At 69.5% G+C, this 57,671-nt stretch carries 50 protein-coding genes, 1 tRNA gene and 1 riboswitch (2 of these 52 only partly in view); of the genes, 23 read left to right on the top strand and 28 right to left on the bottom strand.

What is annotated here, in order from left to right:
• The 7 genes from ABD848_RS09935 to ABD848_RS09965 all read left to right on the top strand — a co-directional run.
• Positions 1–290 carry the 3' portion of a bifunctional nuclease family protein gene (locus tag ABD848_RS09935; RefSeq protein ID WP_344970056.1) on the top strand. It extends 181 nt beyond the left edge of the window, so 290 of the gene's 471 nt are visible here — the last part of the coding sequence; the start codon falls outside the window, past its left edge; it ends in the stop codon at positions 288–290.
• 769 nt (positions 291–1,059) lie between these two features.
• Positions 1,060–1,665, top strand: a complete 606-nt coding sequence (locus ABD848_RS09940) for a MerR family transcriptional regulator (protein ID WP_344970058.1) — start codon at positions 1,060–1,062, stop codon at positions 1,663–1,665.
• Positions 1,666–2,003: 338 nt separating this feature from the next.
• A riboswitch (glycine riboswitch) is annotated at positions 2,004–2,091 on the top strand.
• A 110-nt stretch (positions 2,092–2,201) separates the two neighbouring features.
• Positions 2,202–5,090, top strand: coding sequence for an aminomethyl-transferring glycine dehydrogenase (gene gcvP, locus ABD848_RS09945; protein WP_344970061.1), 2,889 nt, complete (start codon positions 2,202–2,204; stop codon positions 5,088–5,090).
• Between the two features lie 132 nt (positions 5,091–5,222).
• Entirely contained in the window at positions 5,223–5,861 is a 639-nt protein-coding gene (locus tag ABD848_RS09950) for a Uma2 family endonuclease (protein ID WP_344970064.1), read from the top strand.
• A 277-nt stretch (positions 5,862–6,138) separates the two neighbouring features.
• The gene (locus ABD848_RS09955; RefSeq protein ID WP_344970066.1) at positions 6,139–7,323 is read left to right on the top strand and encodes a hypothetical protein; all 1,185 of its coding nucleotides are present in this window, start codon (positions 6,139–6,141) and stop codon (positions 7,321–7,323) included.
• A 374-nt stretch (positions 7,324–7,697) separates the two neighbouring features.
• Positions 7,698–8,570: an alpha/beta hydrolase gene (locus tag ABD848_RS09960; RefSeq protein WP_344970068.1), complete on the top strand. Its 873-nt coding sequence runs from the start codon at positions 7,698–7,700 to the stop codon at positions 8,568–8,570.
• 40 nt (positions 8,571–8,610) lie between these two features.
• Positions 8,611–9,228: an alpha/beta hydrolase family protein gene (locus tag ABD848_RS09965; RefSeq protein WP_344970070.1), complete on the top strand. Its 618-nt coding sequence runs from the start codon at positions 8,611–8,613 to the stop codon at positions 9,226–9,228.
• A gap of 171 nt (positions 9,229–9,399) precedes the next feature.
• Here the strand turns inward: ABD848_RS09965 and ABD848_RS09970 are convergent, their stop codons facing one another.
• Positions 9,400–9,597: a DUF5999 family protein gene (locus ABD848_RS09970; RefSeq protein ID WP_344970269.1), complete on the bottom strand. Its 198-nt coding sequence runs from the start codon at positions 9,595–9,597 to the stop codon at positions 9,400–9,402.
• 193 nt (positions 9,598–9,790) lie between these two features.
• Positions 9,791–10,483 (bottom strand): deoxyribonuclease V, encoded by a 693-nt coding sequence (gene nfi / locus ABD848_RS09975; RefSeq protein WP_344970073.1) that lies wholly within the window; start codon positions 10,481–10,483, stop codon positions 9,791–9,793.
• 194 nt (positions 10,484–10,677) lie between these two features.
• Between nfi and ABD848_RS09980 the strand changes: the two genes are divergently transcribed.
• The gene (locus tag ABD848_RS09980; protein ID WP_344970074.1) at positions 10,678–11,172 is read left to right on the top strand and encodes an FxsA family protein; all 495 of its coding nucleotides are present in this window, start codon (positions 10,678–10,680) and stop codon (positions 11,170–11,172) included.
• Positions 11,173–11,236: 64 nt separating this feature from the next.
• On the opposite strand, the gene ABD848_RS09985 is transcribed toward ABD848_RS09980, so the two are convergent.
• Positions 11,237–13,771, bottom strand: a complete 2,535-nt coding sequence (locus tag ABD848_RS09985) for an ATP-dependent Clp protease ATP-binding subunit (protein ID WP_344970076.1) — start codon at positions 13,769–13,771, stop codon at positions 11,237–11,239.
• Positions 13,772–14,054: 283 nt separating this feature from the next.
• On the opposite strand from ABD848_RS09985, the gene ABD848_RS09990 reads away from it, so the two are divergent.
• Complete coding sequence (locus tag ABD848_RS09990; protein ID WP_344970272.1) at positions 14,055–14,816, top strand: HAD-IIA family hydrolase; 762 nt, start codon at positions 14,055–14,057, stop codon at positions 14,814–14,816.
• Between the two features lie 166 nt (positions 14,817–14,982).
• On the opposite strand, the gene ABD848_RS09995 is transcribed toward ABD848_RS09990, so the two are convergent.
• The 3 genes from ABD848_RS09995 to ABD848_RS10005 all read right to left on the bottom strand — a co-directional run bounded on the left by ABD848_RS09995 (position 14,983) and on the right by ABD848_RS10005 (position 18,042).
• The gene (locus ABD848_RS09995; RefSeq protein WP_344970079.1) at positions 14,983–15,369 is read right to left on the bottom strand and encodes an RNA polymerase-binding protein RbpA; all 387 of its coding nucleotides are present in this window, start codon (positions 15,367–15,369) and stop codon (positions 14,983–14,985) included.
• Positions 15,370–15,837: 468 nt separating this feature from the next.
• On the bottom strand, positions 15,838–17,214 hold the full coding sequence (locus ABD848_RS10000) for an MFS transporter (protein WP_344970081.1): 1,377 nt from the start codon (positions 17,212–17,214) through the stop codon (positions 15,838–15,840).
• 15 nt (positions 17,215–17,229) lie between these two features.
• On the bottom strand, positions 17,230–18,042 hold the full coding sequence (locus ABD848_RS10005) for a glycerophosphodiester phosphodiesterase (protein WP_344970085.1): 813 nt from the start codon (positions 18,040–18,042) through the stop codon (positions 17,230–17,232).
• Positions 18,043–18,955: 913 nt separating this feature from the next.
• Between ABD848_RS10005 and ABD848_RS10010 the strand changes: the two genes are divergently transcribed.
• The 7 genes from ABD848_RS10010 to ABD848_RS10040 all read left to right on the top strand — a co-directional run bounded on the left by ABD848_RS10010 (position 18,956) and on the right by ABD848_RS10040 (position 26,636).
• Positions 18,956–19,369 carry an Rv3235 family protein gene (locus ABD848_RS10010; RefSeq protein WP_344970089.1) on the top strand — a complete coding sequence of 138 codons (414 nt, stop codon included), beginning with the start codon at positions 18,956–18,958 and terminating at the stop codon, positions 19,367–19,369.
• Between the two features lie 492 nt (positions 19,370–19,861).
• On the top strand, positions 19,862–21,016 hold the full coding sequence (locus ABD848_RS10015; RefSeq protein WP_344970091.1) for a Gfo/Idh/MocA family protein: 1,155 nt from the start codon (positions 19,862–19,864) through the stop codon (positions 21,014–21,016).
• Positions 21,013–22,176: a dihydrodipicolinate synthase family protein gene (locus ABD848_RS10020; protein WP_344970094.1), complete on the top strand. Its 1,164-nt coding sequence runs from the start codon at positions 21,013–21,015 to the stop codon at positions 22,174–22,176. The genes ABD848_RS10015 and ABD848_RS10020 overlap by 4 nt, the downstream gene beginning before the upstream one ends.
• Complete coding sequence (locus ABD848_RS10025; protein WP_344970097.1) at positions 22,173–23,096, top strand: sugar phosphate isomerase/epimerase family protein; 924 nt, start codon at positions 22,173–22,175, stop codon at positions 23,094–23,096. Before ABD848_RS10020 ends, ABD848_RS10025 begins: the two co-directional genes overlap by 4 nt.
• 46 nt (positions 23,097–23,142) lie before the next feature.
• Positions 23,143–24,054, top strand: a complete 912-nt coding sequence (locus ABD848_RS10030) for a 5-dehydro-4-deoxyglucarate dehydratase (RefSeq protein ID WP_344970099.1) — start codon at positions 23,143–23,145, stop codon at positions 24,052–24,054.
• Positions 24,051–25,139, top strand: coding sequence for a mandelate racemase/muconate lactonizing enzyme family protein (locus tag ABD848_RS10035; RefSeq protein ID WP_344970102.1), 1,089 nt, complete (start codon positions 24,051–24,053; stop codon positions 25,137–25,139). The genes ABD848_RS10030 and ABD848_RS10035 overlap by 4 nt, the downstream gene beginning before the upstream one ends.
• Positions 25,140–25,298: 159 nt before the next feature.
• Positions 25,299–26,636, top strand: a complete 1,338-nt coding sequence (locus ABD848_RS10040) for a pectate lyase family protein (RefSeq protein WP_344970104.1) — start codon at positions 25,299–25,301, stop codon at positions 26,634–26,636.
• Positions 26,637–26,869: 233 nt separating this feature from the next.
• Here the strand turns inward: ABD848_RS10040 and ABD848_RS10045 are convergent, their stop codons facing one another.
• From ABD848_RS10045 to ABD848_RS10075, 7 genes are all read right to left on the bottom strand, one after another.
• On the bottom strand, positions 26,870–27,904 hold the full coding sequence (locus tag ABD848_RS10045) for a LacI family DNA-binding transcriptional regulator (RefSeq protein WP_344970107.1): 1,035 nt from the start codon (positions 27,902–27,904) through the stop codon (positions 26,870–26,872).
• Between the two features lie 166 nt (positions 27,905–28,070).
• Positions 28,071–28,973 carry an NAD-dependent epimerase/dehydratase family protein gene (locus ABD848_RS10050; protein ID WP_344970110.1) on the bottom strand — a complete coding sequence of 301 codons (903 nt, stop codon included), beginning with the start codon at positions 28,971–28,973 and terminating at the stop codon, positions 28,071–28,073.
• A 152-nt stretch (positions 28,974–29,125) separates the two neighbouring features.
• Positions 29,126–30,463, bottom strand: coding sequence for an ABC transporter substrate-binding protein (locus tag ABD848_RS10055; RefSeq protein ID WP_344970113.1), 1,338 nt, complete (start codon positions 30,461–30,463; stop codon positions 29,126–29,128).
• Between the two features lie 599 nt (positions 30,464–31,062).
• Positions 31,063–31,944, bottom strand: coding sequence for a DUF6807 domain-containing protein (locus ABD848_RS10060; protein ID WP_344970115.1), 882 nt, complete (start codon positions 31,942–31,944; stop codon positions 31,063–31,065).
• Positions 31,941–33,107, bottom strand: a complete 1,167-nt coding sequence (locus ABD848_RS10065; RefSeq protein ID WP_344970118.1) for a Gfo/Idh/MocA family protein — start codon at positions 33,105–33,107, stop codon at positions 31,941–31,943. Before ABD848_RS10065 ends, ABD848_RS10060 begins: the two co-directional genes overlap by 4 nt.
• Positions 33,108–33,112: 5 nt before the next feature.
• Complete coding sequence (locus ABD848_RS10070) at positions 33,113–34,015, bottom strand: carbohydrate ABC transporter permease (protein ID WP_344970120.1); 903 nt, start codon at positions 34,013–34,015, stop codon at positions 33,113–33,115.
• Positions 34,012–34,938 (bottom strand): carbohydrate ABC transporter permease, encoded by a 927-nt coding sequence (locus tag ABD848_RS10075; RefSeq protein WP_344970122.1) that lies wholly within the window; start codon positions 34,936–34,938, stop codon positions 34,012–34,014. Before ABD848_RS10075 ends, ABD848_RS10070 begins: the two co-directional genes overlap by 4 nt.
• A 208-nt stretch (positions 34,939–35,146) precedes the next feature.
• Between ABD848_RS10075 and ABD848_RS10080 the strand changes: the two genes are divergently transcribed.
• The 3 genes from ABD848_RS10080 (at position 35,147) to ABD848_RS10090 (ending at position 38,033) form a co-directional block, all read left to right on the top strand.
• Positions 35,147–36,274, top strand: a complete 1,128-nt coding sequence (locus ABD848_RS10080) for a dienelactone hydrolase family protein (protein ID WP_344970125.1) — start codon at positions 35,147–35,149, stop codon at positions 36,272–36,274.
• An 80-nt stretch (positions 36,275–36,354) separates the two neighbouring features.
• Positions 36,355–37,041, top strand: coding sequence for a ThuA domain-containing protein (locus ABD848_RS10085; protein ID WP_344970127.1), 687 nt, complete (start codon positions 36,355–36,357; stop codon positions 37,039–37,041).
• Between the two features lie 101 nt (positions 37,042–37,142).
• Positions 37,143–38,033, top strand: a complete 891-nt coding sequence (locus tag ABD848_RS10090) for a 1-aminocyclopropane-1-carboxylate deaminase/D-cysteine desulfhydrase (RefSeq protein WP_344970130.1) — start codon at positions 37,143–37,145, stop codon at positions 38,031–38,033.
• A gap of 150 nt (positions 38,034–38,183) precedes the next feature.
• On the opposite strand, the gene ABD848_RS10095 is transcribed toward ABD848_RS10090, so the two are convergent.
• From ABD848_RS10095 to ABD848_RS10105, 3 genes are all read right to left on the bottom strand, one after another.
• Positions 38,184–38,257, bottom strand: a tRNA-Ile gene (locus ABD848_RS10095).
• Positions 38,258–38,867: 610 nt separating this feature from the next.
• Positions 38,868–39,602, bottom strand: a complete 735-nt coding sequence (locus tag ABD848_RS10100) for a dienelactone hydrolase family protein (RefSeq protein WP_344970132.1) — start codon at positions 39,600–39,602, stop codon at positions 38,868–38,870.
• Between the two features lie 96 nt (positions 39,603–39,698).
• Entirely contained in the window at positions 39,699–40,100 is a 402-nt protein-coding gene (locus ABD848_RS10105; protein ID WP_344970135.1) for a DUF3140 domain-containing protein, read from the bottom strand.
• Between the two features lie 316 nt (positions 40,101–40,416).
• On the opposite strand from ABD848_RS10105, the gene ABD848_RS10110 reads away from it, so the two are divergent.
• A complete protein-coding gene (locus tag ABD848_RS10110; RefSeq protein ID WP_344970138.1) occupies positions 40,417–40,821 on the top strand; it encodes a four-helix bundle copper-binding protein in 405 nt (134 codons plus the stop codon).
• Positions 40,822–40,974: 153 nt separating this feature from the next.
• Here ABD848_RS10110 and ABD848_RS10115 read toward each other — a convergent pair whose 3' ends face one another.
• Positions 40,975–42,075 carry a glycosyltransferase family 9 protein gene (locus ABD848_RS10115; protein WP_344970140.1) on the bottom strand — a complete coding sequence of 367 codons (1,101 nt, stop codon included), beginning with the start codon at positions 42,073–42,075 and terminating at the stop codon, positions 40,975–40,977.
• A 192-nt stretch (positions 42,076–42,267) separates the two neighbouring features.
• Here ABD848_RS10115 and ABD848_RS10120 point away from each other — a divergent pair, with 192 nt between their 5' ends.
• The 3 genes from ABD848_RS10120 (at position 42,268) to ABD848_RS10130 (ending at position 45,422) form a co-directional block, all read left to right on the top strand.
• Positions 42,268–42,627 (top strand): DUF3040 domain-containing protein, encoded by a 360-nt coding sequence (locus ABD848_RS10120; protein WP_344970141.1) that lies wholly within the window; start codon positions 42,268–42,270, stop codon positions 42,625–42,627.
• Positions 42,624–44,294, top strand: a complete 1,671-nt coding sequence (gene ctaD / locus ABD848_RS10125) for an aa3-type cytochrome oxidase subunit I (RefSeq protein ID WP_344970143.1) — start codon at positions 42,624–42,626, stop codon at positions 44,292–44,294. Before ABD848_RS10120 ends, ctaD begins: the two co-directional genes overlap by 4 nt.
• Before the next feature lie 279 nt (positions 44,295–44,573).
• Complete coding sequence (locus ABD848_RS10130) at positions 44,574–45,422, top strand: metallophosphoesterase family protein (RefSeq protein ID WP_344970146.1); 849 nt, start codon at positions 44,574–44,576, stop codon at positions 45,420–45,422.
• Positions 45,423–45,492: 70 nt separating this feature from the next.
• Here the strand turns inward: ABD848_RS10130 and ABD848_RS10135 are convergent, their stop codons facing one another.
• From ABD848_RS10135 to ABD848_RS10185, 11 genes are all read right to left on the bottom strand, one after another.
• Positions 45,493–46,149: a LutC/YkgG family protein gene (locus ABD848_RS10135; protein ID WP_344970148.1), complete on the bottom strand. Its 657-nt coding sequence runs from the start codon at positions 46,147–46,149 to the stop codon at positions 45,493–45,495.
• Positions 46,146–47,573, bottom strand: coding sequence for a LutB/LldF family L-lactate oxidation iron-sulfur protein (locus ABD848_RS10140; protein ID WP_344970151.1), 1,428 nt, complete (start codon positions 47,571–47,573; stop codon positions 46,146–46,148). Before ABD848_RS10140 ends, ABD848_RS10135 begins: the two co-directional genes overlap by 4 nt.
• A gap of 195 nt (positions 47,574–47,768) precedes the next feature.
• The gene (locus ABD848_RS10145) at positions 47,769–48,509 is read right to left on the bottom strand and encodes a (Fe-S)-binding protein (protein ID WP_344970154.1); all 741 of its coding nucleotides are present in this window, start codon (positions 48,507–48,509) and stop codon (positions 47,769–47,771) included.
• A gap of 8 nt (positions 48,510–48,517) precedes the next feature.
• Positions 48,518–49,966, bottom strand: a complete 1,449-nt coding sequence (locus tag ABD848_RS10150) for a rhamnulokinase (RefSeq protein ID WP_344970157.1) — start codon at positions 49,964–49,966, stop codon at positions 48,518–48,520.
• Between the two features lie 85 nt (positions 49,967–50,051).
• The gene (locus tag ABD848_RS10155; protein WP_344970160.1) at positions 50,052–52,103 is read right to left on the bottom strand and encodes a bifunctional aldolase/short-chain dehydrogenase; all 2,052 of its coding nucleotides are present in this window, start codon (positions 52,101–52,103) and stop codon (positions 50,052–50,054) included.
• A gap of 65 nt (positions 52,104–52,168) precedes the next feature.
• Positions 52,169–53,335 carry an L-rhamnose isomerase gene (rhaI, locus tag ABD848_RS10160; RefSeq protein WP_344970162.1) on the bottom strand — a complete coding sequence of 389 codons (1,167 nt, stop codon included), beginning with the start codon at positions 53,333–53,335 and terminating at the stop codon, positions 52,169–52,171.
• Between the two features lie 206 nt (positions 53,336–53,541).
• On the bottom strand, positions 53,542–53,859 hold the full coding sequence (locus ABD848_RS10165) for an L-rhamnose mutarotase (RefSeq protein ID WP_344970164.1): 318 nt from the start codon (positions 53,857–53,859) through the stop codon (positions 53,542–53,544).
• 75 nt (positions 53,860–53,934) lie between these two features.
• Entirely contained in the window at positions 53,935–55,011 is a 1,077-nt protein-coding gene (rhaS, locus tag ABD848_RS10170) for a rhamnose ABC transporter substrate-binding protein (RefSeq protein WP_344970167.1), read from the bottom strand.
• Between the two features lie 45 nt (positions 55,012–55,056).
• Positions 55,057–56,103, bottom strand: a complete 1,047-nt coding sequence (locus tag ABD848_RS10175; protein WP_344970170.1) for an ABC transporter permease — start codon at positions 56,101–56,103, stop codon at positions 55,057–55,059.
• Positions 56,096–57,136 carry an ABC transporter permease gene (locus ABD848_RS10180; protein WP_344970173.1) on the bottom strand — a complete coding sequence of 347 codons (1,041 nt, stop codon included), beginning with the start codon at positions 57,134–57,136 and terminating at the stop codon, positions 56,096–56,098. The genes ABD848_RS10175 and ABD848_RS10180 overlap by 8 nt, the downstream gene beginning before the upstream one ends.
• Positions 57,133–57,671, bottom strand: the 3' end of a protein-coding gene (locus ABD848_RS10185) for a sugar ABC transporter ATP-binding protein (protein WP_344970276.1). Its footprint extends 922 nt past the window's final position; the window shows 539 of its 1,461 coding nt (coding positions 923–1,461); the start codon falls outside the window, past its right edge — the gene reads right to left on this strand; it ends in the stop codon at positions 57,133–57,135. The genes ABD848_RS10180 and ABD848_RS10185 overlap by 4 nt, the downstream gene beginning before the upstream one ends.

Below are 57,671 nucleotides of genomic sequence, written 5' to 3' on the forward strand. Positions count from 1 at the left end.
TCCGAGATGTCCTCGACGCGCTCGACGCAACCCTGAGCACTGTCAACATCACCGCGATCAACGATGGCATCTTCTACGCCGAGTTGGTGTTCTCCAACGGCATTGAAGTCAGTGCCCGGCCGTCCGATTCCATCGCTCTCGCCTTGCGCACCGGGGCCCCGATCTACGCGCGTGAGGACGTCGTCGACGAGGCCGGGGTGCCCATCCCCGACGAGCAGGAAGACGAGGTCGAGAAGTTCAGGGAGTTCCTGAACAACATCTCGCCCGAGGATTTCGGGCGTACCACCTGAGACCGAGACCGTGGCCATGGGTGGCGCATCCGGTGCCGCCCATGGCCACGCTTTCCGGGGGTTTCCGGCCGGTGCGCCAGCCCAGGGCTACCTAGGCGGTCGCCCATGGCCGACTTCTCCTGCCACGGTGCCACCACGTGCGCAGTGCCTTCCCGCGACTACGCGGCGCTGTAACAGGCGGGCGGGGCTACACCGGGCCGCGAACCGGTGGGGCAGGCCGCCCCTGCTGTGCTGTGCGGCCGGGAACCTGAGCGCGCTGTTCGCCGTGCCTCTAACCGGGCTCCGCCCCCGCGGCACCGGCGGTCGCTCGCGGGCGGGGCAAACGCTGCTCCCGCCCGCGGTCCCACCCCCCAATGGATGTGCCGCCGTGACCAGCTAAAAGAGTGGTGTGTCCGCGATTACCGGCCCGCTGCGGTGGTAGGAAACACCCATGGAAACCGCACGCGCTCCAAGCGCGATCCAACGCGCGGTTTCGCCCAAGCGTGGATGGCCGTCATGAGCCGAGGACGTGGGCCCGACCGGTGGGTCCCGACGGCAGTCGGTACCGCCCAGGACACCCGTGCGCGCCGGACGCGGCGCGGGCGTCGGCCGCCGACGTGCCAGATGTGTAACGCCAACGCCGTATGGCAGGGGAACAGCTTCCGCGACGCGCCGCGTGGTGTCGTTGACGCTGTACATCCCGCGGTCTTACCGTCTTTGTCGAACAAACCCGCGGTGCCCTCATCTCCCCTAGTCACACCGCCGCGGGTCGAGAAGCCGGAGGTTCGGCGTGGCGGTTACCAGCGGCAAGCAGCAAGCCTCCGACCACAGGCGATGGGCGATACGGCGAGCTGGAGAGCAGGGCCTGCTGTGTGAAGAGGACGTGGTGGCGCTGCCTATGGATGTCGGTTATCGGAGCCCCACGGCGTGTGCGGCGGCCGAGATCACCTACCGGCAGCTCGACTACTGGGCGCGGACCGGATTGGTAGAGCCCAGTGTCACCGCCGGTGAGGGCGCTGGTGAGCAGCGCCTCTACAGTTTCGGTGACATCCTGATCCTCAAAGTCGTCAAACGGTTACTCGACACCGGCATATCCCTCCAGCAGATCCGCACGGCTGTCGACCACCTACGGCAGCGACAAACCGCTGATCTCGCCCAGATCACCCTGATGAGCGACGGAGTCAGCGTCTACGAGTGCACGTCCTCTGAGGAGGTCGTTGACCTGATGCAAGGCGGTCAGGGCGTGTTCGGCATCGCCTTGGGCCACGTCTGGCGCGAGCTTGAAGGTTCACTCGCCGATGTCCCCAGTGAGGATGTTCCGCAATCGTCACTGTCGAGTGAGCCTCATCCGGCCGACGAGCTAGCGCGGCGTCGCCGCGAGCGCAAGACGGGGTAAGGAGCTTCTCGCCGCTGCGATGCCCCGCAGCGACCGGCCCGGCCGTGCTCACCCCATCGGGCGCGCCCACTGCCCCACACCGCCGGTCGTGTTCCTTGTCTCACCCCCGTGTCGGGCGTGGCGCAAAACCTGCTTCCCGCGCCACTGTGGCGGCTCTAGCCCAGCTCAGCTCTTCCAGGGCAGCCCGCATGCGCGCGGGTTTCCCGGCACCGAGTACCGTGCGAAGAGAGCACAGGGAACATGCGAGGAGCCTGACACTTTCATGTCAGATGCCTGGATGATGGCTGTCAATTCGGGTATGTCTGGTGTTCCCAACAAAAAGGACCGATAGCGAGCCGTTGATCCACACGGGAGAGACCCCTCACGGGGCGCCGACGGGGCAAACCTCCCCAGTAACCTCTCAGGCAAAAGGACCGTGTGGAGAGGCACTCTGGAGTAGCGGGCGGCATCCGCCTGCGGCGCCGCCGTCGTGCGCGACAGAGGGGGAGACCAGGGAGAAGCAGCCGGGATACCGGCTCAGCGACCAGGAGGTCTCCATGCCCGATCAGACAACGACACCGGCGTCTCCGCCGGAGACGACTCCAGCGGTCGACTTCGCTGACCGTCACATCGGCCCCGGCCCTGCCGAACGCACCGAGATGCTCAAGACCGTGGGCTACGGCACCACGGCTGAGCTGATGGCTGCCGCCGTTCCCGAGAGCATCCGTCCCGAGGGCACGGCATCGCTGCACCTTCCTGAGGCTGCTAGCGAGACGGAGACGCTGGCGCAATTGCGTGCGCTCGCTGGCCGTAATACCGTTCTCACCTCGATGATCGGTCAGGGCTACTACAACACCGTGACCCCGCCGGTCATCCTGCGCAACATTTTGGAAAACCCGGCCTGGTACACCGCCTACACCCCCTACCAGCCCGAGATCTCCCAAGGCCGCCTTGAGGCGCTCCTCAACTTCCAGACCATGGTCTCCGACCTGACCGGCCTGGCCGTCTCCGGCTCTTCGCTGCTGGATGAGGCCACCGCCGCAGCAGAGGCTATGACCCTGGCCCGCCGCTCCGTCAAGAGCAACAGCACCACCTTCCTCGTCGACGCCGACGTCTTCCCCCAAACACTGGCCGTCCTGCGCACCCGCGCCGAGCCGCTCGGTATCGACATCGTCGTCGCCGACCTCAGCGAGGGTCTCCCCGAGGGCGACATCTTCGGCGTGCTGATGCAGTACCCCGGCGCCAGCGGAGCCGTGCGCGACCCGAGTCCCGCCATCGAGCAGGCGCACCAGCACGGTGCTTTGGCCATCGTCGCCGCCGACATCCTGGGGTTGACGATGCTGCGCAGCCCCGGCGACCTGGGTGCCGACATCGCGGTGGGCTCCACGCAGCGCTTCGGCGTGCCCATGGGCTTCGGTGGCCCCCATGCCGGCTACATGGCCGTGCGCGAGGGGCTGCAACGCCAACTTCCCGGCCGTTTGGTGGGAGTGTCGGTCGACAGCGCGGGCCGTCCCGCCTACCGGCTCGCCCTGCAAACCCGGGAACAGCACATCCGCCGCGAGAAGGCCACCAGTAACATCTGCACCGCCCAGGTGCTGCTGGCCGTGATGGCCGGCATGTACGCGGTCTACCATGGGCCCTACGGCCTGCGCGCCATCGCCGAGCGTGTCCACGGCCACGCCACTGCGCTGGCTCAAGGGCTGCGCTCCCTGGGCCTGTCCACCGTCAGTGACACCTTTTTCGACACGGTGCGCGTGCGGGTGCCCGGGCGCGCCGCCGCCTGTGTCGAGGCGGCCCGCTCGTTGGGGGTGAATCTGCTGCGGGTCGACGACGACACCGTCGGCATCTCCTGCGACGAAACGACCACCCGCGAGCACATTGGCCTGGTCCTGCGGGCTTTCGGTGGCTCTGCCGAGCCCACCGAAGAGCCGGCGGCTGGCTCGGCGCTGCCTGAGGTGCTGCGCCGCCAGGTCGACTACCTCACTCACCCCGTGTTCACCTCCCACCGCAGCGAGACCTCGCTGCTGCGCTACATGCGCCGGCTGGCCGACGTCGACTTGGCGCTGGACCGCACGATGATCCCGCTGGGCTCGTGCACCATGAAGCTCAACGCCACCGCCGAAATGGAGCCCATCACCTGGCCCGAGTTCGCCGACCTGCACCCCTTCGCCCCGCTGGACCAGGCCAACGGGACGGTTGCGCTCATCCGCGAACTGGAGACCTGGCTGGCCGAACTCACCGGCTACGATGCGGTGTCACTGCAACCCAACGCCGGCTCGCAGGGCGAGCTGTCCGGGCTGCTGGCGATCCGCGGCTACCACCGCGACCGCGGCGACGACCAGCGCGACGTGTGCCTCATCCCTGGCTCGGCCCACGGCACCAACGCCGCCAGCGCGGTCATGGCCGGCATGCGGGTGCGCGTTGTCGCCACCGGCGAGGGCGGCGACATCGACCTCGACGACCTGCGCGCCAAGATCGAGCAGCACCGCGACACCCTCGCCGCGCTCATGGTCACCTACCCCTCCACTAACGGCGTCTACGAGGACACCATCACCGAGGTGTGCCAGATGGTCCACGACGCCGGAGGTCAGGTCTACGTCGACGGGGCCAACCTCAACGCCCTGCTGGGCTGGGCCAAGCTCGGCGAGTTCGGCGCCGACGTCAGCCACCTCAACCTGCACAAGACGTTTTGCATCCCGCACGGTGGCGGGGGACCCGGCGTGGGGCCGGTCGCGGCGCGCGCCCACCTGGCGGGCTTTTTGCCCAACCACCCCAGCCAGCCCGAGGCCGGCCCCCACACCGGGGTCGGGCCGGTCGCGGCGGCGCCCTTCGGCTCCGCCGGCATCCTGCCGATCTCGTGGGCCTACATCCGCATGATGGGGGAGCAGGGGCTGCGCGACGCCACCGAGTTGGCTGTGCTTAACGCCAACTACATCGCCACCCGGCTGGCGCCCTACTATCCGGTGCTCTACACCGGCTCCCACGGCCTGGTGGCCCACGAGTGCATCCTCGACATCCGCGAGCTGGCCAAGCGCACTGGTATCAGCAACGAGGACATCGCCAAGCGGCTCATCGACTACGGGCTGCACGCGCCGACCATGTCCTTCCCGGTGCCCGGCACGCTCATGGTCGAGCCCACCGAGAGTGAGGACCTGGCCGAGATCGACCGTTTCATCGAGGCGATGATCGCTATCCGCGGCGAGATCGACCGGGTCGCCGACGGCACCTACGACCGCGAGGACAACCCGCTGCGCAATGCCCCCCACACGGCTGAGGCGCTGACCGCCGACGACTGGAAGCACTCCTACAGTCGTAGCGAGGCCGGTTACCCGGTGTCCAGTCTGCTGCTGACCAAGTACTGGTCGCCGGTGGGGCGCATCGACCAGGCGTACGGCGACCGCCACCTGGTGTGCGCCTGCCCGCCGCCGGAGGCCTTCGGCGAGTAGGGCGCTGGTGGTTGACGTGGTCGATCGGCGACGCCGCCTCCGGTGCGGGAGGCCGGCGTCGCTGCCGGTCGGTAGGGTCGAATGAGGGAATCAGGCCAGTTGTCGTCGGCTCATGACAAGGGGTGATGGTCAGTGTCTGAACGTGAGGAGCCGCAGATGACGATGCTCGCCCCTGAGCCAGTGCGGGATGGTGACGCTTCCAAGCACTCGCGCGAAGACGTCGCCGAGCAGTCGAAGGAGCTGTTCGCGATGTTGGACAGCCTTCCTGAGAGCAAGCGCTGGCGGGCCGAGAGCCTGGACGGAGAGACCATCATCTTGTCGCCTACCCCTATCGGGCTGCACGGACGTAATGTTCGCGAGTTGCAGCGCCAGTTCACCCCCCATATGCCAGAGGGGATCGACTACGAGACCCAACTGGAGATCCGGATGCCGGACTCCGGGAGAAGCGTGATCCCGGATTTTTTCCTGGCAGCGGAAGGGGCTCTGGAAACCGAGGAAAGTTGGGTCCTCCCAGACGACGTGTTGCTGGCAGCCGAAGTGGTCTCGCGGGGGAGCGCTCAACGCGACCGAGAGGACAAGCGCCGGGTCTACGCAACCGCGGGGATCGCCGTCTATCTGCTGGTCGATCCATTGCAGCAGCGTACAACGGTTTTCGCTGGCCCCAAGGGTGACGACTACCAGGACTCGGTGAGTCTGCGCTTCGGTGCTGAGATTTCCATCCCCGAGCCGTTCGAGTTCGGGCTGGAGACCAAGGGTTTCCACGCCTACTAGGCGGCGCCGGGTCTGTACAGCGGCTCGGCTCTGGGCCGGTTCCGTCCCGGAGCCGAGCCGTTTCGTCGCGCTCTCGATCCGTTGGCGGCCCGGCGCCGTGTACCCCTTTAATAATCTACATCGTAAAGGTGATGGGTGTGGTTAACGCTTCGCGTCCCCAGGGGGTGCCGCACCCTCACAGCACAACGCACCGGCTAACCTCCGAAGGAAGGCACCCGTGCGGGGCCGGCGGCACAGGCGCGACGGTCCCCCTCCCTGTTCGGAAAGTGGCCCCCTCATGACCGCGACACACGACGACCACGCCTTTGACGCCCCCGACTTCGCCAGCCTGTGCGACCAGGCGCGCGACCTGGCCGAAAGCGGGCACCTCACCCGTGCGGCCCAGGTCTATGAGCAGGTCGTCGACGCCGGCGCCCCCGAACGCTACCGGGCCCAAGCCGCCCTGGGGTTGGCGGTGGTGCGCCACGACATGGGCGAGATCGACGCCGCGCGCCGGGCCGACCTCCTCGCCGTCGAGACCGCCCACCCCGAGTACGCCGCCCGAGCCGCCTACCATCTCGCCGTCTCCTACGAGAGCACCGGGGAACTCGGCCACGCCGAGGAGGCGTGGTCGCGCGTGCTCGACCTGGGCAACGAGCGCTACACGCCGGCGGCTCACCACGGTTTGGCCCGGATGGCCGAGGAGCAGGCCGCGCCGGGACGGGCGCGCGAGCACTGGCAGCAGGCGCTGGCCGGGGGCGCCGCGGGAACAGAGGCCGCAGTGACCGCGGCGGCGCGCGACTACGCCGAGCGGTTGTTGGCTCGGGGCGAGTCCGCCACCGCCGAGGAGGTCATCCAGCAGGGGTTGGCCGCGCGCGACGACGCGGGGCTGCGGCTGCTGCTCGGGGCGGTCCACGTCGAGCACGCGATCGGCGCGTTCAGTTCGGTGGTCGCTGAGGCCAACGCCGAGACCGAGCCCGAGTCGCAGCCGGCTGTGCCGGCTGCGACCACCGCTACGGCCGTCGAACTCCTCGCCCGGCTGCTGGCCGTGCGGGGCGATGCCACCGGCGCCGCCGAGGTCTGGGAGGGCGGTCTTGACCAGCCCGCCGAGGTGGCCGCCGAGGTGCGGGCCCGGTTGCGCCGTGGGTTTTTGCAGCCCGATCCCGAGGAAGTTGTCGAGGGCGGTGAGGAACAGTCGTGGTGGGAGCCCTATGTGGAGGCGGCGGTGCTCCAGGACAGTGCGCCGATGCTGACCGGTGAGCTGTTCGTGGCGCTGAGTCGGATGTATGCCACGCTGGCCGCGCCGCTGGCCGCCGAGGAGTACCGCAGCGGGCAGTTGCGCGAGGCACTCGAGGAGGCGGTGCTGCTGCCAGGCCAGTACGTGTGGGGCCGGGACCTCTACGACGACTTCCGCGATCGGCTGCGTCGTGCCGCCGGCAGTGCCACCCACGTGCTGCCCGAGGGGTGGCCCTACGCTCGCTGACCTCGCCGCGCCTCGGCACGTGGGGCACGGCCGGCGGGGGCGGTGGGCGGCCGCTCGCCGCCGGCCGTGCCCCACGTGCGGCAGGGTCGCATTTCGTGCCGCCTCTCCCACGTTGTGTTTTCCCCGCGAATACGTGGTACCGGCGTATTTTTTCGAGGTCGCCATAGTGTCGTGGCAGGCTCGGTTTTAGGGCGAACGGTGGTCGGAGTGGACGTGGGCGGCTATGTTAGGGTCCCCCTATGGGGGCTCTCGGGAAGAAATTCTGGAAAACTTTTGGAATTTCCGTTGTCAGTTCGCTTCTGGTGTTCTGTCTCGTCGTTTTTTGTCTGGTGGTGATGGTTCCCACCGACGAGCCCCGCGGAGACGTGCAGAGTTTGAGCTTTGACGAGCTGACGGCGGCGGAAAATCTACCTGAGGTGGAGTATTACTCCGCGCGTGACGACGCGGAGTTGCCGTATCGGCATTATCCGTCGAGCGCGGATATCGCGATCGTTTTGTTGCATGGCTCGGCCTACCACAGCAGCTATCTGGCTCCGTTGGCGAGCTATCTGGCGCGTAACGGTGTCGCCGAGGTCTACACTCCCGACCTTCGCGGCCATGGGCCACACGCTGAGAACAGGGGCGACGTCGCCCACGTCGGCCAACTCGAAGACGATATTGCCGATTTCGCGGATTTCTTGCGGCGCACGACCGACCCTTCCGCGCTGCTGTTGGGCGGCCACTCCAGCGGCGGAGGAACAGCGATTCGTTTCGCTGGAAACGACGGCACGAAACCGCGTTTCGACGGCTACGTGCTGCTGGCGCCCTATATCCACCACACCGCCGCCACCTACCGCGACAGTGAGTGGACCAACGTCAACGTGGCCCGTATGGCCGGCCTTGGCATGCTCAACAGCGTGGGGATCACCGCTTTCAACCACGAGCGCGTCATATCGTTCAACATGCCCGAGTCCTACCGCGACGGTACCGAGACGCTGGGCTACAGCTACCGCCTCCAGAGGTCGATGCACCCCAGGGACGACTACCACAGCGACATCAGCGGCCTTCCCGCCGAGACGTTGGTCGTCGTCGGCGAGCAGGATGAGACGTTCACGGCCGAAGCCTACGAGCCGCTTTTCGCGCGCCACAGCGAGGCCACGGTGCGCACGGTCGGCGGCGTCTCGCACTTCGGTGTCGTGCGCGAGCCCAGCGCCCAGCAGGTCGTCGCCGAGTGGGTCACCTCCGTTGCCGGCTCGCCGCGGCCCTGAGGCCACGCGCCACATGACAGAGCCTGGCTAGGGTGGGGTCATGGAGCGCACGGAGATCGACACCCCCCGTGGGGTGGCATGGGCCGACATCGTCGAGGGCGGCAGCCCCGCCCGCTGGCTGCTGGCCATCACCCATGGCGCCGGCGGGGGCGTGGAGGCGGTCGACATCGCGGCCGTGAGCGAGGCGGTCGTTGCGGCCGGAGGTGCGGTCGCGCGTATCACGCAGCCCTACCGGGTGGCCGGACGCACGATGCCGGGCTCGGCCACCGCGGCCCAAGACGAAGCGTGGGTGGCTGTCGTGGAGCACCTGTGCGCCCAGGAGCGTTTCGCCGCCGTGCCGCTGGTGGTGGGCGGGCGTAGCAACGGGGCGCGGGTGGCCTGTCGCACGGCCGCCCAGGTGGGCGCGGTGGCGGTGGTGGCGTTGGCCTTCCCGCTGCACCCGCCGCGTAACCCGCAGCGTTCCCGCGCCCATGAGCTGCGCGCCGCAGCGGTTCCGACGCTGGTGGTCAACGGCGATCGCGACCCCTTCGGAATCCCCGCCCAAGCCGAGGTGACGAGGCTGATCGTGCGGCCGGGAGAGCGCCATGACCTGTCCAAAGATCCCCATGGGGTGGCCGCCGCCGTGGTCGAGTGGCTCGGCGCTTTCGGCCAAAGCTGACCGGCTCGCCGGCACGTTGCGGTGCGGGTGCGGGTTTTCCTGGCTGCCCTACCGGGGTGAGCACGTGAGCCGTTTCGGCCGCACGGGCTGCGGGCTGCTCGCGCCGCGGAGAACAGAGTGCTCTTCCGGGCGCGCCCGTTCACGGGCGGCTCGGGTGTGTAGGAGCGCCCCTCAGGCGGCTACAGGGATGTCGGTGGGGCGATGGGGTGCGATGACACCCCCGTTGGGGAGGAGTTCACCGGTGTCGTCGAAGACGACGACGCCGTTGCACAGCAAGCTCCAGCCCTGTTCGGGGTGGCTGGCGACCACGCGGGCCGCTTCGCGGTCGAGGTCACCGAATGACGGACATTCAGGTTCGTGCGGGCACATGGGGGTGCCTCCGGGGTAGTTTCGGCTGTGTTGCTTGAAGTGGATATGACCCACCCCTCACACTCTAATGGTGTAAACCATAATTCGCATCTCATTTTGATAACTTTGCCTGGTCAGGGGCGTACTGAGGTGGTGGGCGGAGCCCGCGGACAGGTGCCGCTGCGCCGAGCCCGACGCCTCATGCGCGCTGCCGCTAGCGCTCGGCGAGCCGGGCCCGAGAGAGTTGGTCGGCGTGACGGATCGGCTCGGGGAGGCGGTAGCGCGGACACAGCCGGAGCACCAGATCGCACGCGCCCGCCAGATCCACCCGGTGCCCGGTAGAGACGTAGACGGGTTTGACGCCGGTGCGGGTGCGCAGTACCCGCCCGATCACCTCGCCGTCGTCGACCAGATCCGTAGCCGCACCACGCTCGGCGCCGGGATCGGTGGCCCTGCCCACGAACGCCGACTTGGCCACCCCCAATGTTGGGCGCTCCAGCAGCACTCCCAGGTGGCAGGCGAGCCCGAACCGGCGCGGATGTGCCAGCCCGAAACCGTCGCACAGGTAAACGTCGGGCTCGCACTCCAGGCGTTCCAGTGCCTTCAGCAACGGCGGCACTTCCCGAAACGCCAGCAGACCGGGGACGTAGGGAAACCGCGGCCGTGCCACCTCCACCTGCGCCTCCACGAGCCGCAGTGAAGCGGTATCCAGGACCGTCACCGCCGCCACCAGGGCGCTGTCGTCGGCCGCGTAGCTGACGTCCACCCCGGCCACGAGGCTCACCTGTGCCGCCGGCAACGTTTCGACGCGCACCCGCTCAGCCAGGCGTTGCTGCACCCGCTCGGCCCCCTCGGCATCGGTGGGCCACAGGTCATCCTCGTCGGCTCGGGCATCGATGTGGGGCATCGGGGCCTTCCCGCTAGCAGAACCTCAACGCGACCCGGGCAGGCTACCGCCTCGGCGCTCCCCCGGCGCGTGGGCGGCTCGCCACCGTGGCGGTTCCCTACAGCCGGTGCGGGTAGACCAGAATCGGGGAACGAAACCGTGCCTGGTGTCGTTACCACTGGTGGGACATCGAAGCTGTTTAGGGGATGGTGCCCATGCCGCTGCTCATCGCGATGGCGCTCTTGGCGCTACCGTTCCTGGAGATCTGGCTGATGATCGTCATCGGCCAGCAGATCGGGGCGGGTGTGACCATCGCTGCCCTGTTCGCCGCCAGCCTTGGCGGCGCGTTGGTGGTCCGCCACGCCGGAACGCGCGCCTACCGAGACGCCGAAGAGGCCATCCGCACGGGCACTCCACCCGCAGGCGGTGTCCTCGACACGCTCATGCTTTTCGTCGGCGGCATCCTGCTGGCCATTCCCGGCTTCGTCACCGCCGCTGTTGGCTTGGTGTTGGCGTTGCCCTTCACCCGTCCAGCGTTGCGCTGGCTGTTCTCGGCCTGGGCCAAGCGCCGCGTCGAGCGCATGCGCGCCAACGCCGACCTCGTCACTCTCAACGGCTACCCGCGTACTCGGCCGTGGCCCAACGCCCCCTCGGACGGCTCCCAGGTCGTGCAGGGGCGCGTCATCCACGACGACAGCACCGAAAAGTGAGCCACCCCCGCCCGCCTGCTGCGGGAAGCGGCCAGCGGGCAGGGGAGAGCCGCGCCGGTTAGGGCTACGCTGTGTCCCCCTCGTGCTCCGCCGCCCCCGTGGTAAACGCCAGTCCCCTTTCACCCACGCTCACGGTGACGTGATCGCCGGGCGCGATGTCGCCGTCCAACAGCAGCCGCGAGAGCCGGTTGTCCACCTCGCGGCGGATCGTGCGCGCCAGCGGCCGGGCCCCGAACTCGGGCTGGTGGCCGCGTTCAGCCAGCCAGGCCACCGCCTCCTCGTCGAAGGTCACGCCGATGTTTTGGGCGTGCAGCCGCCGTTCGGTCTCGCCCAGCAGCAGCCGCGTCACCTGGTGCAGTTGCGCGGCAGTGAGCTGGCCGAACACGATGACCTCGTCGATGCGGTTAAGGAACTCGGGACGGAACTCTTCGCGCAGCCGGCGCATCACCCGTTCCTGCACGTCGCTGTGGGCGGCGCCGTCGCCGGTGAACCCGATGGAGCTTCCCTTGGCGATCACCTCTGAGGCGAGGTTGCTCGTCATGATCACCACGACGTTGCGGAAGTCGACCGTGCGGCCTTGGCCGTCGGTGAGCCGCCCGTCGTCGAGCAGTTGCAGCAGCAGGTTGAACACATCGGCGTGGGCCTTCTCGACCTCGTCCAACAGCAGCACCGCGTAAGGGCGGCGCCGGATCGCCTCGGTGAGCTGCCCCGACTCCTCATAGCCCACATAGCCCGGCGGCGCCCCGACGAGCCGGCTGGCGGTGTGGCGCTCCTGGAACTCGCTCATATCGAACCGGACCATGCGCTCGGCGGAGCCGAACAGCGCCTCGGCCAGGGCACGCGCCAACTCGGTCTTGCCAACCCCAGTGGGCCCCAGGAACAGGAAACTGCCGATGGGACGATCCGGGTCGGCCAACCCCGCCCGGGAACGGCGGATTGCCTCCGAGACCGCGGTCACCGCCTGATCCTGGCCCACCACTCGGGCGTGCAACACCTCCTCCAAACGCACCAGCCGCTCGCGTTCCTCCTGGGTGAGCTGCGTGACAGGGATGGCGGTGATGCGCGAGACCACCTCGGCGATGTCGACCACGGTCACCTCCGGCACGTCGGTGGGGCCACTGGCGCGCGCCTGGCCGATGGCCTCCTTGGTGCGGTTAATCTCGTCGCGCAGTTCCGAAGCGCGCTCGTACTCTTCCTGCTCGACCGCCCGATCCTTGCGGCTTTGCAGATCGCGCAGCTCTTGCTCCAGCTCCTGTAGGTCAACGCTGGGAGTCTTGACCCGCAACCGCACCCGCGCGCCCGCCTGGTCGATCAGATCGATCGCCTTGTCGGGCAGGAACCGCTCGGTGATGTAACGGTCAGCCAGCTCAGCCGCGGCCACCAGACTCTCGTCGCTGAACCGCACCTGATGGTGGGCCTCGTAACGGTCGCGCAGGCCCCGCAGGATATCCACCGTGTCGCCGACGCTGGGTTCGCTGACGAGGATGGGCTGGAAGCGCCGTTCCAAAGCGGCGTCCTTTTCGATGTTTTGTCGGTACTCATCGATCGTGGTCGCGCCGATGATGTGCAGCTCGCCGCGCGCCAGCGCGGGCTTGAACATGTTGCCCGCACTCACCGCGCCCTCGGCCGCGCCGGCGCCGACGATGGTGTGCAGCTCGTCGATGAAGATCAGCAGGGTATCGGCGTCGGCGCGGATCTCGTCGATGAGTCCCTTGAGCCGCTCTTCGAAGTCGCCCCGGTAGCGGGTCCCGGCCACCACTCCGCCCAAGTCGAGTTGGACCAGGCGCCGCCCCCGCAACGTTTCGGGCACGTCGTCGGCGGCGATGCGCTGAGCGATACCCTCGACGATCGCGGTCTTGCCGACCCCGGGATCGCCCATGAGCGCAGGGTTGTTCTTGCGCCGCCGAGCCAGCACCTCCAGGGTCTGTTCGACCTCCTCCTCGCGCCCCACGACCGGGTCCAGCTCTCCGGCGCGGGCCAGGGCGGTCATGTCGATGCCGTACTCGTCCAGGTTCGGCGTCGCACTGCGAGCGCTCACCTGTCCTCCGCCGCCGCGTCCGCGCTCTTCGCTGGGGGCGGCGCCGGCGGCGGCGCGCAGCGACTGCGGCGTGACCCCCTCCTCGGCCAGCAGCCGTCCCACCGGCGATTCGTTGTTCACCGCCAGCGCGAACAGCAGGTGTTCGGGGGCGATGTAGGTCTGCCCCAACGCCCGGGCGATCTGATGGGAGTCCAGCAGCGTGCGTTTGGCCGCTGGGGTCACCGCCGGCATCCCCGGGGCCGAACGGTGCCCCTGCCCCGCGGCCGACTCCGTGGTCTGGGCCAGCCGGTCGGGGGCGGCTCCAGCGCGCGCCACCAGCGCCCGCGTCGGCTCGTAGCGCAGCAGCGCCCACAAAATGTGTTCGGCGTCGAGGTCGATCCCGCCCGCCTGGGCCGCGCGACTGATGGCGTCTTGGATGACGGTGCGGGCCTGCTCATCCATGAGCTGGGAAATGTTGACGCGGCGCACGTGTCGCGACCCGCCGGCGCCGAAGAACCGCGACAGGAATTCCTCGAAGGAGCCGGGGCCGGACCCCTCCGGGGGCGGAAAATCATGCGCCATGACAGATGCCCTCCTTCGACCGCCACAGCCGTGGATGCGTTCGCGACCGCGCCTCGCCCGGGAGGTCACTACTGGCCGGTGATCGCCGCCGGACGCGGGCACGTCGACGCGACTACCCGTGAATCGGGGGAACAACCACCGGGGCGCACCGTGCGATCCAGCGGCGTCTAGGGGCGTGTCGTACCGTCTCGCCTATAGCCGAGCGACAGCCAGACGTCGCGGGCACTCCTCCCGGCGGGAGACAATCGTGGATGTGATGAGTGAGACCGGCTGGAACTACCTGATGGACATGGACGGCGTGCTCGTACGCGAGGAGCACCTCGTCCCCGGCGCCGACGCCTTCATCGACGATCTGCGGGCCAACCATGTCCCCTTTATGGTGTTGACCAACAATTCCATCTACACGCCTCGCGACCTGCGGGCCCGGTTGCTGCGTACCGGATTGGACATCCCCGAGACGTCGATCTGGACGTCAGCGCTGGCCACCGCGCAGTTCCTCGACCAGCAGCGGCCCAACGGCTCGGCCCACGTGGTGGGCGAGTCCGGGCTGACCACGGCGCTGCACAACATCGGCTACGTGCTCACCGACCGCGACCCCGACTATGTCGTACTCGGCGAGACCCGTACCTACAGCTTCGAGGCGATCACGCGCGCGATCCGGCTCGTGGAAAACGGCGCCCGCTTCATTGCGACCAACCCTGACGAGAAAGGTCCCAGCCGGGAAGGGTCACTGCCGGCTACGGGCGCGGTCGCTGCCCTGATCCAGAAAGCCACCGGCCGTGCGCCCTACTATGTGGGCAAACCCAACCCGCTGATGATGCGTTCGGCGCTGCGCGCGCTCGGGGCGCATTCGGAGAATACGGTCATGATCGGCGACCGCATGGATACCGACGTGCGCTCTGGTCTTGAGGCCGGCCTCCAGACCGTCCTTGTGCTCAGCGGCATCTCCGGAGCCGAGACCGCCGAGCTGTTCCCCTACCGGCCCACCGCCGTGCGCGGTTCCGTGGCCGACTTGGTGCACAAAGTCACCGAACCCTTGGCCTGACCACGGAGTTCGTGCTGCCCTAAGGAGCGAGCCGTTCCCGCTGTGGGCGGATTCGGCCACCGAGACCGATACAGCGGCAACGAGAGGCCGGGCGGCGGAGGGAACCTCTTCCAAGGGCCGGGGCGCGCTGTCGGGGCGGCCCGGCCCTCGCCGTGCGGTGGCGCTGTCAGGCGCTCCGGCGTTCCTCGCTCATGGCCTGCTGCATGTGCTCTTGCTCCTCACGGCGACGGGCGCGCAGAAGCTCCAGGCGCTCGGCCAGGACCTCTTCGAGGTCGTCCACACTGCGCCGCTCCAGCAGCATGTCCCAGTGCGTGCGGGCGTGCTTGGACTTCTTTTCCTGCGGCTGCTCACCGTCGACGATGAGCGCGGCCTCGCCACAGAAACGACATTCCCAGTTGGGGGGGATCTCCGCCTCGGTCGCAAAGGTTACAGCGAAGCGGTGCCCCTGTGGGCAGTCGTAGGTGACCTCTTGGCGCGGTGCCAGGTCGGTGTTGCGGTCGTTCTCGTAGCTCGTCGCCCCGAGTCGTGTGCCGCGAAGTGCTCGCTCGGCCATCGTGTGCGTGCCTCCAGGCGCTCTTGCGGTCTCGGTGGTCTAACGCATCGGTCCGTGAGGAGATTCCCCGGACATCCGCGGTCCAACCGTGCGACAATACCCGGTCGACCTGTCGTGCGCGGTGCGCACATCGGTGGCCTCGGGTTTCATCGCTCGATGAGGTACGCGAAAGAGCTGCTTTTGTCGCAGTTCAAACCGTGTTCGGGGGAACCTTACGCCATGCTCGCGATGGTGGCCGGGGCCCGGCTCGGCTGGTCGCAACTTTCCCGAGCACACCCCGGCGCTACGGCCTGCCACGGCGGGCGCGACCCGCGAGCCACCTGCGGCTCCCGAGCCCCGCTCGCGCGCTCCACGCGTACCATCGCGTCCCAGTGTGCCCACCTGTGGCTTCAGGCATGCCAAGACACGGCCAACACGCCGGCGTGATCGGCAAAGCCCCGGCCGCCCCGGGCCCGGCGGTGAGGTTTTTCAGATGCGTTCGGGGACCTGGTTGCCAGCGTCGCGGATCGCGGCAGGGATGCTGATCACCACCAGCACCACGAACCCGGCGACGAAGAACGGGATCAGCGACAGGATGGCCAGCCGGTAGTCGCCGCCGGTCACATCCAACGCCACCCCCAGCGTCAGCGATCCCAGAAACGCCGAGCCCTTGTCGCTGATCTCGTAGAGGCCGAAGTACTCCGCCTCTTTGCCCCGTGGTACCAGGTGGGAGAACAGCGAACGTGACAGCGCCTGCGTACCACCGAGCACGATGGCGATGAAGAAGGCCAGGATGAAGAACTGCACCGCAGAACCGGCTTGCAGCAGGGGAGCCACCCCCACCACTATGGTCCAAATCACCAGACTGCCCAAGATGGTGCGCTTGGTGCCCAGCCGGCGGGCGATACTGCCCAACAGCAGCGCGCCCCCGAATGCCACGAACTGCACCATCAAGATGGTGCCGATCTGGACCTCCTGCCCCAGCTCCAGCGCCTGGTCGGCGAAGGTGGCCGAGAAGGCGATGACGGTCTGCACCCCGTCGTTGAACAACAGGTAGGCCACCAGGAACAGCAATGTCTTGGGGTAGGCCCGCAGCTCCTTGGCGGTGTGCCACAGTTGCACGAAACCCGCCCGCACCAGGCGCGTTCCCTCGCGCGCCTCTCGGTCGGCGGGCCGGCGGTCGCGCAGCCGCGCCAGCGGCACCAGGGTGAACAGCGCCCACCACAGCCCGGCCGAGGCCATGCAGATGCGCACCGCGTGCCCCTGCTCCACGCCGAAACTCTCGTGGGACAGGTAGAGCACGAGGTGGATGGCGAGCAGCACCGCGCCGCCCAGATACCCCAGTCCCCACCCGCGCGAGGAGACATCGTCGCGTTCCTGAGGCGTGGCGATGTCGGGCAAAAACGAGTTGTAGACCACGAACGCCGCACCGAAAGCCAGGTTGGCCAGTATGAACAGCCCGGCGCCCGCCACATGCCCGCCGTCGGCCACGAAGTACAGCCCCATCGTGGCGAACGCGCCGATATAGGCGAGCACCCCCATCAGTTCACGCTTGCGCCCGGTGTAGTCGGCCAACGCTCCGATCACCGGGAGCACGAGGAGTTGCAGCAGCACCGACAGCGAAGTCGCGTAGGGGTAGAGTGCCTCTGGCGCCATCTCCCAGCCCAACACGCTGATCCTGCCGTCGACGGCCGCCGACTCGGCCAGCGAGGTCAGGTAGGGCCCGAGGAAGACGGTGATGACCGAGGTGTTGAAGACGGAGGCGGCCCAGTCGTAGACGTACCAGCCGCGCTGTTCTGCGCGCCGCGCGCGCGGATCGGCCAGGGGGCCGGTTGGCTCCTGCGGGGCCTTCTGGGGGAACGGCATGGCGGGTCGTGACTCCTAACCGGCGGGGCGCGCGGTAGTCTCCCAAGCGCCGCGTTCGAGCAAGACACGCCGCAGCCCCGTCACATTGTCGCTGACAATACCGTCAACCCCCGCGTCGAGCAGCCGGCGCATCAGCTCAGGGGAGTTGATGGTCCACACGTGGACCTGCATACCGGCTCGATGCGCCGCGGCGATGAAATCCCGGCTGAGAACAGGGAAACTCCCACGCCACAGCGGCACCTGCGCGCACGCCACGCCGCGCCGGGCCAGCCAACCCAGCAGCCGTGTCACCCCCGCGACCCGCAGCCGGGCCACGTCGATAGGGCCGCACGAGGTGGCGACCGGGCGGTCGAACATCCGGCGTGCCCGCTCCAGCCGGCGCTGGTTGAACGAGCCCACACATACCCGGTCCCAGGCTCCCGTGCGCCGTAAGACCTCGCACAGCGGCGCCACAGCGGCGTCAGCCTTGATGTCGATGTTGAACCGCACCTGCGGCCACGCTCCCAACAGTTCCGCCAGCAGCGGGATGGGTTCGGTGCCTCCCACCCGGGCACGGGCCACCTCGGCGTGCGACAGTTCGGCGATCGCGCCCTGCCGGTCGGTCGCGCGGTCCAGCGTGGCGTCGTGGAAGGCCAGCAGGGCGCCGTCGCGCGTGGCGTGGACGTCGGTCTCCAGGTAGCGATACCCCATGTCCACAGCGTTTTGGAACGCGGCGGCGGTGTTTTCCAGTTCTGTGGTGATCTGCCCCTGCGCGTCGGTCAGCCAGCCGCCGCGGTGGGCCAGCCCGATAGGCGTGGGGGAGTCGAGGTAGCTGAATCGTTGTGCCACAGCAGCAGACTATGCCGCTAGAACCCGTTTTATGCGACATATGGAACGAATCGGCAGATCAGCGGAGGTTGGCGACCGGGGAATGGCCCCGCCGCGTAGGGCAGGCCACCACCTGAGCTCTAGCTCTGTCCTGTCGGTAAGGGCGAGCGGTTTCGGCCCACCCGCCGAAGCGGAACCGCACCCACGACGCCGCTTGGCAGGAGGGGCTGGAGCATCGGCCGGACTGCTACCAGGCGACCGGCGTTTCCTCCCGGAACCGGCGGCCACGCGCCCCTGCCCGCTCGGGGTATCTGCCGCGACTCGACCTGAGTGGGGGCGGCACGGGGCGCAGCGCTGCGGCCAGGGCAGCGGTGGCCATCGGCACACGAGTGCCACCTCGCGGGGCGCTGCCTCGCAAGAGCAGGGATCGTCGCAGCCGTGGGGGAGGGCGGGGAGACCGCCAAAGGCCCGCACGGCCCCATAAGGAGGGCCGACCCCGGAGATATCGGGGGCAACCCCGGGGTCGGCCCGAATAGGGCGTCCCTTCCCGCGCCGTCGGGACGCCCGGCTGCACGGCCTCATCGGCGGAGGGGGAAGACCGATGATTTAGCCGTGTTTTCAAAACGTAGCGTGCTCAGCGCTGATTCGCAGTTAAATTCGCGTGATTCATCGCACCATGCGAAAAAAATCCGGAAAGATCCACCTTAGGGGGAGGCCGGTCCTGCCGCCGCGACGTGGTGTCCACACTCTGACACAGTCGGCGGAGCCTGAGGGGGCGGACAAGAAGTTGGAATTCCACGTGGGCACGCCGGGCCTTAGGCGACTCATTACGGGGTGACGGGCCGGCAGGCTCGTCGGTCGGCTCAGTGGCCGCGACCGGCGCCGGCTCCCGGCGTTCGCAGTCGCTTCCCGCCCTTCCGGAAAGGAAGCCCGGATGTCCTCTCCTGCTCGTCGCTGTCTGTCCCACAGCACTCCGTCAGCACCGTCAGCATCGCCGAGCCCTCCCGGTGCCCCACCCCGGCGCGGCGGTAGTCGCCGTCGCGCCGCCGAGTTCTGCCAACTGGCCCAGTTTGTCGCCGAGGTTCTCGCCGGCCACCGCGCTCCCACGCACCTACGGCCGTGCCTGGCCCATCGGGCCTACCTCCTACTCGTCCGACGCGCGGGCACCTACGGTTGCGCGCAGCGCCCCCGAGTGCGCAGCACCCGGCTGAGTTTTCCCGCTCCCGGTGTCGCCGAGATCAGCAGCGTGGTCGACTGCGGGCGCCGCCACCGCGCGCTAGCCCTGCGCGTCGACTCCACCGAGCACGTCTGGCTGTGTACCCACATCGAGACCGATACCGGCCCTTAGTCGCTGCCGCGCTGTTGGTGGCCAGACCAGGGCGCCCCGTGGTGTGAGGCCGGCGTCCGCCGGCCCCACACGAGCCGGCTTCCCCGAAGGCCACGGCGAGAGGCGCCGGGCGGTGAGAGGCGGCCGGTGGCTGCCGTCGCAGGTTGCCCCTCACCCGTACCTCAGGCTCCAGCGGCACTGCCTCACGCCGCTGGTCTGCGACGGCGGGCACGGCGCCCACGGCGGGGCCCTGCGCCGTGCCTCATCCGCGGGGTGTGGCCGGCGCCGGCGGTGAGCGGTTGGGAAAGAACGGCGCTGCTGCTTCGATCGTGGTGGGAGCCCCTGTGAGGTAAGCGTTTTCACGTGTGTGGAATGGCGGCTGGCTCATAGGTACTGGGAGGGCCCTCGACGGGGGTGGCCTGCGCGGAGAGCCGTGGACAAACTGCCTCTGGCGTTGGTATACGGTTTTCGAGTACTTTGGAAAGCGCTTTCTTTAGGAGAGGTAGGACATCTATGGCTGACCAAGTGCTGGGTGTCGCCATGAACGGCGTCACCGGCCGTATGGGATACCGGCAACACCTGACCCGGTCGATCCTGGCTCTGCGTGACGCCGGGGGTGTGGAGTTGCCCGACGGGACACGCGTGGTGCCCGAACCCGTTCTCGTCGGCCGATCCGAGCGCAAGCTACAGGAGATCGCCGCACGTCACGGGATAGCTAAGTGGACCACCGACCTGGACTCGGTGCTCTCCGACGACGGGATCGGAGTCTACTTCGACGCCCAGATCACCCACGCCCGCGAGGATGCCGTACGCGCCGCGATCGCCGCAGGCAAGCATGTCTACACCGAGAAGCCCACCGCCGGCACCTTCGACGCCGCCCTTGAGCTGGCCAAGCTCGCCCACGCAGCCGGCGTCAAGAACGGCGTGGTCCAAGACAAGCTGTTCCTGCCCGGACTGCTCAAGCTGCGCCGCCTCGTGGACAGCGGTTTCTTCGGTCGTATCCTCTCGATCCGGGGCGAGTTCGGCTACTGGGTCTTCGAGGGAGACTGGCAGCCGGCCCAGCGCCCTAGCTGGAACTACCGCGCCGAGGACGGCGGCGGCATCGTGCTCGACATGTTCCCCCACTGGCACTACGTCCTGGAACACCTCTTCGGCTCGGTGCGCGCCGTCACCGCCCGCGCCGTCACCCACCTACCGCAGCGCTGGTCCGAAACCGGCCAGCCCTACGCGGCCACCGCCGACGACGCCGCCTATGCGATCTTCGAGCTCGACGGCGGTCCCATCGCCCAGATCAACTCCTCCTGGTGCGTACGGGTCGACCGCGGCGAACTCGTGGAGTTCCACGTCGACGGCACCGAGGGCAGCGCCGTGGCGGGGTTGCACCACTGCCGCGTGCAGCACCGCTCCATGACCCCCAAGGCGGTGTGGGACCCCGACGGCGACGACACGATCCCCTACCGCAGCCAGTGGGCCACAGTCCCCGACAACACCGAGTTCACCAACGGGTTCCGCGCCCAGTGGGAGCTGTTCTTGCGGCACGTCTGCGCCGACACCCCCTTCCCGCACGACCTGTTCTCGGGAGCGCGGGGCTTGCAGATGGCCGAGGCGGGCCTGCGTTCCTCCCACTCCGGTGACCGTGTCGAAATCGAGGAGGTCGAGCTGGGATGACCCTAACCTTGCGCTTGCCCGACGGCGCCGGCGGGCTCTCGCCCTACACCCTGCGCGCCCAGCCCGTGCTCCCCGAGACCCCGGCCGCCCCACCTCGTACGCGCGCCGCCTTGGCCGCCGCGCACGTCGCCGCCGACCCGCTGGCCGGTAACGCCCCCGGCGCCCCCGCCCGCCTGGACTGGGAGGCCACCCTCGCCTTCCGCCACCACGTGTGGGATCTCGGCCTGGGCGTGGCCGATGCTATGGACACCGCCCAGCGCGGCATGGGGCTGGGGTGGCCGGCCACCCGGGAGCTGATCCAGCGCTGCGGCGCCGAGGCCAAAGGCCGCGGCGCCCTGCTGGCCTGCGGGGTGAGCACCGACCACCTGCCCCAAAGCGCCACAATCGCCGAGATCATCACCGGCTACACCGAGCAGTTGGCCGTGGCGGAGGACGCCGGCGCGGTCCCGGTGCTCATGGCCAGCCGCCAGCTCGCCGCCGCCGCACGCGACCCCGAGGACTACGTCCAGGTCTACGCCCGCCTGCTGGAGCAGGCCAGCCGGCCGGTGATCCTGCACTGGCTGGGCACCGCCTTCGACCCCCAGCTTGCCGGCTACTGGGGCCACGACGACCCCGCCGAGGCGATCCCGACGGTGGCCGAGCTGATACGGCAGCACAGCAGCCGTATCGAGGGCATCAAGGTCTCGCTGCTCGATCGGGAGCTGGAAGTGCGGCTGCGCGCGCTGCTGCCTGAGGGGGTGCGCCTCTACACCGGTGACGACTTCAACTATCCGGAGTTGATCAAAGGAGACGGCCAGCACCACTCTCACGCACTGTTGGGCGCCTTCGCCGCCATCGCCCCGGTGGCCGCCGAAGCGTTGCGCGCACTCGACAACGGCGACACCGAGCGCTATGACGCGCTGTTCGCCCCCACCGTGCCGCTGGCGCGCCATGTCTTCGCCGCCCCCACCTACCACTACAAGGCCGGTATCGCCTTTTTGGCCTGGCTCAACGGCCACCAGCCCGGTTTCACCATGGTCGCCGGCCTGCACAGCGCCCGCGACCTTCCGCACCTGGCCGAGACGTTGCGCCTCGCCGATGCCGCCGGGGCGCTGCGCGACCCCGAATTGGCGGTGTCTCGGATGCGGGCCCTGCTCGACGTGGCGGGGGTGGCAGCATGACCGCGGTCCCCGAAGTCGACGTTCCGTCCCAGGCCCCCGCCGCCGTCCCCACGCCCACCCCCGGTGACCCCCGGTTGGCGCGGCTGGCGCTCAACCAGGCCACGGTCAACCGCTGGAGCGTGCCCGAGGTCATCGACGGCTGCGCACGCGCCGGCCTGCCTGCGGTGGGGCTGTGGCGCGACCCCGTGGTCCAAACCGGCCTGAGCAAGACGGTCCGGCTGCTGCGCTCGGCCGGGCTGCGCGTCTCCTCCCACTGCCGCGGCGGGTTTTTGACCGCCCCCGACCAGCCGGCCGCCCTCGACGACAACCGCCGCGCCATCGACGAGGCCGCCGAGCTGGGCGCGGCCTGTCTGGTCATGGTCGTGGGCGGGCTGCCGCAGGGCAGCCGCGACTTGGTCGAAGCACGCGAGCGGGTGGCCGCCGGCGTGGCCGAACTGGCCCCCTACGCCGCCCAGCGCGGCGTGCGCCTGGCACTGGAGCCGCTGCACCCGATGTTTTGCGCCGACCGGGCCGTGCTGTCCACGCTTGGCCAGGCCCTCGACCTTGCCGAGGGGTTTTCCGCCGAGACGGTGGGCGTGGTGGTGGACACCTACCACGTGTGGTGGGACCCCACCGTGCTCGACCAGATCGACCGCGCCGGTGCGCGCATCGCCTCCTTCCAGGCGTGCGACTGGATTCTGCCGCTGCCCGCCGACACCCTGTTGGGCCGCGGCATGGTCGGCGACGGTTACGCCGACGTCGCCGGCCTGCGCCGCGCGGTCGACACCACCGGCTACACCGGTGACATCGAAGTCGAGATCTTCAACGCCGAGATCTGGTCGGCCGATCCTGAGGAGGTCATAGCTACGGTGGCGCGCCGCCACGTCCAACACGTCGTCGATCCCACACCCCCCGATCCCAGCTCAACCCGCGGCAAATGAGCCCACACGGCCGGTGCGTGGGCACCGGCCGAGGAGGAACTTCATAGTGGAATTCAACGGCATTCTCTTCTTCCCCCTCACCCCCTTCAACGCTGAGGATGCACTTGACGAGGAGGCGCTGGCGGCCCACGTGCGCGCTGGGCTGGCCCACCGCCCCGGTGGGGTCTTCGCCGCTTGCGGCACCGGCGAGATCCACGCGCTCTCCACCGACGAGCAGGCGCGCACGGTGCGCACGGCGGTCACCGCCACCGGCGGCGCGGCGCCGGTGATCGCCGGGGCCGGCGGGTCGGTGCGTACCGCGATCGAGCAGGCCGCTGCGGCCCGCGCGATGGGCGCCGACGGTGTCTTGCTGTTGCCGCCCTACCTGGTCGGCGCGCCCCAGCGCGGGATAGTGGACTACGTGCGCGCCGTCGCCGAGGCGGTGCCCATTCCCCTCATCGTCTACCAGCGCGCCACCATGGCGCTCACTCCCGCCAGCGCCGCCGAGCTCGCCGAACTGCCCGGTGTGGTCGGCATCAAGGACGGTATGGGCGATCTGGACCGGATGCACCAGATCGTGCTCGCCGTTCGCGAGCGGCGCGGTGCCGACTTCACGTTCTTCAACGGCTTGCCTACCGCCGAGCTCACTGTGCGGGCCTACACCGGGATCGGGGTGGCGCTGTACTCCTCGGCGGCCTTCGCCTTCGCCCCGGAGGTGGCCACCGCCTTCTACCGGGCGCTCCACGCCGGCGACCCGCTCGCCGACACGCTCCTCGACGTCTTCTACCGCCCGCTGGCGCGACTGCGGGACCGCAGCCCGGGCTATGCGGTCTCACTGGTCAAGGCGGGGGCGCGGCTGCGGGGCGCTGTCATGGGCGGGGTGCGTCCACCCTTCGTCGACCCCACCGAGGAGGAAACCGCCGAACTGGCGGCCATCATCGATGCCGGTGTGGCCGCCGTGACCACGGCCGCGTCATGATGATCACCGACGTCACCGCCGAGGCCTACCGGCTGCCGCTGGCGCGGCCCTGGGACGGCGGTGTGGCCCACAACGATCTGATCGTCGTCACCGTCGACACCGACACCGGGGCCCGCGGCACCGGTTTTGCCTGGACCCCGCGCGTGGGCGGCGGTGCGGTGGCGGCCCTGCTGCGCGAGGACTGCCCCGAGGCGCTGCTGGGCCAACCCGTCCAGCCCGCCCCCCGCTGGACCGAGCTCCGCCACCACCTGCGCGAGGCCGGGGCGGGCGGTATCACCGCCATGGCCCTGGCCGCGGTCGACGTCGCACTGTGGGATCTGGCCGCACGCGCCAGTGACAGCCCGCTCGTCGACCACATCGGCCGCCACCGCACCAGCGCCGCCGCCTACGGCAGCGGCATCAACCTCGACTACAGCCGTGACGCGCTGCTGGAGCAGGTGCGGCGCTGGCTGGGAGCCGGCCACGACGCGGTCAAAATCAAGGTCGGCTCGGCCGACACCGACCGCGACGTCGACCGGGTGGCGACGGTGCGCCGCCTCATCGGGCCGCGGCGTCGCCTCATGCTCGACGCCAACCAGCGTTGGGACCTGCCCACCGCCGAACACGCGCTGCGCCGCCTGGCGCGCTTCGACCCCTACTGGATCGAGGAGCCGCTGCCCGCCGACCAGCTCGCGGCGCACCAACGGCTGCGGCAACGCTGCGGGGTCCCCATCGCGGTGGGAGAGAACCTGCGCACGGTGGGCGAGTTCGAGGAATATCTGCGCGCGGGGGCCTGCGACATCGCCCAACCCAACGTGGTGCGCGTCGGTGGCATCACCCCGTTCTTGCGGGTGGCCCAGACAGCCGCCGCGACCGGTGTCCCCGTGGCTCCGCACCTGTTACCGGAACTGTCGGCCCAGCTCGCGTTGTGTGTGCCGCTGGTGTCGATGGTGGAGGACATCGAGGACGCTTCCTTCGCGGCGTTGGGCGCCCTGGCCCAGCCCAGCGGCGTCACGATCGAGGCCGGGACCGTGCGCTGCGCCACCGGCCCCGGCCACGGTCTGGTCTTTTCCCCCGCGGCGATGCAGCGGCGCCCGCCACCGTGACCAGCCACTGCGTGGCCACGCCGGCGTGGCCAGCAACCGAGAGCCCAAAGAGGTGATGCCCCCTACCGACCCTGTGTCCCTTCTGTTCGCGTCTGTGATCCCCCATATCCCCCATCCGTCGCCCCGACTGTGCGGCGGCGGAATCCACAAGGAGAGACGATGCGAAGAACGGCCCTGATCACAACCGTCACCGGTGCGCTCCTGCTGTCCCTGGCCGCACCGGCCGACGCCCACGGCGGCCATGACGACGGTCCCACCTGGCGCGCCCACTGGGTGGCCCGCCAGACACTCGACGCGCGCGACGGCTGGGCCGCCGCGCAGGGCGGCACCACCGGCGGAGCCGCGGCCACCCGCGACAACGTCCACGTGGTCGACGACTGGGACGAACTGCGTCAGGCGTTGGGCGGCGAGGACGCCGGCACCAACGACACCGCCAAGATCATCTTCATCGACGGCACCGTCGACGCCAACACCGACGCCGAGGGAAACCCCCTCACCTGCGCCGACTACGCCGCTCCCGGCTATGACAAGCAGGAGTACCTGGCCACCTACGATCCCGAGGTCCGCGGCGACGCCGAGATCACCGGCCCTCTCGAAGAGGCGCGCGAGCGCTCCGCCGACAACCAGCAACAGCGGGTCTCTATGGAGGTGGGCGCCAACACCACCCTCATCGGTCTCGGCGACGACGCCCGCATCCTCGGGGGCGCCCTCACGCTGCGCGACGTCGACAACGTGATCGTGCGCAACATCGAGTTCGAGGCGCCCCGCGACTGCTTCCCGCACTGGGAGCCGGGGGAGTGGAACTCCGAGTACGACGGGGTGACGGTGCGCGGCTCCACCCACGTGTGGATCGACCACGCCACCTTCTCCGACGGCGCTCACCCCGACAGCGAGAACGAGTACCACTGGGGTTATGAGTACCAGACCCACGACGGTCTACTCGACATCACCAACGGCTCCGACCTGGTGACGATCTCCTACAGTCGCTTCAGCGACCACGACAAGACCATGCTGATCGGCAGCACCGACGACCCCACGCTGGACCGGGGCAAGCTGCGGGTCACGCTGCACCACAACCGGTTCGACAACATCCTCCAGCGGGCGCCGCGCGTGCGCTTCGGCGAAGTGCACGTTTACAACAACCTCTACGTCATCCCCCAACCCCCCGAGACGCAGAAGGACTACAAGTACACCTGGGGCGTGGGCGTGGAGTCGAAGATCTACGCCGAGAACAACTACTTCGACCTTGACGAGGAGATCGCGCCCGCCGAGATCATCCATGACTGGCGCGGCAGCGACATCTACGAGACCCACTCGCTGGTCAACGGCCGCTCGCCGCACCACGAGGTCGATCTCCTCGCCGCCTACAACGCCGCCAACGCCCCCGACCTGGGCGACGATGTGGGCTGGCAGCCGCGGCTGCACGAGCGGGTGCACCCGGCCGCTGCCGTCCCTGGCCTGGTCAACGCCCACGCCGGTACCGGGCGCATCCTCTAGCGACGCGCTCACGGCCGCACCATCGCCGTTGAACCGCCCCTGAGAGGGGCGGCGGTGGCCCCGCAGTCATAACGGCTGCGGGGCCACCCCATGGCTTTTTCCGTTTTCCGTTCGGGCCGCACCGAGCCGCGTCGCGACACCCGCCTGGGGGAGCGACACCCGGCGCGCACGGGATGCGCTCATGCGCCGTGCGGAGGGCCGGGCCGCCGGCGCCGTCCGACCCGGCGCCGCGGTCAGCTCGTGGGCACCGCCGTGCTCTCGCGCAGCACCACCTCGCCGGCGACCTCCACGGTCTGCGGGGCGTCGCTGTTGTCCTCGCTCAGCGCCAGCCGGGCGGCGGTCTCGCCCATCCACTCCAGCGGCAGCCGCACCGTCGTCAGTGCCGGCGTCAGGTCGCGCAGCGTGGGGATGTCGTCGAAGCCGGCCACTGACAGGTCCTCGGGCACCCGCAGCCCGGCGTCGCGCAGCGCGGCCATCGCGCCGGTGGCCATCACGTCGTTGACGACGAACAGGCAGGTGGCGTCGGTACCGGCCGCCAGCAGCCGCCGCGTGGACTCATAGCCGCCGTCACGGGTGAACGCCCCGTGCATCACGTTGTGGGGGGCGAGTTCGATACCGGCGGCGTGCAGCGCCGAGTGGAAGCCGTCGAGGCGGTCCCGTGCGGTGTAGAGGTCGGTGGGGCCGGCCAGGATCGCGAATCGCCGGTGCCCTTGGGCGATCAACCGGTGGGCCAGCTCGGTGGCCCCGGCGCGGTTGTCGGGCACGACCGTGTCGGCCGGCAGCCCTTCCTGAGACACGCACGCCACGCGCCCGCCCTGCTTGGTGAACATGCGGATCTCTTCGCCCAGCCGCCGCGTGGTGGAGTCGTCGATCGTGCGGCTCCCGGCCAGCACCACCGCCCGCGCCCGGTGGGCGCGCAGCATCGACAGCAACTCGTTTTCCCGCTGGGGAGTGCGGCCGGTGGTGCCCAGCACGACCACCAGTCCGTGGTCCTCGGCGATGCGGGCCACCCCGGCGGCGATGCTGGAAAAGTAGGGGTCGGCGATGTCGTGGACGATCAGACCCACGAGGGTGCTGGTGTTGCGCGCCAGCGTCTGCGCCGAGGCGTTGGGGAGGTAACCGAGCTCGTGTGCGCTGGCCGTGACGCGCCGGCGTAGCTTCTCGCCCACTTGGCGGGTGCTGCCGTTGAGCACACGGGAGGCCGTCGCCAGCGAGACACCGGCGTGCTGGGCGACCTGATCCAGAGTGACGTATCCTCCGCTTGCCACAGCTCGCACCTTTCGCGCTGTTCAGGGGGCGACGACCGTACCGCCGACCGCATCGGGAAAACACTTTCCTACAGAGTCTACGGTGCACGGCCTCGCGAAGCGAACGGTCGTGGCTGCTCACACTGGCGCGCCAGGAGGGGCGGCCCGGCGCCGCTGTGCCCGCGTCTCATGCTGCGGGCGGCTCCGGCTCGCCCAGGCGGGTGCGCCAACTGTGGCGAGGGCGCCACCCCAGGGCGCGAGCGGCCGTGGTGGCGAAGGCTCCCGCGGTGCCGGTGAGACCGTCGGCCAACTCGGCGGTTCCGGGGTGGTAGGCCGGCAACAGCTCGGCCAGGGGCCGCCGGGCCAAAGCGTCGTCGGCGACGGCGTGCAGCACCTGGTCGGGGCTGAGCCGTTCGGGGCGCTCAATGGCCATGGCGAACAGTTCCCCGGCGTCGTGGGCGTCGATGTAGTTGAACAGCGAGCCCGCGGCCAGTTCGGGGTGCTCCAAGCGTTGCAGCACGGTGTGGCCCTGCTGCGTGGGCGCGCCCGCCCACTCCTCGGGGGCGATGACATAGCCCGGGCGTATCGCCGCCAGAGCGCACGCCCCGGGGTGGGCACGCGCCAGCGTGCGCACCGTCTCCTCGATGATCACCTTGGACAGTCCATAGGAGTGGCACGGCGCTACGGGGTGGTCCTCGTCCAGCGGTAGGCGCTGCGGACGCCAGTGTTGGGGGCCGTAACCAAAGACCGTGGGGCTGGAGGCGGCCACGGCGCTGCGCGCGCCGTGGCTGATGGCCGCCGAGAGCACCGTCCAGGCCAGGCAGGTGTTGATCCGCAAGATGTCGGCATCAGGGGCGCTGAAGGGCACGGCGATCCCGGCCAGGTGCACCACCGCCTCGGGGCGGGTCTGGGTGAACACCTCCGCCACGACCTCGGTGTCGAGCAGGTCGAGGTGGCGCCGGCTCACCCCAGAGGGCACGGCGGCGGTCGTGTCGACGTCGACGGAGACGACGTCGTGGCCTCGTTCGGCCAGAACCGCGAGCACACTGCGGCCGAGTCGGCCCGAGCCGCCGGTGACGAGGACCTGCATGTAAGCGCTCTCCATTCTGGTTGTCGGTGCTGTCCGCTGGTGGTGGTACCCAAAAGCGGCGCGGAGCCCGCGGTGGGGCTCCGCGCCTTCTGGTTCGCCGCGCTGGGGGACGGACGCGGCGAACCCTCAGGGGGGCAGTGGCCGGGCGGGCCTTAGGAGCCGTGCCGCTCCCGGTACTCGGCCTCAGCCTCGTTGAACATCGTCGCCGATTGGTCCAAGAACTCCTGGGCCGTCATTTCCCCGAGGAGCACCTGCTGGTACAGCGGTTCCATGTCGGTCTTGGTGATGGGGTTGAACTGCGGCAGGTAGTAGGGCAGTTGCACGATGACACTGTTCTCGTCGTCCATAGCCGCTGAGGCGGCGGCCAGCGCCTGGTTGTCGCGCACCCACTGCTCGTTTTGGACCTCGTTGTTGGCCGGGATCTGGCCCACCCGCTCGTTCCAATAGCTGTTCATCTGCGCCGAGGCGGCGAACTCCACGAACTGCCACGCCGCGTCTTTGTGCTCGCTGCTGTTGAATATCGCGATCCCGTCGGTGGGGTGCGAGGCGATCGTGTGCTTTCCGGTCTCGGGGCTGGGAAACAGCGGGATGCCTACCAGGTTGTCCTCGCCCAGCGCCTCGACGTGGTTGGTGTAAGAGCCCAGATTGTGGTGGAGCATCGCCACGTCACCACCGGTGAACTGGGCCACCATCTTCGGGAAGTCGTTGTTGACGTCGGCGGTGGGGGTCTGCTCGTCGTAGAGGGCGACGATCCGCTCCAGCGCCTCGACGTTCTTGGGGGCGTTGAGTGTGGTTTTTCCGCTGTCGTCGAAGAACGTCTCGATGCCTGACTGGGCATAGATCTCGTCGAAGACCTGCGGGATCGCGCCGGGGCCGCCACGGATGGTGAACCCATAGCGGTTGCGCTCGGGATCGGTCAGCTTCTCAGCGGCGGTGTAGAAGTCCCCCCAGGTCTCGGGCTCTGCGATCTCGGCCTCGGCGAACCAGTCTTTGCGGTACCACAGGATGGCCATGTTGCCGCTGGTGGGCATCGAGTAGAGCTTGCCGTCGCTGGCGCTGGCACGCATGTTCTCCAAGAAGCCGCGGTTGATGGAGCCGTCGAGGCTGCTGCCCGACAGCCGTTCGTCCAGCGGTTCCAGCACGTCGCGTCCAGCCAGGTTGGCCAGGTAGGCCGTCAAGACGCCGCCGACGTCGGGCAGGGCGTCACCGGCGATGGCGGTGTCGTATTTCTGCTGGACCTGCGCGATGGGGATGCCGGTGTAGTCCACCGTGATGTCAGGGTGTTCTTTTTCAAACTCCGCGATGATGTGTTCCCACAGCGGAGTGCGGTCGGGACCGGCGTTGTTGTCCCAGAACGTGATCTGGACGGGGCCGTCGTCGGAGGAGCCCGACCCGCAGCCGGTCAACAGCAGCGCCAGAGCCGACACCGCTGCGGCGGTGGCTCGCCACCTGCGGGGCGGCGAAACGCGAGAGGAGTAAGACTGCAACACCGTCGGATTCCCTTCAACAAGGATGGGGGAGTGAAGAGGCGTCAAGAGATACCCGCGGCGCCGGCATGGAAGGATGTGGCGCCGATGTTTGGAAAGCGCTTACATAACAGAGTGGCATGGGTCACTCACGGCGTCAATATGTGTACGCGGCCGGTTTGCCGGGCGGGACTTCTCCCGCGCGTCGGCCCCTGCGGTGGGCCACTGGCCGCGCCCCCAGCCGCCGTGGGGAGAGCGCGCCCGTCCCATGCGGCCCGTTCCACTCCTGCGTCGCTACCGCGGTGCCCTGGGGCTTTCCCGCCGTGGGCAGCCATCACCAATCGCGCGGCCGGGCCCCGCGCCCCCAGCCATGGGACGCCAGGGGCGCTCCGTCCAGGAGCAGGGGGTACCCGACTGTTCCCGGCCCTGTCACGGCCGGGAACGCGCCACGCTGCGCCGCTCAAGCGGGCGTAGTCGTCCGCGCGTGTGGCCGCCGACCCGCCGGCGTCCGGAAAAATTCCGGAAAAACCGGCGGGCTCCAAGGCGGGCCGAGCCCAGGAGATGGGGGAGTCGCCGGTGCTGGACGGTGCGCAAGCCGCCCAGCACCGGCCTCGTCGCGGTACCTACCGCGTTTCGGTCAGGCGTTGGCGGGCCAGCTCCACCAGTTTCTCCGCCTCGGTGGCCGGTATCGCGCCGTCGACCACCACGGTCACCATGCTGCGGTACAGCCTCGCATCCGCCGCCATGGCCAGCTCCCGGTCCCAGGCCAGGCTCGCGCCCACCCCCGGATACTCCTGGGCCCGCACGAACCAGGGATCGCCGGCCTCGTCGGCCGCGGTGAAGAGTAGCGTCCAGGCCGCGCCCGGCGTGGTGCCGCTCAACGCCAGCCACCTAGCCCGCGAACCGTGCAGCGCCTCCTCGCCTTCGGCGCCCTCGGGGCCGAAGCAGCGCGGCGGCTGCGCCGCGATGGGAGCGCGCCAGAAGAACCCGCCATAGCCGGCATCGGGACGCCCGTTGGTGGCGGGGCTACCGATCGACAGTTCCCCTCCGGAGGTGTTGTGTAGTCGGGTGGTGAACTCCAGCGCCCAGGCGAACTCGGTCAGCGCCACCGCCCGGTAGTCGCGTTCTTCGGTGAACACCTCCGCGCCGTCGCGGCGCTGCCACGACACCAGTTCGCGGCGGTGCTCTGGCCGGTCGAGCAGCCACTCTCGGTGTCGTTGCCTGCCGTGGTTGGCCAGCCAGGTCGGTCCCTGGCCCCGCACGAACGTGGTCCCACCCCAGAAGTTGGTGCCGCACACATCGGCCACGGCCATGCTCACCCCCAGGTGGTGAGGGTGGTCCTCGGGGCGGACCTCGGTGACGACGGTTCCCCCCAAGGTCCGCACCGTCTCCAGGTAGGGGCGCGGCGACAACCCGTCTTCGACCCCCGCGCCCGAACGCCAGGTCGCGACCGGTCGCTCACCGGCCCGCAGCTTCACCGGCGGGTCACCGTGGTCGGTGCTCACGGGATCACCTCCGCGTTCGCCCATGGGGCGCCCAGCTCGGAGAACAGCGCCATCTCGGCGGCGCTGCGCTCCACCAGCTCGTCGATTCCCTTGACCGTGCGGTGCACGTCCGCCCCGCTGGTGTCGATACGTTGGTGCTCTTCTGGCAACGGGCGGGGGTCGGGGGCGGTACGCACCGCCTCCAGTACGCTCATGAAGCCTGTCGTTGCCTCGGGAGGCACCAGTAAGGGGGTGCCTGCGGCCACGTGGTTCAGCAGGTTTTCCAGCAGGTCGGTGCGGCCGTGCACGAGAGCCTGCGCCTCCGCGCCCGGGCGTAGCACGCTGATCTCGTCGCGCGTGTAGTGCAGCGTGATCCGCCCGTGGTCGCCGTTGATGCTCACATACGGGTCGGCGGCGGTCGTGGCGCACAGCGTCACCGCCACTGTCACCGGCGTGCCGTCGGGGGCGCGCACCCGCATACAGGAGGTGTCGTCGCTTTCGATGGGGTGGGCGTGGAACAACTCCAGTTCCACCTCTTCGGCCACCTGGCGGTCGGCCCCCGCCAGCCGCAGTGCGGTGATCACGGCGTGGGCGAACGGGTTGGTCAGAGCCCCGTCGACCACGTCGGTGCCCTCGATGCGGCGTCGCCCCGCCCAGGGGGCGCGCGCGTAGTAGGCCGAGGTGCGCTGCCACGCGCCGGCTCCGCCCACGCCGCGCACAGCGCCGATCGCCCCGGAGCGCGCCAGCTCGGCAGCGGCGTCCACCGCCGTCGACCCCAGGTTTTGGAACCCGATCTGGCAGGCCAGCCCCGAGCGGGAGACCTCAGCGGTCAACGCCTCGTGGTCGGCCAGCGTCGCCGCCGGCGGCTTCTCTAACAGCACGTGGCTGCCGTGGGCCAGCGCCACGCGCGCCAGCGGCAGGTGGGTGTGGATGGGGGTGGCCACCACGGTGACCGCCGCGCCGGTGGCCGCCAGCAGCTCGCCGAGGTCATCGGAGTGGGCGGGCTCGCCCAGCCCGTGCAGATCCTCGCGCGCCACCGGTACCCGATCGCACACGCCCACCAGCCGCACTCGCCCGGCGTCGGCCAGGCGGCGCAGGTTGGACAGGTGCCACTGGCCGTGCCCGTGCGCGCCGACCAGCACCACCGGTGCGGGTTCGCGCGTTTGCTGCGTGTGTGCTTGCAACTTCTCTACCCCTTTACCGCGCCGGCGCTGATGCCTTGGACAAGGAAACGCTGGATCACCGCGAAGATCAGCACCACCGGTAGGGCGGCGACCACACCGCCGGCGGCCAGCGCCCCGAAGTCGACGCTGAACTCGCCGATGGTGTAGTTGAGCCCGACCGGGATCGTGTACTTGTCCTGTTCGCTGATGAACATCAGGGCGAACAGGAAGTTGTTCCAGGTGTCGATGAAGGCGAACGAGCCCACCGCCACCAGCCCGGGCCGCAGCATCGGCAGCACGACCAGGAAAAAGCCGCGCAGCCGGGAGCAGCCGTCGACCCAGGATGCCTCCTCCAGCTCCACAGGGATGTTACGGACGAAACCGCTGAGCAGGATCAACGACAGTGGAAGTTGGAAGACGGTGTTGGCGATGACCAGCGACCACAGGCTGTTGGTCAGGTTCAGCAGGCTGAACAGTTCGAACAGGGGGATGAGCATCATCGCGCCGGGGATGAACTGCGTGCCCAACATCGCGATCAGGAACAGGGCCTTGCCGCGGAAGTTGTAGCGCGCCAGCGCATAGCCCCCGGCCAGGGCGACCACACTGGTGGCCACCAGCGCGGCGATGCCGACTTTGACGCTGTTGAGGAAGTAGGTGCCGAACCCGATGCCGTTCCAGACCGTGTCGAAGTGCTCGACGGTCAGCGGCCAGGGGACGATCCCGGTGGTGCCGGCGGGCCGGATCGCGTACAGGATCATCCAGTAGAACGGGACGACCGTGAAGATCAGATAGAGGGTGAGCGGGACGAAGATCTCCCACCGGAACGGCTTGCGCCGGCGCCGCGGGGCGGGGGGCTCCTCGGAGGTGGGGCGCTGTTCGGGAACCGGCTCGTGGACGCTACCGGGGAGGGTGGCTCGGTCGACGCTCACGTGCGGTCACCTCCGAACCGGCTCAGCCGCAGGTAGGTGACCGAGCAGATCAGTAGCAGGGCAAAGCCGGCGGTGGTTAGCGCTGAGCCGTAGCCGAAGTTGTAGGAGTCCACAGCCTGGCGGGCGACGTAGAGGGGCAGGGTGGTGGTGGCGTTGGCCGGGCCGCCGCCGGTGAGCGTGTAGAGCAGGTCGACGTTGTTGAACTCCCACACCCCGCGCAGCAGCGTGGACAGCACGATCGCGTTCTTGAGGTGGGGGAGTGTGATGTGCCAGAACCTGCGCCAACGGTTGGCGCCATCAACCGAGGCCGCTTCGTAGAGGTCCTTCGAGGCCGTTTGCAGGTCGGCGAGGAGCAGGATCGCGAAGAAGGGCACCCCGCGCCACAGTTCGGCCACGACGGCGGCACCGAAGACGGTGTCGGGGTTGGCCAGCAGTGCCGTACCCGGATCGCCGATCCCCAGATCCGCCAGGAAGCGCAGGAAACCGGTGGTGGGGCTGTAGATGAGAATCCATAGCACGGTGGTGAGCACGCCGGAGATGGCCCACGGAGCGAATACGGTGGCGCGCGCCAGGCCGCGGAAACGGAAAGCCTCGTTGACGATCAGCGCCAGCAGCAGCCCAAATAGCAACTGTAGCGCGATTTCCCAGCCCACCCACTGGGCGGTGAAGCCCAGGCTCTGCCAAAACAGCGGGTCCTCGAAGAGCATCCGCCGGTAGTTGTCCAGGCCGGCGAAGCCGTTGTTCCACGGTTCGGCGACGTTGTAGTGCTGCAAGCTGTAGTAGAAGACGCTCGTGATGGGATACAGCAGGAACACGATCATCAGCAGCACCGACGGTGCTATGAGAACGTAGGGAACCCACTGTCGGCGGGGACGGCCTCGCGGGGTCGGGCCCGCGCGGCGTCGTTGGGTCAAGGAAGCCACGCCACCGACTCTTTCTCTCGACTCGTCTTTTGGAAAGCGCTTGCCGAGTTAATCTAGACAGCGTGCACACCGATGTCAACGGTATGGAAACGCCCCCGCTCCCGGCATACCCCCACAGCCACCTCCACTTGACCAGCGCAAACGTCCGCATCCCTCCCGTTGACCCGCGCTGCCACGGCACGGAAGACCATGGAAAGGACAATCAAGCGTGGCCAAGGACCACTACACCCATCTAGGGGCGTTCTCCGACTGGACCGCACTACCCGGCGCTGTCCGCCCCCACAGCGCCGCACCCCCCGATCCTCACGCCGTCCACGCCGCCCTCGACGCCCCACCCCCACCCGACCACCTCGACGTCACCTCCCGCGCCCCCTGGTACCGCGACGGCGTGACCGGCCAGGAGGTGTCGTGGTGGCCCGGTTTCGGCCCTCGCACCCGCGCCTGGGTCCTACGCCCCGCCGGCGAACACCGCCCCCTTCCCGGCGTGCTCGCACTGCACTGCCACTCCGGCATGCGCGCGTGGGGGCGACACAAAATCGCCGATGGCCCCGACACCACCCCGCCCGAGATCACCGCGCTGCGCCGCACCATCTACGAGGGGGCCGCCCTGGCCACCGAGATCGCCCGCCAGGGCTACACCGTCCTCGTCCACGACGCCTTCGGCTGGGGCAGCCGCAGCTTCCGCACCGCCGACATGCCCCAACGGGTACTCGACTACGCCCGCGCCGAGATCGCCCACCGCCGCAAGGCCGGCGAGACCTTCACCCCCGCCCAAGAGTTCGACGTCGCCGCCCGCCACCACGAGCCCGTCCTCGCCAAATACTGCGGCGTCCTGGGCACATCGCTGGCCGCTATGGTGCTGCGCGAAGACCGCATCGCCCTGGACTACCTCACCAGCCGCGCCGACGTGCACGCCGACCGCATCGCATGCGTGGGGTTGTCCGGCGGCGGCTGCCGCGCGGCACTCCTGCACGGCCTGGACCCCCGTGTACGAGCCAGCGTGATCTCCTGCATGATGTCGACCTTCGCCGGGCTGCTCGACCGCCACATCGACGCCCACACCTGGATGCTGCTCACCCCCGGCCTCAGCGCCGTGTGCGACTGGCCCGACGTCCCCGCGCTGCGCGCCCCCGCGCCGCTGTTAGTGCAGTACGCCACCGCCGACCGGCTCTTCTCCGACACGGGTATGCGCGACGCCGACGCCCTGCTGCGCCGCCGCTATGCCCAGGCCGGCGCCCCCGACGCCTACACCGGCGCCCACCACCGGGGCGATCACGCGCTCTCCGCCGCCATGCGCGCCCAAGCTCTCGACTGGCTCGCCCACCACCTGCATTGACCGGCCACAGCTCGCCGCCGTCCCGCAGCGGGTAGCGCCGGCGTCTCCTGCCTGCCAACGTCGACCAAGGAGCGATTCCCATGCCTGCTGCTCGTTTCGAGCTTGCCCGTCCCCGCGCGCTCATGGTGCGCGGAGGCTGGGAAGGCCACGAGCCCGTGGCCACCACCGAGCTGTTCTTGCCCGTGCTGGAGCAGGCCGGATTCTCCGTCGAGATCCACGACGATCTCGCTGTCTACGACGACGAGGAGCGCTTGGCCCACACCGATCTCATCGTGCAGTGCTGGTCCATGGGCCACCTTTCCGACGAGCGCGCCGAGCGCCTGGCCGGGGCCGTGCGCGCCGGTACCGGCTTCGCCGGCTGGCACGGCGGGGTCGTCGCCGCGTTCAAGGGCAACGAACGGTACTGGCAGCTCACGGGAGGGGTGTTCGTGGCCCATCCGGGCGACATGCGGCCCCACTCCTACGACATCGTCGCCGAGCGCGCCGACCATCCGATCGTGGCCGGGCTCGGCCCTTTCCACGCCTACACCGAACAGTACTGGGTGCTCACCGACGACCTCGACGACGTGTTGGTCACCACCACCCACCCCGCCGACAGCCACACCCCGTGGCCGCGTCCGGTGACCGTGCCCGCAGTGTGGACCCGCCAGTGGGGAGCCGGCCGCGTCTTCGTCAGCACCATCGGCCACCACCGGCCCGACTTCGACACCGCCCACGTGCACACCCTCACCGCCCGCGGCCTACTGTGGGCCGGGCGAGCCCTGTGATCGCCCGGCCCGGTCGCCGGCCGGCTCAGCCCGAGCCGCTGGAGTCGGCCAGTCGCGAGAGTGGTAGCGCGCCGGCGACTTCGGGGCCATAAGCTGGCGCTATGTCCGGCATAATCGCGGCGCCTCAGGATCGCGCTCCGCTGTTGCCCTCCCCGCTGGTTGAGGTGGCCGACGAGCGTCTGCGCCGCCGAGGGGTGCGGCTGCTGCTCAAGCGCGACGACCTCATCGACGCTGAGATCCCGGGCAACAAGTGGCGTAAGCTCCAGCCCAACCTCGCCGCCGCCCGCCGGCAGGGCCACCGTAGGCTGTTGACCTTCGGCGGCGCCTACTCCAACCACATCCGTGCGGTCGCCGCCGCCGGCCACCGCTATGGGCTGGCCACCATCGGTGTGATCCGCGGCGAGGAGCACACCCCGTTGAACTGGTCGCTGTCCTACGCCGCCCGGCGCGGGATGCGGTTGGTTTACCTGGACCGGGCCACCTACCGTCGCAACCACACCCCCGAGGTCATCGACCGGTTCCGCCGCGAGTACGGCAGCTTCTACCTGGTACCCGAGGGCGGCAGCAACGCGCTCGCCGTGCGCGGCGCGATGGCCGTGCCCGCCGAGGTCGACGAGCCCTTCGACGTCATCTGCTGCCCGGTGGGAACCGGCGCCACCGTGGCCGGCATCGCCGCCGGGCTCGCCCCGCCCGCGCGGGCCGTGGGGTTCTCGGTGCTCAAGGGCGGCGACTTCCTCGCCGCCGACGTGGCACGACTCCAGGACGAGGCCGGTGTGCCCACTCGCAATTGGCGGATCGAGACAGGGTTCCACTTCGGTGGTTTCGCCAAGCAACCCCCCGAACTCGCCGGTTTCGTCGACGACTTCGCCGGCCGCCATGGCATCACCCTGGAGTGGGTCTATGTCGCCAAGATGCTGGCCGGGGTGTTCACTATGGCCCAGCGCGGCGACTTCACTCCGGGCACGACCGTCGTGGCCGTCGTCACCGGCTGAGAGCGCGCGGTCGCGGCGCCGGCAACGTTTGCCTATATGCGAGCACGCCGGGCTCTGTCGTGGCGTGCTCGCGCGGTTGGCTGTCAGTTTGGCTGTCAGCCCGGCTGTTCTCCACCTCCCGAGAACGAGGAATTCGCTGGTCACAGGTTGTGGGGCGGGTGGGACTTGAACCCACGGCCCACGGATTATGAGTCCGCTGCTCTGACCGGCTGAGCTACCGCCCCTCGCCAGAGAAGCGTAACCCGGCAAGCGCCCACATTCTCAGGCGATGCCGACCATCGTGTGTTCGCTGGCAGCGTGGTCCGCTGTGCGGGTGGGAGCAGCGCTTTTGCGCAGCCGGGGAAATCGCGGGAAAGCACGTGCATGATCACGTCCCGTATGGGCAGAGGGCCACTCGAACACGAAGAAAAACGTCTCAGTGCTTCTTCCGTGTGGCGGGTGCCTGGGTGCTCGACTCGGGCACCACCTCCTCGCGGCCGGCGCCGGCGTTAATGCCAGGGGACGCCGCGACGCCGGACGGTTCGGCCGCGGTTATGGGGAAAGCCGCGCCGGGCCCGGAGTGCGGACGCACCACCCAGTGGGGGGCCCACTACCGGCCCACTGGAAGCGGGGAGGTGTTCGGGACGCCTCGATTTCTTGGGAGACCGTCGAGGCGTCCCGACTCATGTCCCGCACCTCTCCGCCCCTGTCCGGCCCTGCCTAGACGCCATTGCCGTGCCGTGGCCACGACGCGGCGCACCCACGCCGCGGTGCTGGCCGCCCGCGAGGCTCACCACGCCCGTGGACGCTATGGCAGTCCCCGCCTGACCAGGGCAGCGCCGCAGGCCGGAGCGATCACACCGGCGAGTGCTGGCCAGCCGGCTGTAGATAGGCCCGGAACCACTCCATGGCCGCACCGGTCACCTGCTCCAGCGTCCCGGGCTCCTCGAAGAGGTGACTCGCCCCGGGGACCACGTGAACCCGGTTGGGAGCGCGCAGTGAGCGTGTGGCGGCGTAATTGACCCGGATCACCGGCTCGTCGAGGCTTCCCACGATCAGCAGGACGGGCGCCGTCACCGACGGCAGGACCTCGCCGGCCAGGTCGGGCCGGCCGCCGCGCGAGACCACCGCGTGCACCTGCTTGGGCCGCTCGGCCGCGGTCCCCAACGCGGCGGCGGCACCTGTGCTCGCCCCGAACAGGCCCAGCGGCAATTCGGCGCTCTCTGTCGAGGTGGCCAACCAGTCGGCCGCCCCCGTCAGTCGGCGCGTCAGCATAGGGATGTCGAAGCGCAGCTCGCGCGTTCGGGCGTCGACCTGCTCCTCGGCTATGGTCAGCAGGTCGATGAGCAAGGTGGCGAAGCCGTGCGTGTTCAAGGTCCGCGCCACCTCCCGGTTGCGTGGGCTGTGCCGCGAGCTGCCGCTGCCGTGGGCGAACAGCACCACCCCTTGGGCCTGTGGCGACAGGGAGAGGTCTCCGGTCAGCACGGCGCCGTCGACCTCGACGGACACTTCCCTGCTGGGCATGGGATCGGTACGCGTGGCCTGCTGGGGCGGGCGAGCCCTGGGCTCGTCACCGTGGCGTGGGTTCATCGGCTCTCTCCTTCGGCGCGCTTTGCTGGCCATCGGCGGGTCGGTTGTGGGTGATTCCGCCCTTCACTTGCCGATGGCCGGCCTCAGGTTCGGGGCTTACTCCGGCGACGGGCGGGGCACCTCTTCCTCTTCGAGGGTGGTGTCCTCTCCTGGCCGCGGCGATTCGGGCCGCAGCGGGTCGTGGCCCAGCGTCATGATCGCGCGGCGCCACTCGTCGTCGCTTTCGTGTGGGTGAGCCAGTCGGGAACGGATCGCCTCTACGACGAGCCGCATCATTTCCAGGTCGGCGTTGGTGAGGTCCACGCGCCGTTTGCCCACGATGTGCACGACGTGGCGTCCCGTCTCGGGCAGGTTCATGTCTGGGGCCGATACGAACCCCTCAGGACCGGAAGCGTTGGTGAGCAGCCATTCGCGCAGCTCCTCACCGGTCATGTTGACCAGCCGGTGGAACTCCTGCCATAGCTCTTCGGTGTCGGAGTCCAGGTGTTCGGCAGCCATTGGCTCCCCTTAACCGTGTCGGTGCCCCCGTTTTCGGGTGTCTTGGTGGCTGCGGGGCGGTCCTCGCCGAACGAACTCGCCGCCCACGGCCCGCTGTGCTGTGGACCGGGCGGGTGGCCGCGAACGTCCACCCGCCCGATGGGCTGGGCCGAATCCGGTTCGGCCCCTGGACACCCCAGCCGTCCACTGCCCAGACCACCAGGGCCGAAACGGTCGTGACGGCGTGGGAGCCATGTTTACCGGTGGGGCTTCTCGGTAGCAGACAACAACGGGCTAGTACCCGTGTCGGAGGCACACCCGGCAGCGGGAGGACGCGATGGCGACCCAAACCGAACACTTCCTGCGCGAGCACCCCCGCGACCCCGTCAAGAACGTAGAGCCGTTACGGACGTGTGTGGAACGGCTGGCCGCCTGCGCGCAGGCGTGCACGGCCTGTGCCGACGCCTGCTTGGGCGAGGCCGACTCGGCGGACCTGGTGGCCTGCATCCGCCGCAACCTCGACTGCGCTGACCTGTGCGGGACAGCCGAGCAGGTGCTCACCCGGCGCACGGAAGCCAACGTGGTGCTCGACCGGGCGATCCTGCAAGCCTGCGTTCAGTTCTGCGAGCACGCTGCCCAGGAGTGCGGTACCCACGCCGCCTCCCATGAACACTGCCGGCTGTGCGCCGATACGTGCGTGCTGTGCGCCGAAGCGTGCCGCGACATGCTTGCCACGCTGTGACGTCGCTGCCGGCCTGCGCAGCCACCCTTGCGCCGTGGGCGCCCGGTACGGCGCGCCCGGGCAACGCCGCGGCGGCGCCTCAGCGGGGCCGCTCGCCCAGGGAGGACACCCAGGACGGCGGGCGCAGGGGCGGGCCCCGCGATGCCGCCGCTGTCACGGCCTGCCCGCGGAACGGGCGCCGGCGGTGTCCTCGGCCGCGGTGCGGGGTCGGGGCGGGCCTTGGGCGGCGGTCGCCGCCTCGAGCCGTGCGAAGAGTTCTTCGGCGGCGGCGATGACGTCGTTGTCGGTGATGCGCAGCAGCCCGTGGTGCGTGCGGGAGCGGCGTGGCTGCCGGGGAGCAGGCAAGCGCAGGCAGATGTGTAGCCACGGGTCGATGCGCGGCCCCCACACCTCGGGGTGGGCCGCCCCGAACAGCACCACCGAGGGGGTCGCGTAGGCGGTGGCTAGCTGTGCCACACCGGTGTCGCCGCAGATGACCATGGTCGACTCGGCAACCAGGGCGGCGAGTTCGTTCGGCGAGGTCCGGCCCGCCATGACCGCCCGCTCGTCCAGACCAGCCACGCGCGCAACGCGCAGTGCCAGCGGGAGCTCCGAGCGCGATCCGGTCACCACCACCTCGTGGCCGCGCGAGCGCAACCAACGCGCCACCTGGGCGAAACGCAGCTCCGGCCAGCGGCGAGCGGGGAAGGCCGCACCGGGGTGGAGGAGCACCGCGCCTGGGCGTCGGCTCGGCTGCGGCGGCGCCCACAGGCGCAGATCCGTGGGGTCGGCGCGCACCCCGTAGTAGCCCAGCATCCGACACCACAGGTCGACGTCGTGCTCACCGGCAGGCCAGCGCGGCCCCCGCAGGTCGGGAAAGTCCGGGTGGGCGTAGCTCCACAGCTCTCGAGGTCGCAGCGCATGCAGGGCCGCGATGCTCTCGGGGCCGTGCCCGTGCAGGTTTACGGCCAGGTCGGGCGGCCTCGCCTCGGGCCACTGCGGCGTCTCCGGGCCCGAAGCATCCAGCACCCGGTGGGGGACTCCCGCCAGGGTGAGGAAATCGGCGTAGGCCGGTGGCCCTGCCACGGTCAACCGGTGGTGGGGAAAGGCACGGGTCAACGCGCGTACAGCGGGCACCCCAGTCATAACTTCGCCCATGCTCAACGCACGCAGCACCAGAAGCGACGGCCCCTCAGCAGGGCGCGGGGAGGGGAGTTGCTCTTGCATCACCCGGGCAGCCGCACGTGCGTAACTGGAGTTGTCGGGTATAGGCATAAGCTCCCGCTACCAGCTTCGGCCGTTCTCAAACCCCCTGGTCAACGATGGTGCTCCCCCTGTCGTGAGGCGTCGTTGCAAAAAATCTCCACATATCTAGCTCCGTGTTAGTGGTTGCTTGCCGAGGGTAGTGAAAGGCACGCTAACCACGACTGACCACCGCCCAGCAGCCCAGCGGAAGGCCACCCCGCCATGAGTTCATCACCAGAGGAGGACCGCCAACTGCGCGAGATCGAGCGCGCGCTGGCGACCGACGATCCCGACTTGGCCCGGCGCCTGGCGTTCTTCAACGTCTCGGGAGCCCCGCCGCGTGAGCCGGTGTCTCGCGGCGCGGTCGCGGCCATCGTCATCGGCATCGTTCTCGCCGCTCTCATCCTCATCACGACCACCTATCTCGGCGTCGGCGCCGCCACGGCCTCCCAGACCGCGAGTGTGGCCACCGTGGCCGCCGCGACCGTGCCTTCCCCGGTGCGCACGCGAGCCGCCCCCCACCCGCGCCCCCACGTCCCCCCTCGCCTCGGTGCCATGCCCAGCGCGGCGGGGCACACATGACCGAGACCTCGCGGGCCCACGCCCGCTCCGAGGAGCGCGATCCCGCCGGCGGCAAGGGCAAGGCCGTCGCCGCGTGGCTGTCCTCCACCGACCACAAGGTGATCGGCCAACTCTACGTCGTCACCTCGTTCGGGTTCTTCCTTCTCGCCGGGATCATGGCGATGCTGATCCGTGCCGAACTGCTATGGCCCGGCTTGCAGGTCGTCGGCGCCGACCAGTACAACCAGCTTTTCACCATGCACGGCACGATCATGATGCTGCTGTTCGCCACCCCGCTGTTCGCGGGTTTCGCCAACCTGCTCGTGCCGCTACAGATCGGCGCGCCCGACGTGGCCTTCCCCCGGCTCAACATGTTCAGCTACTGGCTGTTCCTCTTCGGCGGGCTCATCACGGTGGGCGGGTTCTTCACCCAGGGCGGCGCGGCCAGCTTCGGCTGGTTCGCCTACACGCCGCTGTCGGACGAGGTGCGCTCACCTGGCCTGGGCGGTGACCTGTGGGTGCTGGGGCTGCTCGTGGCCGGATTGGGCACCGTACTGGGCACGGTCAACTTCATGGTGACCATCGCGGCTATGCGCGCTCCGGGCATGACCCTGTTCCGGATGCCGCTGTTCACCTGGAACACCCTGTTCACCGGAATCCTGGTGCTGTTGGCCTTCCCGGTGCTGACTGCGGCGCTGGCCGCGCTGGCCGCCGACCGCATCATCGGCTCCCACGTCTACGACCCCGGCCACGGCGGCGCTTTGGTGTGGCAGCATCTGTTCTGGTTCTTCGGCCATCCCGAGGTCTACATCGTCGCGCTGCCGTTCTTCGGCATCATCACCGAGGTCATCCCGGTCTTCTCGCGCAAACCGCTGTTCGGATACAAGGGCATGGTGGCCGCCACCATCGCGATCACCGGCCTGTCGATGACGGTGTGGGCCCACCATATGTTCGCCACCGGCGCGGTACTGCTGCCGTTCTTCTCGTTCATGTCCTTCCTGATCGCCGTCCCGACCGGGATCAAGTTCTTCAACTGGATCGGCACGATGTGGCGTGGTCAGCTCACCTTTCCCTCGCCGATGCTGTTCGCAGTGGGGTTCTTGGTGACGTTCCTCTTCGGCGGGCTCACCGGCGTACTCCTCGCTTCGCCGCCGCTGGACTTCCACACCACCGACTCCTACTTCGTGGTGGGCCATTTCCACTACGTCCTGTTCGGCACGGTGGTCTTTGCGATGTTCGCCGGCTTCTACTTCTGGTGGCCCAAGTACACCGGCAGGATGCTCGACGAACGGTTGGGAAAGCTCCATTTCTGGCTGCTGTTCCCCAGCTTCCACGCGACGTTTCTGGTGCAGCACTGGCTGGGCGCCGAGGGCATGCCACGACGCTACGCCGACTACCTGCCCGGCGACGGTTTCACCGTCCTCAACGTCGTCTCCAGTGTCGGCTCCTTCGTGTTGGGCGCCTCGACGCTGGTTTTCCTCTACAACGTCTGGCGCACCCATCGTGTGGGCGTTCCCGTAGAGGTCGACGACCCATGGGGCTACGGCAACTCGCTGGAGTGGGCGACCTCGTGCCCGCCGCCACGCCACAACTTCACCTCGCTGCCGCGCGTACGTACCGAACGACCGGCCTTTGACCTGCATTACCCGTTCCGTCCCAGCGAGCAGAGACCCCAGCAACGCCAGTGAGCCCCAGCCGCCGCCCATGGCGAGCGTCGCGATCGTTGACCGCACCGGCCCGCTCCGGCGTTTCAGGGGGCTACAGTCGCCACCGTCGAGCCCTCGCACCGGGAGCGCCCGCAGGCACGGCTGGGTGGCACCGTCAGGGCCGCCCCCGCGGCGCTACCCGACACCCGACTACTAGGCTCAGACTTTTGTGAAGATCTACCGGAGTCGGGGAAGTGATCGGATGCCTCGCGTCGAGCTGCGAAACGACCGGCCAGCCCTCCACCGGCGGGGGGAGGTGCGATGACCGCCGCCGACGCGCCGACACCGACCCTGTACGCAGTCAGCGACCTGCACATTTCACACTCACAGAACCAGAGGTTCATGGATTGGCTGCGGCCGACCTCACCGCAGGACTGGCTGATCGTCGCCGGCGACGTCGCCGAAACCGTCGCCGATGTCCAATGGGCGCTGGGTCTGCTCAGCGAGCGGTTCGCCACCGTGATCTGGACGCCGGGCAACCACGAGCTGTGGACCCACCCCAAGGACGACATCCAACTGCGCGGCGAGGAGCGCTACCACCATCTGGTGAGCGTGTGCCGCAGCATGGGCGTGCTCACCCCCGAAGACCCCTACCCCATCTGGAAAGGCGAGGGCGGACCCGCCACGATCGCCCCGCTGTTTGTGCTCTACGACTACACCTTCCGCACTGAGAGCGCCACCACTAAGGAGGAGTCGCTCTCCCAAGCCTACGCCGCCGGAGTGGTGTGCACCGACGAGCTCATGCTCCACCCCGACCCCCACCCCAGCCGTGACGCCTGGTGCCACGTCCGCATCGAGGAGACCCGGCGCCGCCTCGACGCCTGCGACCCCGCCCTGCCCACCGTGCTGATCAACCACTATCCGCTGGTGCGCGACCCGACCCGTATCCTGCGCTACCCCGAGTTCGCCCAGTGGTGCGGCACCGAACTCACCGCCGACTGGCACACCCGTTACCGGGCGCGCGCCGTCGTCTACGGCCACCTGCACATCCCCCGCACCACCTGGCACGATGGCGTGCCCTTCGAGGAGGTCTCCATCGGCTACCCGCGCGAGTGGCGCCGCCACGGCCACCCGCAGGGCCTGCTCCGCCCCATCCTGCCCGCCTCCTAGGCACACGCCGCCACCCCGCCCCCGTGCCCCCGGGGAGACACGCCTCCCGCTGGGAGCACGGGGGAGCGGGTCAACCGGCGCCGTCGACGAGCACCACCTCCAGCGTGCGCGGGCCGTGCACCCCCTCGACGCGGTCCAGTTCGATGTCGCTGGTGGCCGAGGGGCCGCTGATCCAGGTCAGCGGGCGCGACGCTTCGAGGCGAGCCAGCGCGTCGGCGACGTCGGCCACCACGCACGCGGTCGGCACGATACACAGGTGGTAGTCGGGCACCAGGCACAGCGCCCGCCGCCCCTGGGCGGGACCGGAGTCGAGCACGATCGTGCCGGTTTCGGCGATGGCCACGGCACACCCGGTGACCACCCCGGCCACGGCGTCGAGTTCAGCCACCCCCAACCGGGCCTCGGCGGTGTCGGCAACGGCGGTGATATCGGCTTGGGACAGCCACGCCTCGGGCAGGTCGGCCGGTACGGCCACGCGGCGCGCGCCACGTTCGGCCAGCGCCGCGGCGACCACGGCGGGCACCTGCGTCGTGGTGGCGCGGCGCACGACCGCCCGATAGTCGACGAGCCGCTCGGCCAGCAGCCCCACCAGATCATCGGTGTGGTGGGCCCGCGCGTAGTCCCGCTGCACCGTCACATCCTCGGGTGCTTCACCGGCGGGCACGTCGGCCAGCGCCGCCCTGACCCGCTCCAGCACGCGCTCGCGCGACCCACGTGCTCGCTTCACTGCTGTGCCTCCTGTTCACGGTCGCGCCACCAGTCCCGGAAGGAACGCTGAGGGATGGCGGGTAGGTCACGGGTGTCGGTCCAGGCCGCGCCCGGCCCGGGCAGCCGCCGCGGCACCAGGTTGCGGGCCCACCCCGCGGCCCGCTGCGCCCAAGAGAGCCGCCGGTGATCGCCCAGCACCCAACTGGCCATGGTCATCGCCGCGCCCTCGGCGCGGTGCCCGCGGCCCGAAGCCACACGCTCCCGCAGGTGCACCAGCACCTCGGGGATATCGATCGCCACCGGGCACACCTCGTAGCAGGCCCCGCACAGCGACGAGGCGTACGGCAGCGACGCATCGACCGCGCTGCCGGTGCCCCGCAGTTGCGGGCTCAGAATCGCCCCGATAGGGCCGGGATAGACCGAACCGTAGGCGTGCCCGCCGGCACGCTCGTAGACGGGGCAGATGTTGAGGCAGGCCGAGCAGCGGATACAGCGCAGCGCCTGTCGGCCCACCGTGTCGGCGAGCGTGTCGCTGCGGCCGTTGTCCAGCAACACCAGGTGGAACTCGCGCGGCCCGTCGCCTTCGGTCACCCCCGACCAGGTGGAGGTGTAGGGGTTGGCGCGCTCACCAGTGGAGGAGCGCGGCAGCAGTTGGAGGAACACCTCCAGGTCCTGCCAGGTGGGCACGATCTTCTCGATGCCCACCACCGAGATCAGCGTCTCGGGCAGGGTCAGGCACATCCGCCCGTTGCCCTCCGACTCCAGCACCACCATCGTGCCGGTATCGGCCACCGCGAAGTTGGCTCCCGAGACCGCGACCTTACTGCTGAGGAACTTCTCGCGCAGGTGAACGCGGGCAGCCTCGGCCAGGGCGGCGGGGTCGTCGCTGAGGTCCTCGGGGGCGGCCACCCCCCACGCGCCCATATGGCGCCGGAAGATCTCACGGATTTCGGCGCGGTTGCGGTGGATGGCCGGCACCAGGATGTGGGACGGACGGTCATCGCTGAGCTGGACGATCAGCTCGGCCAGGTCGGTCTCGTAGGCGGCGATGCCGGCCTGCTCCAGCGCCTGGTTCAGCTCGATCTCTTGAGTGGCCATCGATTTGACCTTGAGGACCTCGTCTTCGCCGGTGGCGCGCACCAGCTCGGTGACGATGGCGTTGGCCTCGGCGGCGTCGGCGGCCCAGTGCACCTGCCCGCCGGCGGCGGTGACCGACTCCTCCAGTTGCTCCAGGTAGCAGTCGAGGTGGCGCAGCGTGCGGTCCTTGATGGCTTTGCCCGCGGCGCGCAACTGCGACCAGTCGTCGAGTTCGCCCACCGCGTCGGCGCGCTTGTCACGGATCGTGCGGGTGGCCTTGTGCAGGTTGTGGCGTAGCTGGGCGTCGCCGGTGGCCGACCGGGCCGCCTCGGGAAAGGCGGGCATGCCCACGAAGGTCGCGCTCATCGATGTCGCGGCGTGGTTACCCCGGCCTGCCGGCGGGGCACGGTGCGCCGCTATCCTCCTTTCGCGAAGTTGTCATCGCGGCTGCGAGCGCGCGCCGCGGGGGCAAACACCACGGCCGTCCCCGCGTGCGGGGCGGTCCGGCCGCCGGTGCTGCCAAGGGTGCGCTGCGGTCTGGCGCCCTCGAACCCGAACACCTCAAATGGTCACCGGTTCCTCTTCGGTTGAAGCCAGGATCTCGGCCAGGTGCATCACGCGCACCCCCGCCCGCTGGCGCCCCAGCATGCCCCCGATGTGCATCAGGCACGAGTTGTCCACCGCGCACAGCACTTCGGCTCCGGTCGCGGCGACGTGGCGGGCCTTGTCGGAGCCCATGGCGGTGGAGACCTCCGCGTTCTTGAGAGCGAACGTGCCGCCGAAGCCGCAACACTCGCTGGCCTCGGACAGCTCGACCAGCTCCAGCCCGCGTACGTGGCGCAGCAGGTGGATGGGCCGCTCACCCAGCCCCAGCAGCCGCAGTCCGTGGCAGGTGGGGTGGTAGGTCACCCGGTGGGGGAAGTAGGCCCCCACGTCGCTGACGCCGAGCACGTCCACCAGCAGCTCCGAAAGGTCATAGACCCGCGGGTGAAGCCGCTGCACCGCCGTGGCCAGCGGGCTGTCCGGTGCGCCCAGCCGCGGGTAGTTGTCGCGGATCATCCCCGCGCACGAGCCGGACGGGACGAGCACCGCGTCGGCGTCGGCGAAAGTCTCGACGAAGCGCACCGCCAGCCGCTGGGCGTCCTCGCGGTAGCCGGTGTTGTAGTGCATCTGCCCGCAGCACGTCTGGGCCCGAGGGAACACCACCTCGTGGCCCAATCGCTCCAGCAGCCGCACCACGGCCTTGCCCGTCTCGGGAAACAGCGTGTCGTTGACGCAGGTGACGAACAACGCGATCCGCATAGGCTCCCTCACTCCAGGCCGATACGCCGCGCGGCGCTGTCCCAGGCCCCACGGTCGCCGTGGGGCTCGTAGCGGCACAGGTTATGGGTCTCGTGCACGAGCCGGCGCAGCGGCGCGAGGTCGTCGGCCACCCCGTGGGCTTGCGCCTGCACCAACATATTTCCCACAGCGGTGGCCTCAACCGGACCCGCCACCACGGGCAGCCCCAGCGCGTCGGCGGTCCACTGGCACAGCAGCGCGTTGCGGGCACCCCCGCCCACCAGGTGCACGGTGCGCACCGAGCGGTCGGCGATCGCGGCGGCGCGGCGCAGCGCGTCGCGGTGGCCCAGTGCCAGGCTCTCCAACACGCACCGCACCAGCGCCGCCCGGTCGGCGGGAACGGGCTGGTCGGTTTCCCGACAGTAGGCGGCGATACGGTCGGGCATGTCGCCCGGCGGCAAAAACCGAGGGTCGCTGGGGTCGACCAGCGAGACGAACGGCGGGGCTTTGGCGGCCTCCTCCAGCAGGCCGGGCAGCTCCGCACTGCCCAGCCCCCATGTGCGCATGCTCTCCTGGAGCAGCCACAGCCCCATAATGTTGCGCAGGAACCGGGTGGTGCCGTCGACGCCCAGCTCGTTGGTGAAGTTGGCCGCGCGCGCATCCTCACTGGTCACCGGCTGTGGCAGTTCCAGCCCCGCCAGCGACCAGGTGCCGCACGAGACATAGCCGAACTCGCCGTCGACAGCGGGCACCCCGGCCACGGCCGAGGCGGTGTCGTGGGAGGCCACAGCGGTCACGCTGGTGTGCTCCAGGCCGGTGGCCCGGGCCACCTCCGGTCGTGGCCGCCCGATCACCGCGCCGGGCCGGCGCAGCGCGGGCAGCAGGTCGGGGTTGAGCCCCACGGCGGCGGCCACCTGCGGTGACCACTGGCGCGTGGTGACGTCGAGCAGCCCGGTCGTGGAGGCGTTGGTGACCTCGGCGCCGACGTTACCGGTCAGCCAATAGCCCAACAGGTCGGGGATGAGCAGCAGCGTCGCGGCGCCCTCCAGGGCAACACTGCCGCGCGCCGCCGCCACCTGGAACATCGTGTTGAACGGCTGGAACTGCAACCCGTTGGCCCGGTACAGTTCTGCCGCTCCGTACTCGGCCACCACGGTGGCGGCCACGGTCTCGGTACGGTCGTCGCGGTAGTGGTGGGGCAGGCCCAGCAGCGCGCCGCCGGCGTCGAGCAGACCGTAGTCCACCGCCCAGGCGTCGATCCCCACACTCGTGGGACCGTGGGAGGCGGCCATGGCCAGCCCGCGCAGGATCTCCTGGTAGATGGCGGCGATGTTCCAGTGCAGCCCGCTGGGCAGTCGCACGGGGTCGTTGGCGAACCGGTGGACTTCGGTCAGTCGCAGTTCATCGCGCCCCACTCGGCCGACGAGGACACGTCCACTGGAGGCGCCGAGGTCGACCGCTGTCAGGGTTTGCGGCAAAGCGCACCTCGAAAGAGCAGGCGGACCCGACCGGGCGGCGACCCGGCCGGGTCCGGGAACGTCACAAGGGTCACTGGCGATACGCCTAGCGCAGGAAGGCCGCGGCGACACCGGCGTCCACGGGAACGTGCAGCCCGGTGGTGTGGCTCAACTCCCCGCTGGTCAGCGCGAACACCGCGTTGGCCACGTTCTCGGGCAGCACTTCGCGCTTGAGTAGCGTGCGTTGAGCGTAGAACTCGCCGAGCTTCTCCTCGGGCACGCCGTAGACCGCGGCGCGCTGGGCGCCCCACCCGCCGGCGAAGATCCCCGAACCGCGCACCACCCCATCGGGGTTGACGCCGTTGACGCGGATGCGGTGCTCGCCCAGTTCGGCGGCCAACAGTCGCACTTGGTGGGCCTGGTCGGCCTTGGCCGAACCGTAGGCGATGTTGTTCGGTCCGGCGAACACGCCGTTCTTGCTGGCGATGTAGACGATGTCGCCGCCCATGTCCTGCTCGACGAGGATGCGGGCGGCCTCGCGCGCCACCAGAAACGAGCCGCGCGCCATAACGCCGTGCTGGATGTCCCAGTCGGCTTCGGTGGTCTCCAGCAACGGCTTGGAGATCGACAGGCCGGCGTTGTTGACCACCAGGTCCACGCCGCCGAAGGCCAGCACGGTCTCCCGCAGCGCCGCGGCCACCGCGTCGGGGTCGGTGACGTCGACGGTGACCGGCACCGCCACGTCGCTGGTGCCGATCTCAGCGGCGACCTCGCCGGCGGCGGCCCCGTCGCGGTCGGCCACGGCCACACACGCCCCCTCGGCGGCCAGCCGGTGGGCGATGGCGCGCCCGATACCCGAGCCGCCGCCGGTGACCAGCGCCACCCGCGTGGCCAGCGGCTTGGGCGCCGGCATGCGCCGCAGCTTGGCCTCTTCCAGTTCCCAGTACTCGATCCGGAACTTCTCGGCCTCGTCGATGGGGGCGTAGCGGGAGATCGTCTCGGCGCCGCGCATCACGTTGATGGCGTTGACGTAGAACTCGCCGGCCACCCGCGCGGTCTGTTTGTCCTTGCCGAAGGAGAACATTCCCACCCCCGGCACCAGCACGATCGCGGGGTCGGCGCCGCGCATGGGCGGGGAGTCGGCGTCGGCGTGGCGCTCGTAGTAGGCGCGGTAGTCCTCGCGGTAGGCCGCGTGCAGCTCCTTGAGCCGCGCGATGGCCTCCTCCACCGGGGCGTGCGGGCTCACGTCGAGCACCAGCGGGCGCACCTTCGTGCGCAGGAAGTGGTCGGGGCAGGAGGTGCCCAGCGCAGCCAGGCGCGGGTGCTCGGAGCGGGAGACGAAGTCCAGCACCGCCTCGGAGTCGGTGTAGTGGCCCACCTGTGGCCGGTCGGTCGAGGCCAGCCCCCGCACCACCGGCAGCAGCGCGGCGGCTCGGGCGCGGCGCTGCTCCTCGGGCAGCGCGGCGTAGCCGTCGATGACCTCACCGAAGGGGTGGGAGCTGGGAGTGGCGCGTTCGTCGATGAAGCGTTCGGCCGAACGGATGATCTCCAGCGAGTTGGCTTCGCACTCCTCACTGGTGGCACCCCAGGCGGTGATGCCGTGCCCGCCCAGCACCACGCCGATCGCCTGCGGGTTGTCGCGTTTGATCGCGGCGATGTCCAGCCCCAACTGGAAGCCGGGCCGCCGCCACGGCACCCAGGCGACACGGTCGCCGAAGCACTCCGCCGTCAGCTTCTCGCCCTCGGCCGCGCACGCCAGCGCGATCCCGGAGTCGGGGTGCAGGTGGTCAACGTGGTCGGCCTCGACCAGCCCGTGCATAGCGGTATCGATGGAGGGGGCGGCACCGCCCTTGCCGTGGGCGCAGTAGTCGAAAGCCGCCACCATCTCGTCCTCGCGCTCGATACCGGGGTAGACCCCCGGCAGCGCGCGCATCCGGTCCAGGCGTAGCACCGCCAGCCCGGACTCTTGAAGCGTTCCCAGGTCACCCCCGGAACCCTTCACCCACATCAGCTCGACCGACTCGCCCGTGACCGGGTCGGTGGCCTCACCTTTGGCGGAGGCGTTACCTCCGGCGTAGTTCGTGTTGCGCGAATCCGAGCCCAGCCGGTGTGAGCGCTGTAGCAGCGCCGACACCGCAGGGTGCGTCTGCTCGGCCATGGTCTCTTTTCCCTCAAAGACGGTGGTGGTCGGTTCTGGTTGCGCCGCGGCGGCCGGGCGCCGGGTCAGGCTCCCCAGCCGGCCTGCTCACCACCGACCCGGTCGGCGGCGATCTTTTCGGCGTACCCCGAGGCGGCAAAAGCCGCCATGGGGTCGGCGTCCAGGCCCTGCTGTTCGCGCAACTGCGCCAGCATCGGCCGCACGTCGGTGTTGTAGGCGTCCATCAAGACGGCGTTGGCGCCCAGCACGTCCCCGGCGCGCTGGGCCTGCTCCAGCGCCTCGGTGTCGACCAGCAGCGCCTTGGCGGTGGCCTCCTGGGCATTGAGCACCGAACGGATCTGGCCGGGGATTTTGGGCTCGATGTTGTGGCACTGGTCGAGCATGAAGGCGATGCCGGCCTCGGGGGCGTAGCCGCCGCCGCGCACCACCTCGTACATGATCCGGAACAGTTGGAAGGGGTCGGCGGCCCCCACCATGAGGTCGTCGTCGGCGTAGAAGCGCGAATTGAAGTCGAAGCCGCCCAGCTTGTTCTCGCGCAGCAGGAAGGCGACGATGAATTCGATGTTGGTGCCGGGGGCGTGGTGGCCGGTGTCGACCACCACCTGGGCCTTGTCGCCCAGCTTCAGGCAGTGGGCGTAGGCGGTCCCCCAGTCGGGCACGTCGGTGGTGTAGAAAGCCGGCTCGAACAGCTTGTACTCCAGCAGCATGCGCTGGTTGGGTCCCAGACGCTCGTAGACAGCCGCCAGTGCCTCGGCCAGCCGGTCCTGGCGGGCGCGGATGTCGTCTTGGCCGGGGTAGTTGGTGCCGTCGGCGAACCACAGCTTGAGGTCGCGCGAACCGGTGGCGTCCATGATGTCGACGCATTCGAGCAGGTGGTCCAGCGCCTTGCGCCGCACCCGCGGGTCGGGGTTGGTGACGCTGCCCAGCTTGTAGTCGTTGTCCTGGAAGACGTTGGAGTTGATCGTGCCCAGCCGCACGCCCAGGTGGCGGGCGTAGTCGGCCAGTTGGGCGTAGTCGTCCACGGTGTCCCAGGGAATGTGCAGCGCCACGCTGGGGGCGATGCCGGTGTAGCGGTGCACTTGGGCGGCGTCGGCGATCTTCTCCTGCGGGGTGCGGGGCACTCCGGCCTGGGGGAAGACCTTGAACCGGGTTCCGCTGTTGCCGAACGCCCACGACGGCAGTTCGATGGCTTGCCCTCGCAGCGCGGATGTGACGGCTTCGGAGGCGGTCATGTCGGGAGGCTCCTGCTCATCTCAGTCAACACATAGCCATTATAACGTTTCAAAAGTGGCGCCACGGAGTGATAGTTCGTTGGGGTTCCCCATCCTATGGCTTCGTTGCGGTTCCTCTCCTATAAATGGTAAGGGCTTTCCCGAGAAAAAAGATGAATCGTTTTCCTGTGAGGTGGGAAGCAGTGCGTACCCCCGGGGCGCAGCGCTCAATCCAGGTGGAAGACCTCCGTCAACGGCACCATCCCCTCGTCGGGACGGCCCGACAGGTTCTCGAAGAACGGCGCCATTTCGGCCTGCCACCGCGCGTTGACCTCGGTTCGTTCCATCGCCGCTTGGGCCGTCGCGAAATCCTCGGTCTCCAAATAGCCCACGAGCAGCCCATCGTCGTTGCAGAACAGGGAGTAGTTATGCCAGCCGGCCTCGCGCAGCGCCGCGAGCATCTCGGGCCAAACCCGGCTATGGCGCTCGCGGTACTCCTCCAGCCGCTCGGGCTTGACCTTCAGCAGGAAGCACACGCGCTGCATCGTCTCTCCTCACCCGTGTCACGGCCACACCGGGTGGGAGCGCAGCCGCGCGGCTGCGCTCCCACCTCCGGCGCTTTAGAAGTCGTAGTCGTCGATGTTGTCGGCGTTGAACACCGTCGGCGGTCCCAGGACGATCTCGCCCTCGGCGCCGATCTCGTACTCACCGAGCCGGCCCGCCTCGAAGGTCTGGCCCTCCTCACCGGTGATCTGGCCCGCCGCTAGCGCGGCCCCGGTGTAGGCCGCCAGGTAGCCCAGGTTCTTGGGGTCCCACAGCGCGAACTCTTCGACGGTGCCGTCTTTGACGTACTCGCGCATCTGGTTGGGGGTGCCCAAGCCGGTGAGCTTGACATCGCCTTTGTACTCGGAGGTGCTCAGGTAGCGCGCCGCCGCGGCCAGCCCCACCGTCGTCGGTGAGACCACGCCCGCCAGGTCAGGGTGAGTCTGCATCAAGCCCTGCATCTCCTGGAACGACTTCTGGTCGTCGTCGTTGCCGTAGACGGTGTCGACCACCTCGATGCCCTCGTACTCGGGCGTGGCCAGTTCTTCCTCCATCAGCTCCAACCACGTGTTCTGGTTGGTGGCGTTGGGGGTGGCCGACAGGAAGGCGATCTCGCCCTCCCCGCCGATCTGCTCGGCGATCATCTCCACCTGCACCAGTGCCAGCCCCTCGGCCGAGGCCTGGTTGACGAAGGCGTCGCGGCATTCGGGGTCGGTGTCGGAGTCGTAGGTCACGATCGCGCTGCCGGCCTCGCGCGCCTGCTGGAGCGCGCCGCACACCGCACTGGGGTCGTTGGCGGCCGTGACGATCACGTCGCTTCCTTGCTGGCTCAGCGTGTTGATGTAGCTGACCTGCGAGGAGGCGTTGGCGTCGGAGGGGCCTACCTCCTTGTACTCTCCGCCCAGCTCCGCAACGGCCTCCTCACCGCCGCTGTTGGCGTAGGTGAAGTAGGGGTTGTTGAGCTGCTTGGGCAAGAAGCTGATCGCCAGCCCCTCCGGGATGGTGGCGTTGGGGTCGGCCTCGGTGGTGGGGCCGCTGCTGCTGCCGGAGTCCTCAGCGCTGCCGCGCGTCGTACCACCGCAGCCGGCGGTGGCAAGCATGACGCCGGCCAGCGCGCAGGCCATCACGCCATGGTGGAGTCGAAAATGTGGCATGGGTACCTCATGGGATGCGTTACGGGAATCGGGTGAGGGAGCGGCTTAGCGTCGCCCCGGTGGGCCGGTCGGCTTGCGTCGCGACCGCAGCCGCGCCGCGAGGTTGGGCGCGACGACGGAGACGACCAGTAGCATTCCGGTGACGATGGACAGCGTGTCTGAGGAGACATCGGCCAGCCGCAAGGCGTTGCGGATCGTGCCCAGCAGCAGTACACCGCCGAGCACGCCAGGCAGGGCACCAGTGCCGCCGAAGATCGACACCCCGCCCAGCAGCACGGCGGCCACCACCGACAGTTCCAGCCCGAAGGCGTTGTCGGCGCGGGCACTGCCGTACTGCAACGTCCAGAAGATGCCGGCCAGGGAGGCGACCGTACCGGTGGCCACGAACAGCCACAGCTTGGTCCAGCGCACGGAGACACCGGAGAAGCGGGTCGCCTCGGCGTTGTTGCCGATCGCATACAGCGAGCGGCCAAGGGGAGTGGCATGCAGCAGCACGCCGAAGGCCAGGGCCAACCCCAGGATCAGCACGCCGATCCAGGGGATCGAGGTTCCCGGAACGGGGGCGGTGGCCCCACCGGTCCAGGAGAAGGGGAAGTCGGCCACGGCGCGGTCGCCCAGCACCACGTAGGCCAACCCGCGGTAGAGCGCCATCGTGCCGATCGTGACCGCCAGCGAGGGCAACCCCACCACCGTCACGAGCACGCCGTTGACCGCGCCCAGCACCGCGCCCAAAGCCACACACAGCGGTACGATCGTCTCCAGCGGCAGTCCCATGACCCACAGTTGGCCCATGACCGCGCTGGTCAGGCCCAGGGTGCTGGCCACCGACAGGTCGATCTCACCGGTGATGATGACCAGGGTCATCGGCAGGGCGATCAGCGCGATCGCGGCGATGTCCAGGATCAAAAACCCGGCGTTGCGCCCACTGGCGAAGCCGTCGACGAACACAGCCGCCGCCAGGATCGACACCACCAGCGCGCCGATGATGGAGCCTTCCCGGCTGACCAGCATCGACCGCAGCGCCCGGCCTCGCCGCGGCGGTTCGGACGGGGCCGTGGCCGTGCTGTCGGCCGGGGTGGTGACCTCAGGCACCACTGCTCTCACCTCCTCGGAGCCGGCGGGCGGTGCGCACCGCCAGTAGCCGGTCCATGCCGATCGCGACGAGGATGAGCAGGCCAACAACGGCCTGCTGCCAAAAGGCGTTGACTTGCAGGATCGGCAGCGCCGAGCCGATCGTGGTGAGCAGCACCGCGCCCAGCGCGGCGCCGTAGACCGTGCCGCTGCCGCCGAAGATCGCCACGCCGCCCACCACGGCCGCGGCCACCACCTCCAGCTCCAGGCCGGTGCCCACAGTGGCGTCGAGGGTGCCAAAGCGCGCGGCGTAGAGAACGCCGGCCAGCCCGGCCAACGCGCCGTTGGCGATGAAGGCCCCCAGGACCCGCCGGTCCACCGGGATACCGCTCAGCCGGGCCGCCTGCGGTTCGGAGCCGATGGCGTACAGTTCGCGCCCGCTGCGGTAGGAGCCCAAGTACCAACCGGCGCCCAGGACCACGGCCACCGCGATGACCGCCGGCAGCGGTATCCCCAGCAGGCTGGTGCGGCCGATGCCCAAGAACTCCTCGGGCATGTCGGCGGCGTTGATCTGGGTCCCCGAGGCCCACCAGTGGTCGATACCGCGGAAGACATACAGCGTGCCGAGGGTGACCACCAGCGCCGGCACCCGCGCTGTGGCTACCAGCGTGCCGTTGACCAGGCCACAGGCCGCTCCCACGAGCACGCCGGCCAGCGCCACCAGCACAATCGGCAGTGAGGGGAAGGAGACGAACAGCGTTCCCACCGCAAAGGCCGACAGGCCCAGGATCGAGCCCACCGACAGGTCCACGCAGCGGGTGACGATGACCATGGTCTGGCCCACGGCCAGGATGGTCAGCAAGGTCGCGCCCAGCAGCAGGTCATCGATGCTCTGCGACGACAGGAACCCCGGGTTGACCAGGGTGGTGATCACCACCAGCAGCACCAGGGCCAGCAGGATGCCCAGCTCGCGCGCTTGCCGGAGCCGGCGGCTAGAGCGGGGGTCGCCGCCGCCGTGCTCCTCCAACGGGGTCTCGGTGACGGGGGTGCTCATGCGGCGCTGCCCTCCTGCTCCTGGCCAGTGGCGGCGTACATGACCGTTTCCTCGGTGGCCTGCGAGCGGGACAGTTCGGCGCTGATGCGTCCTTCGTGCATCACCAGCACCCGGTCGGCCATGCCCAACACCTCGGGCAGCTCGCTGGAGACCATCAGGACCGCCATCCCCTGCCCCGCCAGCTCCGAGAGCAGCCGGTGGACCTCGGCCTTGGTGCCCACGTCGATGCCGCGGGTGGGCTCGTCGACGATGAGCACGTGCGGCTCGGTGGCCAGCCACTTCGCCAGCACCACCTTCTGCTGGTTGCCGCCCGACAGGGTCGAGACCAGGTCGCTGAGGTGCCCGGCTTTGACCTGGAGGCGATCGGTCCACGTGCGGGCGGCCCGCTCCTCAGCGCGGCGCCACAGCAGCCCGAAGCGGCTCAGCGCCCAGCGCCGCGTCAAGGTGGCGTTGCGCTCCACCGACATCTCCATGACCAGCCCCTGCTGGCGACGGTCTTCGGGCACGAGCGCGATCCCGGCCGCCATCGCAGCCG

The sequence above is a fragment of the Salinactinospora qingdaonensis genome (assembly GCF_039539445.1).
Classification (GTDB): Bacteria; Actinomycetota; Actinomycetes; order Streptosporangiales; family Streptosporangiaceae; genus Salinactinospora; species Salinactinospora qingdaonensis.

Bases quoted from the DNA above. Each gene is read 5' to 3' on its own strand.
- gcvP (WP_344970061.1), top strand. From the start codon at position 2,202: ATGCCCGATCAGACAACGACACCGGCGTCTCCGCCGGAGACGACTCCA.
- ABD848_RS09955 (WP_344970066.1), top strand. From the start codon at position 6,139: ATGACCGCGACACACGACGACCACGCCTTTGACGCCCCCGACTTCGCC.
- ABD848_RS09965 (WP_344970070.1), top strand. From the start codon at position 8,611: ATGGAGCGCACGGAGATCGACACCCCCCGTGGGGTGGCATGGGCCGAC.
- ABD848_RS09970 (WP_344970269.1), bottom strand. From the start codon at position 9,597: ATGTGCCCGCACGAACCTGAATGTCCGTCATTCGGTGACCTCGACCGC.
- nfi (WP_344970073.1), bottom strand. From the start codon at position 10,483: ATGCCCCACATCGATGCCCGAGCCGACGAGGATGACCTGTGGCCCACC.
- ABD848_RS09980 (WP_344970074.1), top strand. From the start codon at position 10,678: ATGCCGCTGCTCATCGCGATGGCGCTCTTGGCGCTACCGTTCCTGGAG.
- ABD848_RS09985 (WP_344970076.1), bottom strand. From the start codon at position 13,771: ATGGCGCATGATTTTCCGCCCCCGGAGGGGTCCGGCCCCGGCTCCTTC.
- ABD848_RS09990 (WP_344970272.1), top strand. From the start codon at position 14,055: ATGGACATGGACGGCGTGCTCGTACGCGAGGAGCACCTCGTCCCCGGC.
- ABD848_RS09995 (WP_344970079.1), bottom strand. From the start codon at position 15,369: ATGGCCGAGCGAGCACTTCGCGGCACACGACTCGGGGCGACGAGCTAC.
- ABD848_RS10000 (WP_344970081.1), bottom strand. From the start codon at position 17,214: ATGCCGTTCCCCCAGAAGGCCCCGCAGGAGCCAACCGGCCCCCTGGCC.
- ABD848_RS10010 (WP_344970089.1), top strand. From the start codon at position 18,956: ATGTCCTCTCCTGCTCGTCGCTGTCTGTCCCACAGCACTCCGTCAGCA.
- ABD848_RS10015 (WP_344970091.1), top strand. From the start codon at position 19,862: ATGGCTGACCAAGTGCTGGGTGTCGCCATGAACGGCGTCACCGGCCGT.
- ABD848_RS10020 (WP_344970094.1), top strand. From the start codon at position 21,013: ATGACCCTAACCTTGCGCTTGCCCGACGGCGCCGGCGGGCTCTCGCCC.
- ABD848_RS10025 (WP_344970097.1), top strand. From the start codon at position 22,173: ATGACCGCGGTCCCCGAAGTCGACGTTCCGTCCCAGGCCCCCGCCGCC.
- ABD848_RS10035 (WP_344970102.1), top strand. From the start codon at position 24,051: ATGATGATCACCGACGTCACCGCCGAGGCCTACCGGCTGCCGCTGGCG.
- ABD848_RS10040 (WP_344970104.1), top strand. From the start codon at position 25,299: ATGCGAAGAACGGCCCTGATCACAACCGTCACCGGTGCGCTCCTGCTG.
- ABD848_RS10050 (WP_344970110.1), bottom strand. From the start codon at position 28,973: ATGCAGGTCCTCGTCACCGGCGGCTCGGGCCGACTCGGCCGCAGTGTG.
- ABD848_RS10085 (WP_344970127.1), top strand. From the start codon at position 36,355: ATGCCTGCTGCTCGTTTCGAGCTTGCCCGTCCCCGCGCGCTCATGGTG.
- ABD848_RS10090 (WP_344970130.1), top strand. From the start codon at position 37,143: ATGTCCGGCATAATCGCGGCGCCTCAGGATCGCGCTCCGCTGTTGCCC.
- ABD848_RS10100 (WP_344970132.1), bottom strand. From the start codon at position 39,602: ATGAACCCACGCCACGGTGACGAGCCCAGGGCTCGCCCGCCCCAGCAG.
- ABD848_RS10105 (WP_344970135.1), bottom strand. From the start codon at position 40,100: ATGGCTGCCGAACACCTGGACTCCGACACCGAAGAGCTATGGCAGGAG.
- ABD848_RS10110 (WP_344970138.1), top strand. From the start codon at position 40,417: ATGGCGACCCAAACCGAACACTTCCTGCGCGAGCACCCCCGCGACCCC.
- ABD848_RS10115 (WP_344970140.1), bottom strand. From the start codon at position 42,075: ATGCCTATACCCGACAACTCCAGTTACGCACGTGCGGCTGCCCGGGTG.
- ABD848_RS10120 (WP_344970141.1), top strand. From the start codon at position 42,268: ATGAGTTCATCACCAGAGGAGGACCGCCAACTGCGCGAGATCGAGCGC.
- ctaD (WP_344970143.1), top strand. From the start codon at position 42,624: ATGACCGAGACCTCGCGGGCCCACGCCCGCTCCGAGGAGCGCGATCCC.
- ABD848_RS10130 (WP_344970146.1), top strand. From the start codon at position 44,574: ATGACCGCCGCCGACGCGCCGACACCGACCCTGTACGCAGTCAGCGAC.
- ABD848_RS10140 (WP_344970151.1), bottom strand. From the start codon at position 47,573: ATGAGCGCGACCTTCGTGGGCATGCCCGCCTTTCCCGAGGCGGCCCGG.
- ABD848_RS10145 (WP_344970154.1), bottom strand. From the start codon at position 48,509: ATGCGGATCGCGTTGTTCGTCACCTGCGTCAACGACACGCTGTTTCCC.
- ABD848_RS10155 (WP_344970160.1), bottom strand. From the start codon at position 52,103: ATGGCCGAGCAGACGCACCCTGCGGTGTCGGCGCTGCTACAGCGCTCA.
- rhaI (WP_344970162.1), bottom strand. From the start codon at position 53,335: ATGACCGCCTCCGAAGCCGTCACATCCGCGCTGCGAGGGCAAGCCATC.
- ABD848_RS10165 (WP_344970164.1), bottom strand. From the start codon at position 53,859: ATGCAGCGCGTGTGCTTCCTGCTGAAGGTCAAGCCCGAGCGGCTGGAG.
- rhaS (WP_344970167.1), bottom strand. From the start codon at position 55,011: ATGCCACATTTTCGACTCCACCATGGCGTGATGGCCTGCGCGCTGGCC.
- ABD848_RS10180 (WP_344970173.1), bottom strand. From the start codon at position 57,136: ATGAGCACCCCCGTCACCGAGACCCCGTTGGAGGAGCACGGCGGCGGC.